Origin of the sequence: Lysobacter sp. CA199, assembly GCF_052078715.1 — a bacterium.
Lineage (GTDB): Bacteria > Pseudomonadota > Gammaproteobacteria > Xanthomonadales > Xanthomonadaceae > Lysobacter.
Genome location: NZ_JBQJIL010000003.1, coordinates 57,672 through 115,342 on the forward strand (window position 1 = coordinate 57,672; position 57,671 = coordinate 115,342).

The 57,671-nt window shown below is 66.0% G+C and carries 28 protein-coding genes (2 of these 28 cut by a window edge); 12 read left to right on the top strand and 16 right to left on the bottom strand.

Annotated features, from left to right (window positions below; all coding sequences use genetic code 11):
* The 3 genes from ACTOWJ_RS05015 to ACTOWJ_RS05025 form a co-directional block, all read right to left on the bottom strand.
* Nucleotides 1-1,375 carry the start of a non-ribosomal peptide synthase/polyketide synthase gene (locus tag ACTOWJ_RS05015; RefSeq protein ID WP_441333505.1) on the bottom strand. It extends 26,519 nt beyond the left edge of the window, so the window shows 1,375 of its 27,894 coding nt (coding positions 1-1,375); the start codon lies at nt 1,373-1,375; its stop codon lies beyond the left edge, outside the window.
* A gap of 143 nt (nt 1,376-1,518) precedes the next feature.
* Nucleotides 1,519-2,490, bottom strand: a complete 972-nt coding sequence (locus ACTOWJ_RS05020) for a TauD/TfdA family dioxygenase (RefSeq protein WP_441333506.1) — start codon at nt 2,488-2,490, stop codon at nt 1,519-1,521.
* Nucleotides 2,491-2,685: 195 nt separating this feature from the next.
* Nucleotides 2,686-4,449 (bottom strand): ABC transporter ATP-binding protein, encoded by a 1,764-nt coding sequence (locus ACTOWJ_RS05025; protein WP_441333507.1) that lies wholly within the window; start codon nt 4,447-4,449, stop codon nt 2,686-2,688.
* 116 nt (nt 4,450-4,565) lie between these two features.
* Between ACTOWJ_RS05025 and ACTOWJ_RS05030 the strand changes: the two genes are divergently transcribed.
* Entirely contained in the window at nt 4,566-4,835 is a 270-nt protein-coding gene (locus tag ACTOWJ_RS05030; RefSeq protein WP_441333508.1) for a hypothetical protein, read from the top strand.
* 687 nt (nt 4,836-5,522) lie between these two features.
* Here ACTOWJ_RS05030 and nagA read toward each other — a convergent pair.
* The 5 genes from nagA to ACTOWJ_RS05055 form a co-directional block, all read right to left on the bottom strand.
* Complete coding sequence (gene nagA / locus ACTOWJ_RS05035; protein WP_441333509.1) at nt 5,523-6,635, bottom strand: N-acetylglucosamine-6-phosphate deacetylase; 1,113 nt, start codon at nt 6,633-6,635, stop codon at nt 5,523-5,525.
* Entirely contained in the window at nt 6,632-7,408 is a 777-nt protein-coding gene (locus ACTOWJ_RS05040; protein WP_441333881.1) for a DeoR family transcriptional regulator, read from the bottom strand. Before ACTOWJ_RS05040 ends, nagA begins: the two co-directional genes overlap by 4 nt.
* Before the next feature lie 33 nt (nt 7,409-7,441).
* Nucleotides 7,442-8,779, bottom strand: a complete 1,338-nt coding sequence (locus ACTOWJ_RS05045; RefSeq protein ID WP_441333510.1) for a D-tagatose-bisphosphate aldolase, class II, non-catalytic subunit — start codon at nt 8,777-8,779, stop codon at nt 7,442-7,444.
* 67 nt (nt 8,780-8,846) lie between these two features.
* Nucleotides 8,847-9,803, bottom strand: coding sequence for an ROK family protein (locus ACTOWJ_RS05050; protein WP_441333511.1), 957 nt, complete (start codon nt 9,801-9,803; stop codon nt 8,847-8,849).
* Nucleotides 9,796-10,965 carry an SIS domain-containing protein gene (locus ACTOWJ_RS05055; protein WP_441333512.1) on the bottom strand — a complete coding sequence of 390 codons (1,170 nt, stop codon included), beginning with the start codon at nt 10,963-10,965 and terminating at the stop codon, nt 9,796-9,798. The genes ACTOWJ_RS05050 and ACTOWJ_RS05055 overlap by 8 nt, the downstream gene beginning before the upstream one ends.
* Nucleotides 10,966-11,324: 359 nt before the next feature.
* Here ACTOWJ_RS05055 and ACTOWJ_RS05060 point away from each other — a divergent pair, with 359 nt between their 5' ends.
* Together ACTOWJ_RS05060 and ACTOWJ_RS05065 are read left to right on the top strand one after the other, a co-directional pair.
* Nucleotides 11,325-14,654 carry a TIM-barrel domain-containing protein gene (locus ACTOWJ_RS05060; RefSeq protein WP_441333882.1) on the top strand — a complete coding sequence of 1,110 codons (3,330 nt, stop codon included), beginning with the start codon at nt 11,325-11,327 and terminating at the stop codon, nt 14,652-14,654.
* Between the two features lie 124 nt (nt 14,655-14,778).
* Nucleotides 14,779-17,781, top strand: coding sequence for a TonB-dependent receptor domain-containing protein (locus tag ACTOWJ_RS05065; RefSeq protein ID WP_441333513.1), 3,003 nt, complete (start codon nt 14,779-14,781; stop codon nt 17,779-17,781).
* Nucleotides 17,782-17,981: 200 nt separating this feature from the next.
* Here ACTOWJ_RS05065 and ACTOWJ_RS05070 read toward each other — a convergent pair whose 3' ends face one another.
* Entirely contained in the window at nt 17,982-20,396 is a 2,415-nt protein-coding gene (locus tag ACTOWJ_RS05070) for a glycoside hydrolase family 3 N-terminal domain-containing protein (RefSeq protein WP_441333514.1), read from the bottom strand.
* A 156-nt stretch (nt 20,397-20,552) separates the two neighbouring features.
* Nucleotides 20,553-20,960: a cupin domain-containing protein gene (locus ACTOWJ_RS05075; protein WP_441333515.1), complete on the bottom strand. Its 408-nt coding sequence runs from the start codon at nt 20,958-20,960 to the stop codon at nt 20,553-20,555.
* 474 nt (nt 20,961-21,434) lie between these two features.
* Between ACTOWJ_RS05075 and ACTOWJ_RS05080 the strand changes: the two genes are divergently transcribed.
* The 8 genes from ACTOWJ_RS05080 to ACTOWJ_RS05115 all read left to right on the top strand — a co-directional run bounded on the left by ACTOWJ_RS05080 (nt 21,435) and on the right by ACTOWJ_RS05115 (nt 32,785).
* Nucleotides 21,435-24,509: a TonB-dependent receptor gene (locus tag ACTOWJ_RS05080; RefSeq protein WP_441333516.1), complete on the top strand. Its 3,075-nt coding sequence runs from the start codon at nt 21,435-21,437 to the stop codon at nt 24,507-24,509.
* 225 nt (nt 24,510-24,734) lie between these two features.
* The gene (locus tag ACTOWJ_RS05085) at nt 24,735-25,478 is read left to right on the top strand and encodes a SapC family protein (protein ID WP_441333517.1); all 744 of its coding nucleotides are present in this window, start codon (nt 24,735-24,737) and stop codon (nt 25,476-25,478) included.
* Complete coding sequence (locus ACTOWJ_RS05090; protein WP_441333518.1) at nt 25,462-26,490, top strand: cupin-like domain-containing protein; 1,029 nt, start codon at nt 25,462-25,464, stop codon at nt 26,488-26,490. Before ACTOWJ_RS05085 ends, ACTOWJ_RS05090 begins: the two co-directional genes overlap by 17 nt.
* Before the next feature lie 8 nt (nt 26,491-26,498).
* Nucleotides 26,499-28,037, top strand: coding sequence for a tryptophan halogenase family protein (locus tag ACTOWJ_RS05095; protein WP_441333519.1), 1,539 nt, complete (start codon nt 26,499-26,501; stop codon nt 28,035-28,037).
* On the top strand, nt 28,027-29,775 hold the full coding sequence (locus tag ACTOWJ_RS05100; RefSeq protein ID WP_441333520.1) for a cellulase family glycosylhydrolase: 1,749 nt from the start codon (nt 28,027-28,029) through the stop codon (nt 29,773-29,775). Before ACTOWJ_RS05095 ends, ACTOWJ_RS05100 begins: the two co-directional genes overlap by 11 nt.
* Nucleotides 29,775-30,761 carry a glucokinase gene (glk, locus tag ACTOWJ_RS05105; RefSeq protein WP_441333521.1) on the top strand — a complete coding sequence of 329 codons (987 nt, stop codon included), beginning with the start codon at nt 29,775-29,777 and terminating at the stop codon, nt 30,759-30,761. The genes ACTOWJ_RS05100 and glk overlap by 1 nt, the downstream gene beginning before the upstream one ends.
* Nucleotides 30,762-31,271: 510 nt before the next feature.
* On the top strand, nt 31,272-32,009 hold the full coding sequence (locus ACTOWJ_RS05110) for a hypothetical protein (RefSeq protein ID WP_441333522.1): 738 nt from the start codon (nt 31,272-31,274) through the stop codon (nt 32,007-32,009).
* A 224-nt stretch (nt 32,010-32,233) separates the two neighbouring features.
* Nucleotides 32,234-32,785, top strand: coding sequence for a DUF2867 domain-containing protein (locus ACTOWJ_RS05115; RefSeq protein ID WP_441333523.1), 552 nt, complete (start codon nt 32,234-32,236; stop codon nt 32,783-32,785).
* Between the two features lie 40 nt (nt 32,786-32,825).
* Here ACTOWJ_RS05115 and ACTOWJ_RS05120 read toward each other — a convergent pair whose 3' ends face one another.
* The 5 genes from ACTOWJ_RS05120 to ACTOWJ_RS05140 form a co-directional block, all read right to left on the bottom strand.
* Nucleotides 32,826-33,596 (bottom strand): thioesterase II family protein, encoded by a 771-nt coding sequence (locus ACTOWJ_RS05120; RefSeq protein WP_441333524.1) that lies wholly within the window; start codon nt 33,594-33,596, stop codon nt 32,826-32,828.
* Nucleotides 33,597-33,803: 207 nt separating this feature from the next.
* On the bottom strand, nt 33,804-35,792 hold the full coding sequence (locus tag ACTOWJ_RS05125) for a preprotein translocase subunit SecA (protein WP_441333525.1): 1,989 nt from the start codon (nt 35,790-35,792) through the stop codon (nt 33,804-33,806).
* Nucleotides 35,785-37,869: a hypothetical protein gene (locus ACTOWJ_RS05130; RefSeq protein ID WP_441333526.1), complete on the bottom strand. Its 2,085-nt coding sequence runs from the start codon at nt 37,867-37,869 to the stop codon at nt 35,785-35,787. Before ACTOWJ_RS05130 ends, ACTOWJ_RS05125 begins: the two co-directional genes overlap by 8 nt.
* Before the next feature lie 63 nt (nt 37,870-37,932).
* Nucleotides 37,933-39,789 (bottom strand): HlyD family efflux transporter periplasmic adaptor subunit, encoded by a 1,857-nt coding sequence (locus ACTOWJ_RS05135; protein ID WP_441333527.1) that lies wholly within the window; start codon nt 39,787-39,789, stop codon nt 37,933-37,935.
* Nucleotides 39,786-41,246 (bottom strand): TolC family protein, encoded by a 1,461-nt coding sequence (locus tag ACTOWJ_RS05140; RefSeq protein ID WP_441333528.1) that lies wholly within the window; start codon nt 41,244-41,246, stop codon nt 39,786-39,788. The genes ACTOWJ_RS05135 and ACTOWJ_RS05140 overlap by 4 nt, the downstream gene beginning before the upstream one ends.
* A 362-nt stretch (nt 41,247-41,608) precedes the next feature.
* Here ACTOWJ_RS05140 and ACTOWJ_RS05145 point away from each other — a divergent pair, with 362 nt between their 5' ends.
* Complete coding sequence (locus tag ACTOWJ_RS05145) at nt 41,609-41,926, top strand: hypothetical protein (RefSeq protein ID WP_441333529.1); 318 nt, start codon at nt 41,609-41,611, stop codon at nt 41,924-41,926.
* Nucleotides 41,927-42,288: 362 nt separating this feature from the next.
* On the opposite strand, the gene ACTOWJ_RS05150 is transcribed toward ACTOWJ_RS05145, so the two are convergent.
* Nucleotides 42,289-57,671, bottom strand: partial view of an Ig-like domain-containing protein gene (locus ACTOWJ_RS05150; RefSeq protein ID WP_441333530.1) — the final stretch only. 22,426 nt of this gene lie beyond the right edge of the window; the window shows 15,383 of its 37,809 coding nt (coding positions 22,427-37,809); its start codon lies beyond the right edge, outside the window; it ends in the stop codon at nt 42,289-42,291.

A 57,671-nucleotide genomic window follows, 5' to 3' on the forward strand; every position in this document is an offset into this window, starting at 1 on the left:
ACTCCGGCACGGTCGCGGCCGGCACCGGCTCCGCGGTGTCGTTCCACTCGCCGAGCACCTGCTTGCGTTCGTCGGCATCCAGCAGTTCGATCTCGGCCAGCGGCCGCGACGGCTCCGCCAGCGCGCGTTCGACGAACAGCAACAGACGCTTGGCGTGCCGTGCGAGTTCCTCGTCGTCGTACAGCTCGTGGTTGGCGTCGATATTGACAGAGCAACCGGTCGTGCCCGGTTGGCCCTGCAAGGTCACCGAGAAATCGTGGACCAGGCCGTTGGACAGCGAATGCAGGATCGCGCGATGGCCGTCGAGCGCGTACTCGTAGTCGAACGGCATGATGTTGATGCGCGGCCCGAACGCGCTCGCCGCGGCCGGACGCATGTGCTGGATGTCCTTGCCGCGGAAATACTGATGCTTGAGCACGCGCAGGATTTCCCGCCCGCTGCGCTTGGCCAACTCGATCAGCGACTCGCCCGCGAGAACGCCCAAACGCAACGGCAAGGCGTTGGCCGTGGTGCCAGGCATGTGGCGCAGCGACTTGGCGCGCGCGGCCACCGGAAAGTCGAAGGTGTCGACCGTGCCGCCGCTGATGCGATACAGATAGGCTGCGACCGCGGCGGTCATCAACTGCGGCCACTTGCTGTCGCCCGTCTCCGCCGCGATCAGCGCCGTGCTCAGTGCCGGCGATACAGACAGCGAGCAACGGCGGAAAACGCTGTCGCGGCTGAGCGGACGGCCGTTAAGCGCGGTGGTTTCGGGCAAGCTGCGTGCGTAATCGCGCCAGAAGTCGAGGTCGCGCTGATAGCGGGTTGATTCGCGGTAGTCGCGGTCGTCGTCCAACAGCGCGGCGATCTTGCCCAGGCCGCTGGCCGGTATCTCCATGCCTGCGCACAGTGCGCTGTAGATCTCAGCGACGCGTGTTACGTCCAGCGACGAGCCCGCGCCGTCCAGCACGATATGGTGGTAGCGCTTGTACCAGAGATAGCGATCCTCGCCGAGCTTGAACAGCGCATAGTTGAACAGCCGCGAAGAGCGCAGGTCGAACACGCGCCGCATATCGGCCTGCATCGCCGACATCGCGGCCTCAAAAGGCAGCTCTTGCGAAGAAACGTCGACGAACTCGAAGGGCAGCGCCGGTACTTCGCCGAGGTATTGCAGCGGACCCTCGGGGCCATCGCAGAAGCGCAGATGCAAGGCATCGGTTTCGGCGACGAAGCGGCGCAAGGCCTGCTCGAATTTACCGATGTCCAGCGCACCGCCGATATCGAGATAGCCGCAGCTGTGGTAGAGCCAGTTGGCCGGATCCAACTCCTGACCGAACCACATTTCCAACTGCGGCGTCGAGAGCGGGCGGAAAATGTGATTGGTTTCTTTGTTCATGATTGCATCCGGTGAAAGCGCGGCACGGCGGGTCGCGCCGGCAAGGCCTGGCAAGCTTCGAACGCAGCTGTCCGTGGGCCGCGTGGCCCATGCAGGGGTCGGCAGCCGTTCGCACTGGCGGGGTAGCGACTGGTAGCTGGCGACTAGCCCGGCAGGTGATCGGAATACGGATTGCTGAGCGTAACGGCGATTTTTCGCGGGCCGCTGAAGGTGCGGCGCCCATGCGCGAATTGCATGTTGTCCAACAGCAGGACATCGCCCTGTTCCCAGGCGACGTCGTAGGCCTGTCGGTCCAGGCCGTCGCGCACGGCCTGCAATATGTTCGGAGGGATTTCGCTGCCGTCGCCGAAGAAGGACTGGCGAGGCAGGCGATCGGCGCCGAACATTTCGATCATCGATTGCGCGGTGTCCGCGCCCAACGATGAGACATGAAACAGGTGCGCTTGATTGAAGAACAGCTTTTTACCGGTGACTGGATGAGTGGCCACGCCCTGGCAGATCTGTCCGGTGCGCAGGGTTTCCTCGTCGAGCCATTCGTGCTCGATACCGGCGTTGTCGCAAAACCGCGCCACTTCGTTTTTGTCGCTGGTCTGGAACACCGTTTCCCACGGCAAATCCACGTACGGCCGATAGTGGCGCACGTATTTCACCCGGCGCTGTTCGAACTCGTCCATCAAGCCGGCGCCGATCGATTGCGTGGCGCTGCGCATGGAAGCGATCGGCGTGGCGCCGCCGACGTTCGCCGGTTGCAGGCAACAGAACGCTACCAACATGGGCCAGTCGCGCTGATAGGCGTTTTCGCAATGCAGCGGAATCTCCTGGTTCTGCGGGAATTCCGTTGCGGTGAATACGCCGCTGCCCAATGACGTGCGCGGTGTCGAGCGATAGGTGTAGTTAAGTCTGGCGTTGCCGACCTGATCCGCGACCGCGCTGAACTTTTCCACGCTGTCGACCGCGAAACCGCGGAACAGCAGCGCACCGTGTTCGAGCAACTCATTCTTGATCTCGTCCGCATGCTCGGCGAGCAAGACGGCCAGATCGGGATTTGCTTGATTGGGCGAGATCAGAAGTGGGGCGGGCACTTCGCCGTCCAATCGCTTTTTCTTGATGTCCATATGCCTACGCAGGGAATGGGGAATGGGGTGAAGGGGGCCGCGGGACACTGCCCTGGTGACGCGGGTGGGCTGGCTGGGATTCCTGGGTGAACTACGTTTCCAGTCGCGGCGGAAAACGGGGATGAACGATGGGATCGGCGAAGAAACGGATGCGTGGCGGATGTTTGGCGGATGGCCGCGATCGGAATGTGCGACTCAGCCGGCTTCCAGCGCTTCGATCTCGTGCGGTTGTTGGAACTGGCGCTGCACCAGGCGCGCGTAATACGGGTGGCTGGCGATCAATTCGGAATGGTTGCCGATGCCGGAAATGCGACCGCCTTCGAGGAAACAGATGCGCTGCGCATGGATCACCGTCGACAAGCGATGGGCGACGATGATGTTGGTGCGCCCGCGCATCAGCGCTTCCAGCGCAAGCCGTACCTGATGTTCGGTTTCGCTGTCGAGGTTGGAGGTGGCTTCGTCGAGGATCAGCAAGTCCGGATCGCGCAGGAACATGCGCGCTATGGCGATGCGCTGGCGCTGGCCGCCGGACAGGTTGTTGCCCTGTTCGATCAGCACGGTGTCCAGGCCTTGCGGCATGTGCTCGATGAAGTCCAGCGCACCGGCGCGCGCGGCCGCGGAACGCACCTCGTCGTCGGAGAACGTGCCGGACAGACCGTAGACGATGTTCTCGCGCACGGTGCCGGGCATGACGGGTGCGCTCTGCGCGACATAGCCGATGCCGCCGCGCCATTCGGGCAGCGGATAGTCGCGGATGGGCCGGCCGTCGTAGAGAATCTCGCCGCCGCTTGGCTCGTAGAAGCGTTCGATCAGCGACAGAATCGTGGTCTTGCCGCTGCCGCTGGTGCCGACCAAGGCCGTAGTCGTGCCGGGCTCGAAGTGCAGATCGATACCATTGAGGACGATCCGGTCGCGGCCGCCGTAGGCGAAGGAAACATTGCGGAATTCGAGCACGCCACCGGGGCTGTGCGGCACGGGCTGCGGCGTGGACTGTTCCTCGGTCTCGGCGAAGATCGCCGCGATGCGCACCGAGGCGCCCTTGGCTTTCTGCAGCTCGGCGGTAAAGCTGGTCAGATGCGCGAGCGGATTGATGACGTTGAAGATGTAAAGGATGAAGGCGGTGAGCGTGCCGACGCTGATCTCGCCGGCGGCCACGCGCGCGGCGCCGTAGACCAGGATGATGATGATCGCCAGGGTCATCGCCAGGCCCATCAACGGCTCCAGCACCACGCTGATGCGCGCCGTCTTCAAGCCCAGGCGCTTGAGATCTTCGATCTCCTCCGCGCTGCGCCGGCGCTCGTGCGTCTCGGCGGTGAACGCCTTGACCAAGCGGATCTCTTGGAAAATATGGGTAAGAATGCCGCTCATCCGTGCGACGCGGTCCTGGGTGCGGCGCGAGAGGCCGTCGAGCAGGAACGCGATCGGGATCATCACCGCGAACGCGGTGACGACCGAGCCGAGCAGGGTGAGCGTCAGCGGCACGTCCAGCAGCAGTAGAACCACGATCGAACCGCCGAGCAGCAACACGCCGGTAACGAGGTTGACGGTTTGCTTGGTGATCAGCTCGGAAATCGCTTCGCAGTCGCGCACTACGCGACTGACTCTTTCGCCGCTGCTTTCGCTATCGAATGAAGCGACCGGCAGCCGCAAAAGCTTCTCGACCAAGGCGGTGCGCAGCCCCGCCACCACTTGATAGCCGACGCGCGCGAGCATGTAGGCGGACAGCGCGCCGGCGGCGGTGCCGCCGATCAGGATCGCCGCCACCAACGCGACTTGGCTCAGGTCGATTCCGCTGCCGTTGAACTGGTCGATCAGGTGTTTGGTCTGGATCGGAAACCACAGCGAGCCCGCGACCGAGCCCAATGCAGCGAGCACGGCGACGGCGAACGCCGCGCCGGAAGGGCGGCCGCGGCGGATGAGTTGCCACAAGTGGTTTTGATTTTTCTGTAGTTCGATCACTGTCTGCTCTTGATCGCGAAACGGAGCGAACGGTAGCAAGGCCACGCAGCATCGAGTGTGTTGCGATGCACGTATTGCGGTAAATCGCGCGCAAAATCGTATGCGCGGAAGTACAAATGAAACACGTGCGTCACATGGGTGACAAGAATCACGACGGCTTGATGACGATGAATGTCGCAGTGCGTCGCATGATGTTTCGCACGATGCGATATGTAGAGATGAGTAGCGCATATCATCGCAACCGTCGCTATCGTCACAGTCGTAGCGATCTTCGCGATGTCGACGTTGGCAGCGCTGGTTGTGCGCTTGTTGCCCGCCCCGATCGGCTTCTAAACCGGGGCTGCCTGCTGCTGAATGGATCGTCCGGCCGCTGTGGCAACGAATGAAATGTGGTTTTCGCGACGATGAAATAAAGCGGCGTTTCGGTCATGGCACCGATGGACATGTCGATCGGGTTGCGTATGGTTGCGCATCCGGTTGAGATATCGCATTCGTCGTTCTTGCATGGGTCGACAGGCGAAGTATCCAAAAACGAAAAAAGATTGGCTCGATGGCCAGAGCCTTTCTGTGCCTTCGACTCTGCGCCGTTCGCATTCTCAAGGCGGAAGCCTGGGCTTGTCGTTTTTTTGTACGCTGCCGCGCGTCGGCTTTGCGCAACTGCCGCGGCGTTACCCGGTGATCCGCGACGCGGGTTGCGTGACCTGCGCGGCGACGCCGTCCGGCTGGATCGGACTGTGACGAACCTTCCAGTCGCGACCGATTCGCAAGATCGCTTGATCGCCGATCCTCCCGCCGGTGCTTCGTCACGCTAATGGCGATACGTCGGTGACGCTCTCCGCCTTCGCCTACATCGACGCGGCCGATCTGGATTGCGGAGGCGTCCGCTAGGCAGCCGTTTGCGCGCAGGCAGCAGAGGCTCCCGCCTCGGGTCTATCTTTAAAGAAGTGAGAGATCGTTTTCCATGGCTCGACGCCGTCTCGATCCGTAACGATCGCAGACGGCGCGATGCCACGCCTGTCCACGCGGGCCGCGGGTGAAGCGGCGCGGCGCAAGGCCGGATCGGAACAAAGCGATCAGGACAAAGCGACAGCGCGGCCGGCGACATGCACCTGGACGATGCGCAGTTGCGCGTCCAGCACCACCAGGTCGGCGCAGGCACCGGGCTCGATCCGTCCGCGATCGGACAAGCCCAGGTAGTCGGCCGGGAACGTGGAGACGCGATGCGCGGCGTCGGCCAGGTCCAGGCCGACCTCGACCAGATTGCGCAGCGCTTGATCCATGGTCAGCGCGCTGCCGGCGAGCGAACCGCTGGCCAGACGCACGCAGCCCAGGCATTTGTGCACGCGTTGCGAACCCAGCGCGTATTCGCCGTCGGGCATGCCGGTGGCGGCGGTGGCGTCGGTGACTGCGTACAGGCGCGGGATCGCACGCAGCGCCAGACGAATGGCACCGGCATGCACGTGCTGCAGATCGGGGATCAGTTCGGCGTATTCGGCGTGGGCGAGTGCGGCCGCCGCAATGCCGGGACGGTAGTGGTCGACTCCGGTCATGCCGTTGAACAGATGGGTAAAGCCGGCCGCGCCGGCGCGCAGCGCGGCCACGCCGTCTTCGTAAGTGCCGGCGCTGTGGCCGAGCTGGACGCGGATGCCCATCGCGCTCAACTGCGGGATCAGTTCGGTGTGATGGCCGATTTCCGGCGCCAGCGTCAACACCTTGATCGGCGCCAGCGCATGCAGACGCTGCACCGATTCCAAGGTGGCCTCCACGGTCAGTGGCGGCTGCGCGCCAAGGCGCTGCGGACTGATGAACGGCCCTTCCAGATGCACGCCGAGCACGCGCGCCGCGTCCGGGTCGGGCTCGGCGATGGCCGTGGCGAGGCCGCGCAGCGCATGGGCGATGTCGGCTTGCGCGGCGGTCATGGTGGTGCCGAGCAGGGCGGTGGTGCCGTGTCGCACGTGCGCTCGCGCGACGGTGCGTGCGGCGTCGCCGCCTTCCATCAGGTCCACGCCCGCGGCGCCGTGCACGTGCAGGTCGATGAAGCCGGGCAGGACGATGGCATCGTCGGCTGCGTTATCCGAGCCGCCGATGTCTTCGATGCTGCGGATTCGATGATCGAAACCGATACGGCCGCGGCGCCAGCCCTCGGACGTCAGGATGCGGCCTTGCAGGCTGCGCAGTTCGCTCACGGCGGCGGCTCGGCGATGATGGTTTCGATACCCAGTTGCAGCAGGCCCTCGCGGTAGCGGTCGTCGATGCCGGCGTCGGTGATGATGGCGTGGACCTGGTCGAGCCGGGCGATGCGGTGCAGACTGACCCGGCCGAACTTGGAAGCGTCGGTCAGCACCACGATCCGGCGCGCGCGCTCGACCATGCGGTGATTGAGGCGGGCTTCGGCCTCGTCGTGGGTGGTCAGGCCGAACTGCAGATCCAGGCCGTCCACGCCGAGGAACAGGGTGTCGAAGCTGTAGGCATTGAGGCTGGCCTCGGCCTGGCTGCCCTGCAGCGACAGCGACTGCTTGCGCAGCAGGCCGCCGCTGAGCAGCACGTCCACCCCGGGCGCGTTGGCGAGTTCCCAGGCGATGTTCAGGCCGTTGGTCATCACCGTGACGTCGCGATGGCCGCGCAGGTGACGGGCCAGGGTCATGGTGGTGGAGCCGGAGTCGATGATGATGTTGTCGCCGGCTTGCACCAACTGCGCGGCGCGCGCGCCGATGCGCTCTTTCAGCGGCAGGTTCAGCGCGTCTTTCTCATGGATGTCCTGTTCCTGCGGCGGCGTGCGCACCAGTGCGGCGCCGCCGTGGGTGCGGGTGGCCAGGCCCTGGGATTCGATGTGGCTCAGGTCGGCGCGGATGGTCACCGCCGACACGCCGAAACGCTCGACCAGCTCGGCCACCTGCACCGAGCCGAGCTCGATCAAGCATTGCAGGATCTGCTGCCGGCGGGAGCGGGTATTGCGAATGGCCATCGGTCGGTCCGCGCTGAAAAACCAAGATTAGCCGTTCGCCGCGACGGCGGCGCTGGACGCGCGCTCGCCGGACGCGCGCTGACCGGCCGTGTTCGCCGAGCAGGCGCGGGCGTATTCGTCCAGGCACAGCCCGATGCGGTGCCGGACCAGGGCCTCAGGGCTGTTGGCCAGGGTGCCGGCGCGCACTGCGCGGTATTGCTCGGGCAGATGCTGACTCAACAGGAACGTCGGCGGCGCATGCGCGCGCAGGTTGTCGAACAAACGCTGCACGGCGGCGAGCAGCGCCGGCTCGCCCCAGTAGTAGCGGCAGCGGTCGCTGAGTGCGTACAGGCGCAGCAGATGCAGTTCGTGTTCGTCGCCGTGGTAGTGCTGCTGCCAATGGCGCGGATTGTCGAGCATGCAACGCTCCAGCACCTGCGGCAGGTTGGAACCTTGCTCCGGCGGCAGCAGCTCGGCCTCGATCGCGGCCAGCGCGAACAGCGCCTCGCGGTAGGCGAAGGTCGCAGCCGGGCCGACTTTGAGGATGGCGAAGTGGTCGCGCACCAGTGCGTGCAGGCCGTCCTCGCGCTGGTAATCGGTGGAGTGCGCCTCGAACACGATGCGCGGCTGGCGTTCGAGGAAATCGGCCAGGGCCTGGGCCGCGGCGGGGTCGTAGTCGTGCACGCTGCTGTGGTCGAAGTCGACGCCCGGCTGCACCACCATCGCGATCACCCGCTCCCACGCAGGCGCCAGATCGGGCGCGGCGAAGGCTTGGCGATGGATCGCCAGGGTCTGTTCGGCGGCCTGTGGCGTGGTCACCGCCAGACCGCCGGCCAGCGAGGCTTCGCCGCCCGGCACCGGCACTTCGGTGCCGATCACGTACACCGGCGGCGGCAGGCCGTGCGCGGCGGCGGTGCGTTCGGCGATGCGCGCCAGTTCGGCCGAACGCGCGGCGACGGTCGCGTCCGGCAGCGGGGTGGGATCGTCGGCGCAGGACATGCTGCAGTCCAGGTGGATCTTGTGGAAACCGGCGGCGACGTAGGCTTCGATCAGCACCTGCGCGTGGGCCATGGCCTCCTGTGCGGGTCGCTTCTGCCAGGCGTTGGGGCCGAGATGATCGCCGCCGAGCACCAGTCGTTCGGCGGGGAAATGTTCTGCGCGCGCCAACGCGAGCACGTAGTCGCGGTACTGCGGCGGGGTCATGCCGGTGTAGCCGCCGAACTGGTCGACTTGGTTCGAGGTCGCCTCGATCAGCAGCAACGTCTGGTGACGGCGGGCCACGTCCATCGCGGCGCGCAGCACCAGCTCGTTGCTGCAGCACACGCTGTACAAGCCGACGTTGAGGCCCTGGCGGTGGGAGGCGATCAGCGATTGCACGGGCGACATGGCGGGGCTCCAACGCGGTTCAAGACGGGCGGACTCAGTACAGGCGCACTCAGTATCAGCAGAGGACTCACGACAACGCAGGCGGCCAGGCCAGCAGCGCGGCGCCTCGCGCGCCGCCGGCATCGCCGAAGCGCGGCGGCACGATCGGCGGTACCTGCACGCCATCGAACAGATGCGCGGCGACCGCCGCGGGCAGTACGTCGTACAGCGGCGCGTGCTGCGACAAGCCGCCGCCGAGCACGATCACGTGCGGATCCAGCACCAACACCAGCGCCGCCAGGCTGTGGCCGAGCAGGTCCAGATGGATGGACAGAACTTGGTGCGCGCGCGCGTCGCCGGCTTCGGCCAGGGCGATCACCGCGCCGGCATCGGCGGCTTGTCCGGCGAAGTGGTGGTGCAATGCGACTAGGCCGCTGCCCGAGACATAGCGCTCCACGCAACCGCGCAGACCGCAGGCGCAGTCCAGCACAGGCAGGCCGTGGCGCTGCAGCAGATGCGCCGGCACGCTCCAGTGGCCCCATTCGCCGGCCAGGCCGTTGAAGCCCGCGATCAGCCGGCCGTGCAGGCAGTAACCGCCGCCGGCGCCGGTGCCGAGAATCGCGCCGAACATGCTCGGATAACCCTCGGCGGCGCCGCCATGCGCTTCGGACAATGCGAAGCACTGCAGATCGTTGCCGAAGTGCAGCGGCCGCTGCAGTCGCGTCTGTAAGTCGGCGGCCACGCTGTGGCCGGTCAGCGCCGGCACGTTGGCGCTGAGCTGGCGGCCGCTGCGGCGGTCGCGCACGCCGGGCAGGGCGATGCCGATCGCCGTGCCGGCGTGGCCGAGTTCGGCATCGGCCGCGGCCACCAGCGCTTCCAGCGCGGCCAGGAAGCCGGCGTAGTCGCCCTGCGGTGTGGCGATGCGCTGACGGTGGCGCACCTCCAGCGCGGCATCGCAGGCGACCAGTTCGATCTTGGTGCCGCCGATGTCGATGCCGTAGCAGATCGCGGCGGACAATCCTTCAGCCTTGGGCGCTTCAGCCATGGTGAATCGTAACGCCCTTGACCACCCGATTGACGGTACCGTCCGGGAACGGGTTGTCCGGCGTCAGGCCGAGCGCGGCCGAGCGTTGCAGCGCGTAGATCTGCGCGAAGATCAGCCACACCGGCGCCAGCCAGCTGTCGACGAACGCGACATCGTCCAGCGGCGGCACGCGCAGACTGTGGTCGTCATTGCTTCCGATGTCGGCGTGCGGGCCGATCGCCAGCACTTGCCCGGCCACGCCGTCGCGGCGCAGTTCGTCGAGCAGGTCTTGTTCGTAACGGCGCGCCAACGTTTGGTTGCTGCGCAGCACTACGACCAGGGTGTTGCCGTCGAGGGTGGATTTGGGCCCGTGGCGGAAGCCCAGCGGCGTATTGGCCAATGCCAGAACGCGGCCGGCGGTGAGTTCGAGCACTTTCAGTGCGGCTTCGCGCGCCAGCGCTTCGAGCGGACCGCTGCCCAGGTAGATGACGCGATCGAACGGCCGTCGCGCCAGCGCCGCGACCGGTGCGTCCCATTGGGTCAGGCCTTCGCGAGCGAGCGCGGCCAATTGCTGCAGGCGCTCGATGCGCCGCGGCCAGGGCGCGGCGTCGAACACGCTCAGCGCCGCCAGCAGCATGCAGCTCAGGCTGCTGGTCATGGCGAAGGCGCGGTCGCAACTCGGCGCCGGCATCAGCAGGGTGCAGGTGTCTTCGCGGCCGGCGCCGCGGCGGGCGAGTTCGCCCTCCGGATTGCAGGTGATGTCGAGAAAACGCGCGTTCCCGACCTGCGCGCGCACCACTTCGACCGCGGCCACGCTCTCCGGGCTGGAGCCGCTGCGGCCGAAGGACACCAGCAGGGTCGGGCGATCGTGTTGCAAATACAACGCAGGATGGGTCAGCAGACTGGTGGTGTGCACCGCGCGCACTTCGGCCGGCCACTGCGCGTTGATGTGGTCGGCGACCAGGTCGGCGATGAAGCCCGAGCTGCCGGCGCCGGTGAACAGCACGCGCTGGCGCGGATCGTTGAGGCAGTCGCCGAGAAAGGCTTGCACGCGTTCGCGCGCCTGCGCCAGATCCTGGGCCAGGCCATCCCACAAGCCCGGTTGTTGGGCGATCTCGGCGGCGGTATCGGCTCCGCCCAGGCGCTGCCAGGCGGACAAGTCGGGGAGGGGAATGACGTCCATGGAGGATTCCTGTTGAGCGAGGGCACGATCTGCGTTTTCTTTCGGAAAGTCAATTATCGAAAGTAAAACAAAAGAAATAGACCGAATGAGCTTCGTGTCCGTCCACGCCAAGTAAAAGCGAAAGAAACGGCGGTCCAAGCTTTCGCCGAGAGCTTAATGGGGCTTTTGCGATGTTTAGAAAGTATTGCAACGCACAATCTTTCGTTTTGCCGGTAAATTTCTTCCTTTTTTCTTTCAATTCATTGACAGCTTTCGAATTCCTGCCCTAGAGTCGGCCGCAACAGGTTTCGAATGCCCGCCGAGCGGGCCCTGGGGGCAAAGTGCAATTCCGCGTGTGTCGTCCGCGTGTGTCGATCGCGATGGTGTCGAGCACGATCCTGGCTGCGCTCCTGGCGTCGGCGCTGCCGGTCATGGCCGAGCCGGTCGGCAATCTGCGCGCGGTCCGCGCCGGAACCGGAGCGACGCCGAGCTGGGAGCTGAGCACCGACACCGGCAGCGCGCTGCGCATCGAGGTGTTGGCGCCGGACATCGTGCGGGTGCAGGCCGGACGCCGCGGCAAGCTGACACCGGCAGGCGACAAGGCCGCGCCGATCGTGCTGCCGCAGCCTGCGGCCCAGGTCGCGGCCAGTCTGGAAGAAGACGAAACCGAAGTGCGCGTGCGCACCGATGCGCTGGTGCTGCACGTTCAACGGCAACCGTTGAAGCTGCGGCTGGAGCGGATCGACGGCGAGCGCCGCGTGTCGCTGTGGCAGGAACTGCAGCCGTTGGATCTGGACGCGACGCAGAGCGTGCAAGTGCTTTCCTCGCAACCCGACGAAGCCTTCTACGGCGGCGGCCAGCAGAACGGCCGTTATCAATTCAAGGGCCGTGAACTGGAAGTCTCTTATTCCGGCGGCTGGGAAGAGGGCGACCGCCCCAGCCCGGCGCCGATGCTGCTGAGCTCGCGCGGCTGGGGCATGTTGCGCAACACCTGGAGCGACGGCAGTTACGATTTGCGCCAGCCCGATCAGGCCACGCTGCTGCATCGCGAAGATCGCTTCGACGTCTATTACTTCGTCGGCGAACTGCCGCGCTTGCTCGAACGCTACACCCGACTGACCGGCCGTCCCGGTCTGTTGGCGCGCTGGGCGCTGTCCTACGGCGACGCGGATTGCTACAACGACGCGGACAACGCCAAGAAGCCCGGCACCGTGCCCGAAGGCTGGCACGACGGCCCCACCGGCACCACGATCGATGTGGTCGAGAGCGTGGCGCGCCAGTACCGCGAACACGACATGCCCGGCGGCTGGATCCTGCCCAACGACGGTTACGGCTGCGGCTACAAGCAGCTGCCGGAAACGGTGAAAAGGCTGGCGAAATACGGTTTCCGCACCGGTCTGTGGACCGAGAACGGCGTCGACAAGATCGCCTGGGAAGTCGGCACCGCCGGCAGCCGGGTGCAGAAGCTCGACGTGGCCTGGACCGGCAAGGGCTACCAGTTCGCGATGGACGCCAATCAATCGGCGTTCAACGGCATCCTGCACAATTCCGATTCGCGCCCGTTCCTGTGGACGGTGATGGGTTGGGCCGGCATCCAGCGTTATGCGGTGGCCTGGACCGGCGACCAGAGCGCGAGCTGGGATTACATCCGCTGGCATGTGCCGACCTTGATCGGCTCGGGCTTGTCGGGCATGGCGTACGCCACCGGCGACGTCGATGCGATCTTCGGCGGCAGCGCCGAAACCTACACCCGCGATCTGCAGTGGAAAGCCTTCACTCCGGTGCTGATGGGCATGTCGGGCTGGTCGTCGGGCGCGCGCAAGCATCCGTGGTGGTTCGACGAGCCTTATCGCAGCATCAATCGCGATTATCTGAAGTTGAAGATGCGGTTGACGCCGTACATGTACGGTCTTGCGTTCCAGGCCGCGCAGACCGGTGCGCCGCCGGTGCGCGGGCTGATGTGGGATTACCCGCAAGACCCGCACGCGCGCGACGAGGCCTACAAGTACCAGTTCCTGCTCGGCCGCGATCTGCTGGTGGCGCCGGTGTACCGCAGCCAGGCCGCGAGTCGCGGCTGGCGGCGCGGCATCCATCTGCCGGCCGGGCGCTGGATCGACTACTGGGACGGTCGCAGCGTGCAGGCCGGCGCCGCCGGTCGCGAACTCGATCGTCAGGTCGACCTCGCCACATTGCCGCTGTTCGTGCGCGCCGGCGCGATCGTGCCGATGTATCCGAGCATGCTGTTCGACGGCGAAAAGCCGCTCGACGAGATCAGCTTCGACCTCTACCCGCAGGGCGATTCGCAATACGCGCTGTACGAGGACGACGGCAACACGCGCCGTTACGAGCAGGGCGAATCGAGCACGCAACAGGTGCGGATGAGCGCGCCGGCGCAGGGCAGCGGTGCGGTGACGGTGCAGATCGATGCGGTGCAGGGCCAGTACCAAGGCCAGTTGCCGCAGCGCCGCTACGCCTTGCGCGTGCTCAGCCGGCAGGCGCCGCGCACGGTGACGCTCGACGGCCGCGCGCTGCCGAAGCTCGCCGATGCCGCCGCGCTGCAGACGGCGGCCGAAGGTTGGTACTTCGATCCGGCCCAGCGCAAGGGCAGCGTGCACGTGCGTACCGCCGCCATCGACATCCGCAAGCCGCTGCGATTCGCGCTGGATATCGCCACCACCGCGGCCGCCGCCGACGATGTTTTCCCGGCCGCGCCGGCGCTCGGCCGGGCGTTGCCGGCCGACAGCCTGTTGGTGGTCAATCGTCCGGCCGAGGAACCCGGCCATGCCTTGGAAAGAGCGTTCGACGACGACGCGAGCACATGGTTCCGCAGCGTGCGCAACCAGGCCGTGCGTACCGGTGCGCACGAATGGACGGTGGGTTTCGGCGAGCGCAAGTTGATCGACGGCATCGAACTGGCGCCGCGCAACGACAAGAACTGGAAGCACGGCCAGATACGCGACTACGAGGTGTACCTGGGCGACAGCAACGGCGAATGGGGCGAGCCGATCGCGCGCGGCCGCCTGCAGCTCAAGCAGGAACCGCAGCGCATCGATTTCCCCGCGCGCGCCGGCCGCCTGCTGCGCTTCCGCGTGCTCAGCGTGCAGAACCCCGAGGGCGACGGTGCCTCCGCCACCGATCCGATGGTCACCGCTGCCCAGAACAGCGCGGCGCGCGCGGTCGATGCACTGCAACCCCGCGACGTCGGTCCGATCGCGTTGTCGAGCTTTCATATCCTCGAACATCTCGAACCGGAGCGGCCGGCACAGCAGCGCTATCTCTCCGAGCTGCCGTTGCCGGCCGCGCTGGCCGGGCAAGTGCGCGCCAATCACGCTTTGCGCGGCGACAGCGCGCTGCGCATGAACGGCCTGCTGTTCCGCCGCGGCCTGGGCGTCGGCCCGACCAGCCGCATCGATCTGCGTCTGCAAGGCCAGTGGCGTCTGTTGCGCGCCGACCTGGGCATCGACGACGCGTGCCGCGCCGCCGGCGGTCTGCAGTTCCAGGTCTGGGGCGACGGCCGCCTGCTTTACGACAGCGGATTGGTGAAAGCGCCCGGCGTGGTCAAGCCGGAACTCGACATTCGCGGTTTGTCTTCTTTGAGCCTGCGCACGCTGGGTGCGCAGGGCAGCCAACCCGCTCAGGTCTGTGCGAACTGGGCCAACGCCGTGCTGATCGGCCAGGAGGGCGATACCGCCAGCATCCTCGCGCCATGAACCCACCAAACTCGTAACACCGCTCCTCCCCCGCCCACATCGACTGCGGCCATCCGGCCGTGGCCCGGGGTTGCTATTGCCTTTCGTCCGCCATCCGCGCCGCAGTCCTGCCAGGAGAGTTCCGATGTTGCCCGCAAGCCGCCGTCAACGCGCCAATCGCCAGCCCCGCATCCCCGTCACCCCGTTGTCGTTGGCCCTCGCCGCCGCGCTGCTGGGCCACGCCACGCTCGCTGCCGCACAGGATGGCGCGAACAGCACCGACGGCAAGGACAAGACCACCGAACTGGCCCGCATCGAAGTCACCGGTTCCAACATCCGGCGCACCGATGTGGAAACCGCGTCGCCGGTGCAGGTCATCAGCAAGCAGGACATCGAGAACATGGGCGCGCGCACCTTGTTGCAGGTGCTCGACAACCTGCCGGCCGCGCGCCCGGCGCAGCAGGATTCGCGCTCGCTGTTCACCGGCTCCGACGGCGCTTCGCAGGCCAATCTGCGCGGTCTGGGCGCGCAGGGCACGCTGGTGTTGCTCAACGGCCGACGTCTGTCGTACTACGGCGCGCCGGCCGGGTTCCAGACCCAGTTCGTCAACATCGACTCCATTCCCGCCGCGGCGATCGAGCGCATGGAAGTGCTGACCGACGGCGCCTCGGCCGTGTACGGCACCGACGCGGTCGCCGGCGTGATCAACGTGATCACCAAGCGCAACTATCAGGGCGCGGAGGTCAGCGTCACTACCGACAAGTCCTCGCGCATCGATTCCTACGGCGAGCACCAGGCCAGCATCACCGCCGGCTTCGGCGATCTCGATAAAGACCGCTACAACGTCTACGCTTCGGTCAATCTGTACCGCCGCGATGCGATCCCGCTGAGCGACTTCTACGACAAGCGTCCGAAGCAGTATTACGTCAACAACCCGAACTACCTCAACAACCTGCGTCTGGGCACCGGCAGCAAGCCGGGCGTGTTCAATCCCGGTACGTATTTCGCCTTCGATCCAGCCACCGGCAGACGCGTGCAGGAAGCCGCGCCCGGTTGCAACAACGTGCTGACCACCGAAGTGGCCGGCCCGCGTTGCATCGCGCAGACCTGGATGAACAGAGAGGTCGACGCCGGCGCGCAGACCGAGCGCATGACCGGCTACGTCAACGCGCATTTCCTGATCGGCGAGAATACCGAAGCGTTCACTGAGCTGACCTACACCGATATCGACCTTCGCGCCAATGGCGGCACGCCTACGTCCTTCAGCACCACGACCGGCAATCCGAGCAGTTGGTTCTCGCGCAATACCGGCACCTCGGTCAATCAGTTCCGGTATCCGTTTCTCGGCCCGAACAACGAGTACAACCGCGCCAGTCCGCAGTTGAAGGCGTTGATGGGCGGGGTGGTGGGCCTGCAGTACCTGCTGCAGGACGCCGGCGGGGACTACTTCGGTCAACGCAACACCGACAAGAGCTACCGCGCGCTGGGCGGTTTGCGCGGCACAATCGGCGATTGGAACTGGGAAACCGCGTTCGCCACCGCCGGCACGCACTCGGTCACCTACCAGACCATCAACGTCAACCTGAAAGGTTTCGAGAAGGCGTTCGGTCCGTACACCATCGATCCGGGCACCGGCCGGGTGATCATCTCCGATCATCCGGCGTACAAGTTCGGCGAGATCAGCGAGGCCAATGCGGCGTTGTTGCGCGGGGCCTATCCGACCTTCGACATCCATTCCTGGACCCGCCTGCACACCCTGGACGGCAAGATCGAAGGCCCGCTGTTTTCCTTGCCGGCCGGCGAAGTGCGCGCGGCGTTCGGCTTCAACGTCAGCCGCGAAACCTTCTACACCCCGGGCAACGAAGACGCAGCCAACGGTCTGATCACCCAGCAGGGCGGTTCGTGGTTCGACGGCAAGCGCAATACCTACGCGCTGTTCACCGAGGCCGTCGCGCCGCTGACCGACAAGCTCGAACTCGACGCCGCGTTGCGAGTGGACAAGTATCCGAACTTCAACGCCAACGTCGCGCCGAAGATCGGCCTGAAGTATCAGGTGCTGCCGCAGCTGCTGTTGCGCGGTACTTATTCGGAAGGGTTCCGCGCCCCCAGTCTGGCCGAGGCCGGCACCGGCGGCGTATTCGCCCAGCTCGGCGGCTACCGCGACGAAATCCGCTGCGACGAGACCAACGCCATCGCCAATCTGCTGCGTCAATCGCGCCGCGGCGGCGACGTGGACCTGGGCAACTCGCTGCTCAATGCCGACTGCGGTCGCACCGTGGCGCGCATGACCCAGCCCAACCAGGACCTCAAGCCGGAGAAGGCCAAGATCGCCACACTGGGCTTCGTGTTCGAGCCGCTCGACTGGTTGTCGGTGTCGGCCGACTACTGGTTCATCTACCGCCGCAACGAAATCGCCGCGCCGGATTTCAGCAAGCAAGAGGACATCCTGTCCTCGACTCGTTCGCCGATCACCGAGTCCGATCGCGCAGCGCTCGCCGCGTTGGCGGCGATGTGCGCCGATTCGGCCAGCGGCGTGAGCTGTCCGGGCACGCTGCCGGGCTACAGCGTCGGCAACGTGGCCAGCGTCGTCGGCCAGTACAAGAACAAGGGCCGCACCCTGATCGACGGTTTCGACATCGATGCGCGCAGCCGCTTCTCGCTGGGCGAGTGGGGCAGCCTGAATGTGGGACTGGCCGCCACCATCGCCGGCCGCAACCGGACCTACCTCGACGACGAAAGCGGCTGGTACTACGGCGACACCGTGGGCTACTACAACAACCCGCGCCTGCGCGCGACGATCAACGCCGACTGGAACTACCGTCAGGTGACCACCAGCTTCTTCGTCAACTACGTCGGCAAGACCAAGTGGGCCTGGGAACGCATCGACGAGGAAGACAACAATCCGCAGACCTGCACCGCCGGACATCTGGCGTTGCCCAAGGCGCAATGCGACGGCGTCCCGTCCTGGTGGACGGCCAACCTGAGCGCGACCTGGCGTCCGACCGAAAAGCTCAACATCGGTATCACCGTCAAGAACCTGTTCGATCGCCTGCCGTTCTACGATCCCAACAGCTTCCTCGGCGATTCCAGCGATTACGCCAGCATCTTCGGCCGCAGCTACAGCTTCACCGTCGGCTACAAATTCTGACGATGGCCGCATCGCGCCGGCGCGTGCCGGCGCGATCTCGCGGGGAGGCGTCTATGCCCATCGCGGCGGGTCCCCGATGGGCTGCATCCGGGCGACGCCGTGCATCTTTCCGCCGCCTCGGAAAATCGTGTCGGCGCTGCGGCATCGCCGATCGAAGGACAGCCGACTGCGCGCGCATGATCGCGTGATCGCCAGGCAGCTCACGGCACCACTTCGAATTCGCTCTTCTGGCGGATATCGTCCGAGCCCGAGCCGACCATGACCCGGAAGGTGCCGGGCTCGACCACGCGGCGCATCTGTCGGTCCCACAGCGCCAGGTCGTCGGGTTTGAGAGTGAAGCGCACGGTCCGGGTTTCGCCGGGGCTCAGGTGCACGCGCTCGAAACCGCGCAGGTTCTTCTCGTACGTCGTAACCGAGCTGACCAAGTCCCGCGTATACAGTTGAACCACTTCGTCGCCCGCGCGCTTGCCGGTGTTGCGCACATCCACGCTTACCGATACTTCGCCGCCCACGGCGACCCGCGACGGCTCGATGCGCAGGTTGGAATAACCGAACGTGGTGTAGCTCAGGCCATGGCCGAAGCTATACAAGGCGCCGTTGACGCGCGACGTCTCGCCTTCCCATTGCGCATTGGGCTTGCTGGGAAAGTTCATCGGTATCTGCCCGGCGGTTTTCGGGAAGGTGACCGTCAACTTGCCGCCCGGGTTGTAGTCGCCGAACAGTACGTCCGCGATCGCGCTGCCGCCGTGGTCGCCGGGAAACCAGGTTTCCACGATGGCCGGCACGTGTTTGTCGGCCCAGTTGATCGACAGCGGTCGGCCGTTGATCAGGACCAGCACGACCGGGGTGCCGGTCGCCTGCACGGCCTGCAGCAACTCGTTCTGTCGTCCGGGCAAGTCCAGGCTGGTGCGCGACAGGCTTTCGCCGACGGTGTGGTCCGAGTCGCCGAGCACAAGGATGGCGACATCGGCGCCCTTGGCCGCCTGCACCGCCGCATCGATCCCGGCGCGTTCTTCCGCGGTGAGCGGCTCGGGCTGGATTTCGATCTGCGGCCAGTTGGCGCCGCTGGCGTCGACGCCCTTGGCGTAGCGGATCGTGGCGGCGCCGCCGAGTTTGGCGCGCACGCCCTCCAGTACGGTCACCGTATCGCCGCCCGACGGGCCGTAATGGCGGTGCGCATAACGATCGTCGTCGGCGTTGGGCCCGATGACGGCGATCGTGCGCAGGTCCTTTCGCAGAGGCAGCGCATCGCGCTCGTTCTTCAACAGCACGATGCTTTCACGCGCGGCCTGCAGCGCGACCTGCCGATGCTCCGGCGAGTTCACCAGTCGCGCGGTGGCTTGCGCATCTTCGATATAGGGCCGATCGAACAAGCCGATGCTGAACTTCACCCGCAGAATGTCGCGCACGCGCGCGTCGATCGTGGACATGGACAATCCGCCGTCGCGCACCAGTTCGCGCAGCGGCAGCAGGAAATTGTCCGGCGGGGTGAAATTGGTGCGGATGTTCAGACCCGCCTCGACCGCCTGGCGAACGGCGTCCTTGGGGTCCGCGGCGACCGCGTGTTTGGTGTGCAGATACTCGACCGACTCGCTGTCGGAAACGACATAGCCCTTGAAGCCGAAATCCCCGCGCAGGCGCTTGGTCAGCCAATAACGGCTGCCGGTGACGGGAATGCCGTCGTAGTCGTTGTAGGAACTCATCACTCCCAGAAGGCCGGCCTCGCGAATCGCCGCCGCGAACGGCGGCAGGAAAATGTTTTCGACTTCGCGCGGACTGGTCTGCGGATCCGTGCGCGCTTCGCCCTCGCGCGCGCCCTTGTTGTTGCTGTACACGGCGAAATGCTTGGCGGTCGCGGCGACGGTCATGTCGTGTTGCAGTCCCTTGACCATTTCCACGCCCAGGCGTGAGACCAGATAAGGATCTTCTCCATAGACCTCTTCCATGCGCCCCCAACGCTGATCACGGGCGACATCGAGGATCGGCGCGTACACGTTGGTATAGCCCAGCGCGCGCGCCTCCAACCCGGTGATGCGTCCGATCCGGCGCACCAGCTCCCGGTTCCAGGTATGGCCGATGCCCAGTTGCGACGGGAAGTTGGTTCCGGCGTAGGACTCGATGCCGCGAATGCCTTCGTTGGTGAAATCCACCGGAATGCCCAGGCGCGTGTCTTCGATAAAGAAGCGCTGCACCTGGTTCATGGCCCACACGTGCTTACCGATGTCGGTAGCGTAGACACTGCGCGCGCCGCTGCCGAAACCGTTGAGATGCTCGTCGATGTTGCCGACGCCGTCCTTCCAGATCGCCTGCCGCCATTGCGGCGTCGGCAACTCGTCCTTGAGGATGCGGCCATAGCCGTACAGCGTGACCATCTGCCCGGTCTTCTCGTCGGGCGTCATTCGCGCTAACAGGTCTTCCACGCGTTCGTCGATCCGCGCGCGGCGATCTTCGTACACGTCCTTGCGGCCGTTCTTGTCGAGGTCGATCCAACCCTCGCGGTAAAGGCCGGCCTTGTCGTCGGCCCATGCGGGCAGGACCGCGGCGATCGCGATGCACGCGGCGGCGATCGATCTGGAACCTACCGTCGCGCGCAATTGATGATTCTGCTCTTGCATGGGCATGCCCCGAATGTCGTGGCCCGTAGACTATCGCGTCGCGCGAAGCGCTACGAGCCCGTGGTGCCCGACTTGCGTCCGGGCCTGGCCGGCCGAAAGCGGTATCGGCGATCGCGCCGTCGCCTTCAGGCCGATTCGGCCGCGGACGCAGGCGATTCACTTGCTCAGCACGACCAGCGGCTTGCCTTTCTCGACGATATAGGTCGCAAGCTCGGCGGCTCTCTCGCGTCCGACGTTCTTCACCTCGTGGTTCGTCCCGGCCGGGATGAACAAGACTTCGCCCGGCTTCAGCGTGACCGGCGCTCTGCCCTCGATGCGATATTCCAACAAGCCGTCGATCGCATAGACGATCTCCTCACCGGGGTGATGATGATTGGGAGCCACGACGCCAGGGGCGAAATCGACGCGTACCTGCACGGCTTCGCGACCGGGCACGCTCAGATCGTGCCGCTGCAGATCGGTGCGGGTGATGCCCGACGGCGGCTGCGCGGAGCCGGAGGAAGCGAACACCGACAGGCCGATCAGCGCCGCTCCGGCGAATGCGATAGGCAGATAGCTCTTCATGACTGGCTCCGAACTTTCGAGTAGGCCGGACACGCCGGCGATGAGTCCATTAGGGAGCCGGGCTGTATCGCCACTGTGTCGGGCGACTGTCGATTTGTATCTCAATGTAGCCCCGCCCAAGGTTGTCGAGAGTCGGGTGGGGCGGGCGCGACGCCGCGTTCGTCCGCTTTAGAAACGCGACTGCGGTCATCGCGCGGCCGCTTCGCACTGCGCGAATCGGCGGGCCGATGCATGCTCGCGAGTTCGTCGTGGATCGCCGCTCGCAATGATGAATCGGGAGCCGTCCGCGCTGCTGCCATGCTGCGCTGCGACAAACAAAACGGCGGAGAAAGCGCTTTCTGTCGAATCTGTTACAGCGTCCGTCCGGGTTTATTGACAGCGCTGTCATCCGCGTGTCAAATCGCCCCGCAACCCCTGAGGGGCGTGGCAGGACGTGCCTGCATAACCATCGTGAGATCCTGGGGAGGAGTTTCGATGAAGCAAACGCGTGTTGCCCCACGGCACACCCTGTTGACGTCCGCACTGCTGTTGGCGCTTGCCCAGCCGGTGTGCGCACAGAGCACCACACCGGCTCCGGACACCGCCGCCGACCAGGAGCGCCGACCCGGCGCCGCGGGCGAGGCGAGGACGCTCGACACCGTTGTCGTCACCGGCATCAAGGGAAGCCTGACCTCGTCGATGAACCTCAAGCGCGATGCGCAGGGCGTCGTCGACGGCATCGCCGCCGAGGACATCGGCAAGTTCCCCGACACCAATCTGGCCGAGGCGCTGCAGCGCATCAGCGGCGTGTCGATCGACCGCAACAGCGGCGAAGGCTCGCGCGTCACCGTGCGCGGCGTCGGCCCCGATTTCAACCTGGTCTTGCTCAACGGCCGGCAGATGCCGACCGCGACCGGCGGCGGCCGCGCTTTCGAATTCAGCGACCTGGCCGCCGAATCCATTTCCGCGGTCGAGGTCTACAAGACCAGCCGCGCCGCCACGCCCGCAGGCGGCATCGGCGCCACCATCAACATCAAGACCGCGCGTCCGCTCGATAATCCGGGAACGCACGCCAATGCCGGCATCAAGGGCATCTGGGACGGCTCCGACGACGATCTGCCGGGCTCGCTGAAGGGCAGTTCGGTCACTCCGGACGCGTCCGGCATCTTCAGCACCACCACCGCCGACGGCCGTTTCGGCGTGTCGCTGAGCGCGAACTATCTCAAGCGCGAGTCCGGCTCGGCCTCGGCGTTCGTGGCCTCGGGCAACGGCTGGCGTCCGTTCATCGATACGCCGCTCGCCAGCGGCGAAGGCTCGGGCTCGGCGTTGCCGAAGCCGGGCGCGCCGGGTTCGGAGAACATCACCAATCGCCCCGGCCCGAACGACGTTTATTCGATGCCGCAGAGCCTGGGCTACAGCGTCAACTCGGTGAAGCGCGAGCGGCTCAACAGCCAGCTCACCTTCCAGTGGAGGCCCGTCGACAACCTCACCGCCACGCTCGATTACACCTACTCGCAAAACAAGATCGAGTCGATGCGTAACGATATGTCGGTGTGGTTGAACTTCACTCCGCGTCAGAGTTCGTGGACGCCGGGATCGGGTTCATCGACGCTGCTCTACGACGAGCGTTACCCGAACAATTCCGACTTCGCCAACGGCACCGGCAAGTCGGCGGTCAAGCGCGAGAACAAGTCGGTCGGTCTCAACGTCGACTGGCAGGTGACCGACAAGTTCAATTTGAACCTCGACTACCACCGCTCGACCGCGGAATCCTTGCCGGACAGCCCCTACGGTTCGAGCAACACCCTGGCCAGCGCCGGCTTCTACCGCGCCGGCAACATCATCGACTTCAGCCGCGACTTCCCGGTCCTGACCCTGCTCCTGCCGAACGGACAGAGCGCGATCGATCCGGCGCAGCAGCTGATCACCGGTTCGATATTCCGCAACGATCGCCACCACGCCGAGATCGAACAGTTCCAGGCCAACGGCGAGTTCCAGTTCGAGGGCTACTCGAAGTTGAATTTCGGCGTCGCCACCACCGACTACGAAAACCGCTCGGCGTTCACCAATGTCCAGCTCGACACCTGGGGCGGCGCCACCAGCGTCAACGACTACCCCGATTCGGTGTGGCAGCTCGCCCACATGGGCGACTTCTTCAACGGCGTCAGCGGCAGCCGCGATCCGCGCTTCACCGATTCGTTCTTCATGTTCGATTTCGATCAAGTCCGTCAGTTGGCTGAAGACGCTTGGGTGAAGGCCGGCAAGGGATCGCGCGAAGACTACCGTGCGAACTTCGATTACAGCGGCGCCCCGGTTCCCGGCAGCACCGCCAACCGCACTGTCGGCGACAGCCGCGTGCGCGAGGAGTCGAAGAGCTTCTACGTGCAGTGGAGCAATACCTTCGACTGGAAGTTACCGGTCAACGTCGCCGCGGGCGTGCGTTACGAGCGCACCAAGGTCAAGGCCTCGGCGCTGCAGCCGGCGCCGGTCGGCATCGACTGGGTTTCGGAGAACGAGTTCATCATCCGCTACTCCGGTTCGCAGTTCCGCGAGCTCGACGGCGACTACAAGTACTGGCTGCCGAGTCTGGATGTGTCGGTCGACCTGACCGACAACATGAAGCTGCGCGCCAGCTACGGCGAGTCCATCGGCCGGCCGAATTGGAGCAACCTCAATCCGGCGCTGAGCGTCGGCGGCCAGGCGCGCTTCGACGGCGGCGGCGGCGGCGCGGGCAATCCGGCGCTCAAGCCGTTGGAATCGAAAAACTTCGATCTGTCCTACGAGTGGTACTACGGCGAATCGAGCTATCTGTCGGTCGGCTACTTCCGCAAGAAGATCGACAACTTCATCGCCAACCAAGTCAGCCGGCAGAGCCCGTACCCGGATCTGCACACGCCGTCGGGCGGCAACTATTGGAACGCGGCGATCGGCGCGGGCGGCTGCGCGGCCACCGACCGGCCCTGCATCCGCAGTTACATCCTCAATACCTTCAACGGCCAGCCCGGCGTGGTCAGGACCGGCACCAATGCCAATGGTTCGCCCACCGGCACGATCAGTGGCTTGGCCGGCGATCCGGTGCTCAGCTTCAACATCACCGAGCCGGTCAACAATCGCGCCGATACGCTCGACGGTTGGGAGTTCAACGTCCAGCATGTGTTCGGCGAATCGGGCTTCGGCCTGTCGGCGAACTACACCATGGTCGATTCGGGTCTGACCTACGACAACGGCCGCCTCGGCACGCAGTTCGCGATGACCGGACTGAGCGACTCGGCGAACCTGGTCGCGTTCTACGAAAAGGGCCAGTGGCAAGCGCGCGCGGCCTACAACTGGCGCGACAAGTTCCTGACTGCGCTCGGCGATGGCAAGGGTTCCAACCCGATCTACGTCGAAGCCTACGGTCAGTTGGACATGAACGTCAGCTATGCGGTCACCGACAATCTGGTGTTGTCGGTGGAAGGCATCAACGTGACCGACGAGACCATGCGCACGCATGGTCGCAACAAGCGCCAATTGTACTCCTACGATCAGTCCGGGCCGCGTTACATGTTCGGCGTGCGCTACAAGTTCTGATCGCGGCGCCTTACCGTTGGCGCGCACAGGTCGGCCGTGGTTTCGGCCGGTCTGTGCGGTGCCGACGGCGGGGACGGCGGGCCTCGTCCACGGCCAGTCCCGCCGAGCCGGATGCTGGACAGCGGACGAGGCCTTCCCCTCGACGCGTTGCGGGTACATCCTCCGCGGAACCGGGGCCCGATGGGACATTCCCACCCATGGCCCGCACCGATCTTGGAAACCGCGATGTCCCAGGCCGTGCTGCTCAACAACATCGACCACCACGACCTGCGCGTGGTCACCGTCCGCGGCGCTCGCTACGGCGACGACACGATGCTGGCGCCGACGTTCTTTCGCGAGTTCCGCGAGCTGCAGGCTTACTATCCGGTGGTGTTCCAGAAGACCGCCGAGGGCGGCTTCCAGTCGGTGGCGCTGCTGGGCTTGCGGCAAAACGAGAATCTGTTTCTGGACAATATGTTCCTGGACAAGGAACATCCGGACGGGCAGCGCTGGGATGCGCATTACCTGCCGATGGCGATCGAACGCCTGCCGTTCCTGATCGGCATCGCCGACGATGAGCCGATGATCCACGTCGACCTCGATCACCCGCGGGTGATCCGCGGCGGGGAGGAAGGCGAGGCGCTGTTCCTCGAGCACGGCGGCACCACCGTGTTCCTGGAGCGCATGGCGTCGGTGCTGCGCACCCTGCACGACGGCCTGCGGGACAACGCCGCCTTCATCGCCGCGCTGCTGCACCATGAGTTGCTGGAACCTTTCGCGCTCGACGTCCAACTCGACGATCGATCGCAGCATCGCCTGTCCGGGTTCCACACGATCGACGAATCCCGCCTGCGCCGGCTCGACGGCGCGGCGCTGCACGAACTGTCGCGGGCCGGTTATCTGGAAGCGGCGTACATGGCGCTGGCTTCGATGACGCACCTGCGCGATCTGATCGAACGGATGAACCGCCGACATGCCGCCGATCGCTAAAGCCATCGAGGAACTCCAGGACATCGACGCGGCGGCTTTGCCCGAGGCGCTGCTGCATCCGACCCGGCCCTACGTTCTGCGCGGCGTGGCGGCGCACTGGCCGATCGCCCGCGCCGGCAGCGCGTCGGCGCAGGAAGCGATCGCCTATCTCAAAGGTTTCGTGAGCGATCTACCGGTGACGGTCAGCGTGGCGCCACCGGAAGCCGGCGGACGGATCTTCTATCGGCAAGACATGCTCGGCTTCGACTTCCGGCAGGAAAAGGCGCCGTTGACGGTCGTGCTCGACACCTTGCTGCAACAGCTGGCCGATCCGGCGGCGCCCACGATCTATGTCGGCTCGACCACGATCGAGACTTGGCTGCCCGGCCTGCGCGACCAGAACGATCTGGGATTCGGCCGGCTGGGATCGGGCGAGCCGCAACCGTTGGCGAGCATCTGGATCGGCAATCGCACCCGCATCCCCACGCATCAGGACGTACCGGACAACATCGCCTGCGTGGTCGCCGGCCGGCGTCGCGTAACGCTGTTTCCGCCCGAGCAGTTGCAGAACCTGTACATCGGGCCGCTCGACCGCACGCCGGCCGGACAGCCCGTGAGCCTGGTCGATGTGGCGGCGCCCGATCACGACCGCTTTCCGAAGTTCGCCGAAGCGCTGCGTCATGCGCAGACCGCCGAACTGGGACCCGGCGACGCGGTGCTGATCCCGAGCATGTGGTGGCATCACATGGAAGCCCTGGAGGCCTTCAACGTGCTGGTCAACTACTGGTGGCGGCAGTCGCCGAGGTGGATGGACACGCCGATGAACGCGTTGATGCTCGCGATCATGAGCGTGCGCGACTTGCCGCCCGAGCAGCGCGAGATCTGGCGCGAGGTGTTCCGCCATTACGTATTCGACGCCGACGCGCAAACCGCCGCGCATATTCCGCGCGCGGCGCGCGGCATGCTCGCGCCGATAGACGAAGTCCGCGCCCGCGAACTGCGCGCGCGCCTGCTGCAGGCCCTGAACCGTTGAGAGACGCCATGCATAACGATGCCGACCCGAATTCGACCGCGGCCAAGCCGGTCAAGCGCGTGGTGATCGCGGGTGGCGGCACCGCGGGCTGGATGGCGGCGGCCGCGATCTCCAAGATCCTCGGTGGAACGCTGGACATCAGCCTGATCGAATCGGAGGAAATCGGCACCGTCGGTGTCGGCGAAGCCACGATTCCGACCCTGTCCACGTTCCACCGCTTGTTGGACATCGACGAGCGCGAGTTCATGGCCGCGACCCAGGGCACGATCAAGCTCGGGATCTCGTTCGAGAACTGGCGCACGCAGCAACACCGCTACATCCATTCCTTCGGCAGCACCGGCAAGGATCACTGGAGCGCCGGCTTTCAGCATTTCTGGCGCAGGGGGCGCGAACTCGGGCTGGCCGGCAGCTACGACGACTACTGCGTGGAACTGCAGGCCGCGCTGCAGGACAAGTTCGCGCACCTGAAGAACTACCGGATGAACTACGCCTACCATCTCGACGCCAGTCTTTACGCGCGCTACCTGCGCGGGCTGAGCGAGGGCAACGGCTGCCGGCGCATCGAGGGCAAGATCGTCGAAGTGCTGACCGACCCCGATTCGGGCTACATCACTGCGTTGCGCCTGGAGCGGGGCGAGGTGATCGAGGGCGACCTGTTTATCGACTGCACGGGGTTCCGCGCGCTGCTGATCGACAAGACGCTCGGCGTGGGTTTCGAGGACTGGTCGCACTGGCTGCTCAACGACAGCGCCATCGCCGTTCAGACCACCTCGGTGCGCGACCCGGTGCCGTATACCCGCGCGATCGCCGAGCCGTGGGGTTGGCAATGGCGCATCGCGCTGCAGCACCGCGTCGGCAACGGCATCGTCTACTCCAGCCGCCATGTCGGCGACGAGGAGGCCAAACAGACGCTGATGGACAGCGTGGAAGGCGAGGTGCTCAAGAATCCCTGGCCGGTGCGCTTCCGCCCGGGACGCCGCCTGCAGTGCTGGAATCGCAACTGCGTCGCGCTCGGTCTGGCCGGCAGCTTCATCGAACCGCTGGAGTCGACCACGATCCATCTGATCCAGCGCGGCATCACGCATCTGCTGCGATCCTTCCCGCACACCATCGGCCAGGCCGGAACCGACCAATACAACGCGCAGATGGCCGAGGAGCTGCAACACGTCCGCGATTTCGTGGTGCTGCACTACCACGCCACCGAGCGTCGCGATTCACCGTACTGGGAATATCTGGCCAACATGGCCTTACCCGATACCTTGCGCCGCCGCATCGAACTGTTCCGCCAGACCGGTACCGTGTTCCACGTTCCCGGCGAGCTGTTCGCCGAGAACTCATGGATCCAGGTGATGATGGGGCAGGGCGTGACGCCGAAAACCCATCATCCGACCGCCGACGTCATGAGCGAGTCCGACCTGCGGCGCTTCCTCGACGACATCCGCAATCATGTCGACAACACCGTGCGCGCGCTGCCCTCGCATCGCTCGTACCTCGATCAATATTGCCCCAGCGGTCCTGGCGAAAAGGTGTCCACCCGTGTTGCTTGATCGAAACAGTGCGCGCGGCCCGTGGGTCGCGCTGATGTCCGCCGGCTTGTGCGCGGCGTTGATGCTGGCGCCGATGGCGGCTCACGCCGAAGGTTTTCTGCGCGCCAAGGGCCGGCAGATCGTCGACGAGCAGGACCGCCCGGTGATTCTGCGCGGCGTGGGCCTGGGCGGCTGGATGCTGCAGGAAGGCTACATGCTGGGGCTGAGCAGTCCCGGCATGCAGCACACGATCCGTCGGCGCATCGTCGAGCTGATCGGCGAGCAGGACACCCAGGCGTTCTATCAAGCCTGGCTGGACAACTACGTCACCAAGGACGACATCGACGTGCTGGCGGCGTGGGGCTTCAATTCCGTCCGTCTGCCGATGCACTACGAGCTCTACACCTTGCCGGTGTCGAAGGAACCGGTGCCGGGGCAGCAGACGTGGCTGGAGGACGGCTTCCGCCGCACCGACGAACTCATCGCCTGGGCCAAGGCCAACGATCTGTACGTGATCCTGGACCTGCACGCGGCGCCGGGCGGGCAGGGCAACGACCTCAACATTTCCGATCGCGATCCGTCCACCCCCTCGCTGTGGGACGACGCCGCCAACCGCGACAAGATGGTCGCGCTGTGGAGCAAGCTGGCGCAGCGCTATCGCGACGAACCCGCGGTCGGCGGCTACGACATCATCAACGAGCCCAACTGGGGCTTCGCCAGCGCGCAGGACAAGAACGGCTGCAAGGAAACCGGCAATGCTCCGCTGCGCGAACTGCTGGTACGCACGACGGCGGCGATCCGCGAAGTCGACAAGCGCCACATCGTCATCATCGAAGGCAACTGCTGGGGCAACAACTACCACGGCGTGCTCGATACCGGCCCGTGGGACGACAACCTGGTGGTGAGCTTCCACAAATACTGGAACGGCACCTCGCGCGACAGCATCAAGGATCAGCTCGCCCTGCGCGAACGATGGAACATCCCGCTGTGGCTGGGGGAAACCGGCGAGAACTCCAACGACTGGTTCGCCCGCACCGTCGAAACGATGGAAGGCGAGGGCATCGGCTGGGCCAACTGGCCGGTGAAAAAGCTGCGCTACAACAACCCGCTGCAGGTGATCGCCAACCCGGGCTATGAACGGGTGCTGGCGTATTGGGAGGGCAAGGGCCCGAAGCCGACCCGCGCGCAGGCGCGCGAGGCGCTGTTGACCCTGGCCAGCCACGACATCCATCTGCGCAACAACGCCCGCCACCCCGATGTGGCCGATGCCTGGTTGCGGGCGCCGCGCGACGACCGCAGTCTCGCGTTCAAGCCGAACCGGATCGCGCGCGGCGGCGGCGAGGTGGCGGCGGTCGATTTCGATCTGGGCCGCAACGGCGTGGCGTACTTCGATCGAACCGCATCCAATGAGAGCGGCAAGCCGAGCACGGGCTGGAATCCCTCGCAGTTCTATCGCAACGACGGCGTGGATATCGTCCGCGATGCCGGCGGTCTGCGCGTGGCCGCGATGCAGGACGGCGAATGGCTCAAATACACGATCGACGTGGAGGCGGGCGGTGCTTACACGCTCAGCGTGCGCGGCAAGTCGGGCGTGACGAAGGCGAAGGTCAACGGCGGGATCTTGGCATCGGTACGGGTGAATGAAGCGCAAGCGGTGTCGTTGCAACATGGACGCAATAGTCTGGTGATCGAGGCGGTATCGGGCGAGCCCGATTTGTCGACCCTGAGTTTGCGGCCAGCCTCCGCGGGTGAGCGCTGATGAGGGTGTTGGTCAGCGATATCGGAGGCACCAATGCTCGTTTCGCGATGGCGGAGTTGGCGCAAGGCGCGGCGCTCATGCGCGACAGCGTGCGCGAGTATCCCGCGGCGGACTTCGCGACCGCGGCCGATGCGGCGCGGCATTTCCTGGACGAGTTGAACCAGCGCGCCGACGCCGCGGTGTTCGCTGTGGCCGGACGCGTTCGCCTGGATGAGGCGCGCATCACCAATCATCCCTGGCAGATCCGCGCGTCCGAGATCGGCACCGCGCTGGGCACACAACGGGTCGCGCTGATCAACGATTTCGCGGCGCAAGCCATGGCGATCTCGCGTCTGCGCGCGGACGACGTGGTCGCGATCGGTTCCGCCCGCTGGCCCGGTTTCGATACGCGCGTCGCGCAGACCTACGCCGTGATCGGTCCAGGCACCGGACTGGGCGTCGGCGGCTTGCTGGTGCGCAACGGGCGCTGTTTCCCGCTGGAGACAGAGGGCGGCCACGCCGGTTTCGCTCCGTCGCGGCCCGAAGACATGCGCATCCTGGAATGCCTGATGCGCCGGTTCGGCCGTGTTTCCTGCGAGCGGCTGGTGTCCGGGCCCGGGCTGGCGAATCTGTACGCATCGGTGTGCGAGGTCGACGGCGTCGCGGCAGAGTCTTTGTCGCCCGCGCAGATCAACGCGCGCGCGGTCGCCGGCGATGCCCGCTGCCAGAAAGCCGTGGATCTGTTCTGCGCCGCGTTCGGCTCGATGGCCGGCGATCTGGTGCTGACGCTGGGCGCGTGGGACGGCGTCTTCCTCGCCGGAGGCGTGGTGCCGAAACTGCTCGATGCCCTGCAGTCGCGCGGCTTTCGACAGACCTTCGAAGCCAAGGGGCGTTTCTCGTCGGCGATGGCCGAAGTGCCTTCGCTGGCCGTCGTCCACGCCTGCGCGGGTTTGCTGGGCGCCGCCGCGCATGCCGCGGAAACTTACGATCACGCCACGCGGGTCTAAGTCGTCGGACAAGCCGCACCGGGCTTGTCGCATGAAGCGTGTCGAGCAGTTACGCAGCGCATGCGCGCACGCGGTTTCCTGGGGCGGATCCATTCGTATCCTCGGCGAATCGCCAATCGATCGGGACGCTCGGCTCGGCGAAGAGTGGCGATTCGATCACGAGCCGAATCGACCTTGGTTCGCACGGGCGATGTGGAAAAGCGACGGGATCTCGTCGCAACGAGTTCGACGAATGCATCGACGGCCGCGCGTCGTAGGGGGATTCGCCTCTTGGTTCGTTTCTAGGCAGGATGCGCATGGACCTCGATCGAATGAAGGCATGCGGGTCCGCCAAATCGAACCTGTTTTCCAACAAATGGAAGAGGAGATTCATCCGTGTCTTACAAATTTACGTTTTGTTCGATCGGTCTAATTGCTTTTCTTGCAAGCGGCGAAGTTTCCGCGGCGCGCAACATCGTATTTCTGAATAACCCCTCGCCGCAGAACGTGGAAGACGTAGGCCGATTTGTCGTGAACAGCACCGACAAGCCGTTCTTCTCCGACCTGGTCCTGTTCGCCGCCAACATCAACGGCAGCACGCCCGACAAGGCGGTGCTGTACTACAACTCCGAAATGAGCGCGATCCTGAAGGACAACATCGACATCGTCAGGGGATTGCAGGCGAAGGGGATCAAGGTCCAGATCTCGTACCTGGGCAATCATCAGAATGCCGGTTGGTCTTGCAATATGAGCACCGCCGGGGCGACCAAGCTCGGCAACGCCATGGTGGCCGAGGTGGTCAAGTACGGCCTGGACGGCATCAACGTCGACGACGAGTACTCCACGTGCTCGGGCAATGCGAAGGCGTTCTACACCGTGCTGAAGACGATCAAGGCCAATCCGGATTTCGCCGGGAAATCGCTGACCAAGGCGCTCTGGTCCGACGCTTCCTACTTCCGTTCGCCCAACAACGCCGCCGATCACCTGACCGAAGGTTATGAGATGACCTATGCCGGCTCGGTCGGGTATCTGGCGCCGTACGTCGGTTACGGCATGAAAAAGAACGCCTTGTTCCTCGGCATCTCTCCGCAGTTCAGTTCGACCTCGGAAGTGCGGTCGATCGCCGAAAGCGTCGTCGATGGCGGCTATGCGGGCGTGATGGTGTGGGCGCCGAACGCGTTCTTGGATAACGACGGAGCTGCCGGGTTCTATACCGAGATCGTCAAGGCCCAGGCCGGCGACAGCGAGTCGGTGGAGTTTGTTCCCTGAGCGTCGTCGGACAGGCGTATCGATGACAAGGCGGGGAGCTTCGGCTTCCCGCTTTTCGTCTGGGCCGGCGCGATGCGTCGGACTCTGTGTTGTGCGCGATCGGGTCGCGCCCAGCCTGCGACCGGATGTCGCGGGCGGATCGATCGGCGCTGGAGGATACTGGGCGCGAGCGATGGCTCGCGGGTGCGCGGGCCGGGCCTCGAGAGAGTCAGGGAGTTCGATCCATGTCGCTTTCGAACTATCCGGTCATCGCGGTCGCGCCGCCGCCGCACTCGCGCGTGGCCGGGTTGTATCCCAAGACGCATCTGTACGACGCCTATTCGATCGAATTGCCGCCGGGCGCATCCGGCGATCCCGAAACGCTGGCGAGATTCGTCTTCGCGCAAAGCCCGGCGTGGATGGCCGCGCTGATGGCGATCCGCGATGCGCTGGTCGCCGGTTTCGGCTTGAAGACGGCGGGCAAGCTGCGTTCATCCGGCGCGGACGGCGGCGAGCGCGTCGGCATCTTCCGGATCTACGAAAAGCGGCCGTCGGAGATCGTTCTGGGCGAGGACGACAAACACCTGGATTTCAGGCTTTCGGTGCTGTGTCAGCCGTCCGCTTCGAACTCAGGCGCCCGGCGATTGATCGTGTCGACTGCGGTGCATTGCCATAACCGTCTGGGCCGCACCTATATCTTCATCATCGCGCCGTTTCATCGGCTGATCGTGCGTTCCAGTCTGCGCCATGCCGCGCGGATCGGATGGCCTCCGGAGCGCTCCGCCGGCCGCGAGTGATGCGCGGCGCCGCGCGGCTGCCGGTCCCGGCCGCTTCGTTTCAGCCCGGAACCGGCTGCGCCTCGGGCGCGCACTGGGCTCGAAAGAATGCGCCCAAGGTGCGCGCGAACGCCGGATTGGTGTTGATGAAGAAATGCCCGCCGGCCATCGCCACTTGCTGCGACTCCTTGAACAGATCGCGCCACGCGAATACGTCGTCGACCTGGGTTTCGTCGTGTTCGCCGGCCAGGATCAAACCCGGAATCCGCGCGAGCTGCGGATGCACCTCGGGCAGGCGGAAGTTCTCGCCCAGGGAGAAATCGGCGCGCAGCGCGGGGAAGAACAGCTGCATGAGTTCCGGGTCGTTGAGCAAGGCGGGCGGCGTGCCGTTGAGGCTCTTGAGCTTGGCCAGGAAACGGTCTTCGGGCAGTTCGCTGACCCGCTCGCGTGGCCGGTCGACGGTCGGCGAGCATTTGGCCGACAGCGCGATCGCGCGCGGTGCCGGCGCGCCCAGCTGCAACAGCCGGTTGGCTGCGGAAAACGCCATCAGCGCGCCGTTGCTGTGTCCGTACAGCAGATACGGCCGGTCGAGCAGCGGCATCAGATCCGGCAGCAGTCGCGCGAGCAGATCGTCCATGTCCCGGATCAGGGGCTCAGCCATGCGTCCGCCGCGTCCGGGCAACTGCAGGCAGTACAGCTCGATCTGCGCAGGCAGCCATTCGCGCCACGACGCGTACGCGGTCGCGCTGCCGCCGGAGAAGGGGAACGCGAACAAACGCATCTGGGCGTCGCGGGAGTCGCCGAATCGGATCAGCCAGGACGAAGGTTTCATGATGGATGCGTAGGCAGTGGGGTGAGTGGGCGCGCTGGGTCCCGCCGCACATCGGCGGAACGGGTTCATGGCGGATCGGTGACAGCAGTCGCGCGGCTCGCATCGCGAACCGCAGCGACTCTCGCGCACCGGCGTCGGTGCAGATTCTAGGCGGTTCCGCGCGGCGCGGACGCCCAGGCGGTCACGATCCCGACGCCGCGATCGCTGTCACTTGCGTGTCTTACCGACGAAACCCAAGGCGCGCAGCCATTCCTTGTCGCGCTTCAAGGTGTCTTCGCGTTGGCGGCGATAATGCCGTTCCGCACGATCTTGCACATAAGTCGCCCACCAACGCAGCCAGCGGCTGCTCTGCCGGCGTTCGCGAACCAGCAGGCCCATCAGCCAGCGGCCGGCCGGCGGGGCGAAGCGGCGGAACAATTCATCGTCGATGCTGACCACCGCCTCGGTGCTGCCTGGGTCGCCCTGGCGCGCGCAGCGGCCGAACAACTGCCGATCTACCCGTGCCGATTCGTGGAACTCGGTCAGGATCACGTGCAGACCGCCGGCCTGTTCGACCTCGCGGGTCAGTTTGATGTCGGTACCGCGGCCGGCCATGTTGGTCGCCACGGTGATGCGTCCGGGCTGACTGGCCTGCGCGACCACGTCGGCTTCGGATTTGTCCTGGCGCGCGTTGAGCACGGTGTGCTCCACTCCGGCGGCCTCGAGCAAGCCGCTGAGTTGTTCGGAGGCTTCCAGCGAACGGGTGCCGACCAGCACCGCGCGTCCTTGCGCGGCTACTTGCTGCGCGCGCCGGGCCACTTCGATCCAGCGCAGCTGCGAGTTCACGCATACGCAATCGCACTGACGCGCCCGCCTGCTGGGTTTGTGGGTGGGAATGCGGGTGACGGAGAGATCGTAGCTGCGCTTGACCTCGGCGGCGACTTCCTGCGCGGTGCCGGTCATTCCGCACAGCAGCAGATACCGACCGAAGAATCGTTGGTAGGTGATCTGGGCCAGAGTGCGGCGTTGTCCGGTGATCTCGCATCCTTCCTTGGATTCGATCATCTGGTGCAGGCCGCGCTCCCAGGTGCGGTCGGCCATCACCCGGCCGGTGGATTCGTCGATGATCTGGATCTTGTTGTCGGCGATCAGATAGTGCTGATCGCGCTTGAAGCCGTGCACCGCCGACAGCGCTTTCTGCACCAGTTCCTCGCGCCATAGCGAGGACAGCCAAAGGCCGCCCCAGGGCGCGGTCTGCCTGCGCACGCGGCGTTTTCCGACGGGGGTGAGCCAGATGTCGCGATGCGAGTCGAAGGCGTATTCGCTGCCCGAGACCAGACTCTGAGCGACTTCGATGGCCTGCGCGTAGATCGCCGGGTCCATGTCGTCGGGCAGGTTCTCGGAGATGATCAGCGGCGTGCTGGCTTCGTCGATGAGCACGCTGTCGGCCTCGTCGATGATCGCCACGTGCAGGCCGCGCAGGATCGGCCCCTCGCCGGCCTGATGCCCGGCGAGTTCGCGGATGCGCTGCTGGGTCTTGGACAGCTCTCCCAAGGCGATGCAGTCCTTGAGGTAGTCGAAGGTCAGTTCCTTGTTGGACACGTACGCGATGTTGCAGGCATAAGCGGTACGTCGGTCCTGGATGGTCATGTTCTCCAGGACGACGCCCACGCTGAAGCCGAGAAAAGCGAACAGCGGTTGATTGTGTTCGGCGTCGCGCTCGGCCAGATAATCGTTGACGGTGACCACATGCACCGCCGCGCCGCTGGTCGCCGCCGAGCACGCGGCCAGGGTCGCGGCCAGGGTCTTGCCTTCGCCGGTGGACATCTCGGCCAGGCGTCCGCGCAGCAGGGTGCGCCCGGCCAGCAACTGGACATCGTGATGGCGCATGCCGAGCGTGCGGCGCGAGGCGTCACGGATCAACGCGAACGCTTCGGCGAGAGTACGGTCGTTGAAACCGTCGCGCCGCATGCGCGCGGCGACCGCGCCCAGCCGCGCGCGCAGCGCGTCGTCGTCGAGCGCGCGCACGCCGTCTTCCAGGCGGTTGGTGGCGGCCAGGAATGCCCTCGCGCTGCGGCCGTCCAGGCGCGGCAAGCGGTCGAGCCACGCGCGCAGCCGGTCTTCCCAGACCGAACGCTTGGGGTCCAACCGTTCCAGATAGGGGCCGTCGCCCAGTTGCAGCCGGCGTCCGGCGAGCAGGGCGCGTACGTCAGACATTGAAGTGGCGCAGGAACACTTGGCGCATGCGCCGCAGCGCCTGTCGCGCGAGCGATTCGCTGCCGTGATCGAATCGTACGTGCACGCGCTGGCCGAACGCGGGCGTGCGTCCGCGCGGCAGGCTGACGTCGACCAGGAACACACGTTGCAGGGTCTTGGTGCTGTTCTGGTCGCTCGGATCGGTCGGAATGGCGCCGCCGCCGTTGAGGCTCAACGCCGCGGACGGCAACTGGAACAGGCCGCCGGGGAATTCCCGGATCACCCGCGCCGCCAGCGGCGAGCCCATCGAATCCGACAGCCGCAGCGCGACCGCGCGCAGGCGTTGGTGGACCAGATCGACATCGTCCTGCTGCACCACCACGCGCACCAGCAGGTCGCTGTCGCGCAGGACGTAGCCGATCAGTTCGCCCTTGCGGTAGTAACGGCCGGGCATGTCTTGCCGCGCCAATGCGACCAGGGTTCCCGAGGTTTCGGCATGGCCGACCAGGCGCTGCTGTTGTTGGCGAGCGTGGCCCAGCACTTCCTCGGCTTCGAGCAATTGCCGGGTCAGCACGGTGGACTTCGCCGGCGCGGTGAATTGTTCCGCGTCCAGGCGCGCTTGCGCCTGGGCCACGCGCGCGCGGTTGAGCTGAACTTCGGCGCCCAGTTGCAGATTCTCCAGCACGTAGAGCGCCTGGCCCTTGCGCACGCTCGCGCCGGGCGCGACCAGCCAGTGCACGAAGAAGCCGCTTTGCCGCGCGTGCAGCATCGCCTGATCGGGCAACCACACCACGCCTTCGGCGCTGCTGCGCAGGGGCGCGGGAACCAAGGTCAGCAGCGCGATCAACGCCGCGCAGGCCAACGCGGTGCGGCGGATGGCGCGATCGCGGACCCGGCTGAGGCTGGCGCCCTTGGCCAGATGCTTGAGGGCCTTGCGCAGTGGGGTGAAGAACAGCCCGATCGCGCTCCAGCACGCCAGGATCACCCCGGCGATGAAGAATTTCCCGGCCACCAGGAAGATCAGCGACAAGGTGACGAAGGTGCGGTAGCACCAGGCCAGAGGCGTGTAGAAGAACAGCCAGCGCTGTTCGGACGGGGTTTCGTCGGGACGCACTGCGTCGTTGGAGCCGTATACGTAGCGATCGAACAGATACGTCCACCAAGTCTGACCGCGTTGGGCCATGTTGGGGATCTCGATCAAGTCCGAGAGGATGTAATAACCGTCGTAACGCAGCAGCGGATTGCCGTTGACCACCAAGGTGGAAATGCCGCAGATCATCATCACGTTGAAGGCGATGGCGCGGGCCAAGCCGGGTTCGGCGAGCAGCCACACGTACATGGCGATGGCCGCCAGGAACAACTCGACCAGCATGCCGGCGGCGGCGACCAACGCGCGTCGGTACTTGGATTCGAACGCCGCCGACGAGGACGCCTCCACGTACGGCGCCGGTGCGAACACCAGGAACATCAAGCCCAGCTCGCGCACCGCGCCGCCCCAGTGCTTGGTGGCGAAGCCGTGGCCGAGTTCGTGCAGCAATTTGACCACCGGATACACCGCGAGCATCAGCAGCAGATTGCTCGACGAGAGCACCCGGTCGGACAGGTTGTGGGTCAGCTCGTTCCAGTTCTGCGCGGCCAGCACGAAGGCGGGAATCATCGCCGCCAGCCACAACGCCGCGCCGATCGGGCTGAAGCACCAGGCGAACAGCGGCATCAGACGGGTCAGCAGCCGGTCCGGATTGAACACCGGCACCTTCAGGCTCAGCGGATTGAGTATCCATTGCTTCACGGTCTGCAGACGCTTGCGTCTGCGCCGGTCGATGGCGTTGGCCGAGTCGGGCGTGACGTCGGTCTGCAGCAGATCGGCCGAATGCAGTTGCACCAGCAGATCGACCACCTCGGGCTGGGTGCAGGCATCGCGCGCGTCGGAGGCGTTGGCGCGCTCCCACAGCGCATTCACCGTCTGCTGGCCGTCCATGCCGGCGACCAGCGCATAAGCTGCGGCGGTAAGCCGATACACCCTGCCGCCGGTCTGGTCCTGGACCACGTACCAAGGCCGGCCGCGATAGACCACGCGCTGCACGACCGCATAGGGCATGAGCCGCGGTCGCAGCGCGGCCACGCTATGCCATGAGGGACTGAACGGACTGCGCGCCACGGCTCAGGGCATCCATTGCCAGAAGCTCAGGCGCAGCCAATTCCACGAGGAGTGGAACAGCACCCAGCCCAGCTTGCGGTCGCCGACCTCGATCTTGCCGATGCCCTCCATGCCCGGCAGCAGCAGGGCCGAGCCGCGTTGCAGCCTGGCCTCGACGCGGTAGTAGTTCTTGCCGTCCTGAGCGGTGGCGACCGGCATGATCCGCACCACCGAAATCGGCATCGGCGTGTCGGCCAAGCCGTTCATCACCAGTCGGCCGCGTTGTCCGGCGCGGATCTGGCCGATCTCGCGTTCGTCGATCTGCAGCACGATGCGATAGCTGTTGAGCGGGGCGATCTCGAACAACTGCTTGCCAGCTTCCAGCGGCGTGCCGATCTGCTGGCTCAGATCGCCGGAGACGATCACCCCGTCGTAGGGCGCGCGCACGGTGGCGCGCTTGAGCTTTTCCTCGGTCAGGGTGAGCTGCGCCTGGGCTTCGTCCAGCTGAGCGCTGACCACTTGGATTTCGCTCAGGTCGTGGCTGGCCATGGCTTCGCGCAGCTTGTTGTCGTACTGGTCGCGTTCGCTGCTCCACTTGGCGCGTTCGACCAGCAGTTCGTGTTCGTCGAGCTTGGCCAGGGCCTGGCCGCGTCGCACCACGTCGCCGGCGCGGACATAACTGGCGCCGAGAAAGCCTTCGAACGGCGCTGCCGCGCTGCGTTGGACGCCGCCTTCGGTGACGGTCTTGGCCGAGATCCGGTAGGGCACGGGCAGGACGATCATCAGCAAGATCAGTATAGCGGCGATCGAGCCGCCGAGCTTCCACAGCAGGTGCGAAGGCCCGATCAATGCGCCCAGGCCGCGCCGGCACTCGTCGAACAATCTTTGCAGCGAATTGCGTTCGGCGTCGCGACGCTGCAGCACCACCGGCGAAAGCAGCGCCGCGAAGGTATCCATCCATTTGCGTTCGGCGTCGTTGAACGCCGGGCCTTGGGCGCGCTCGATGGTGATCACCGCCACCGCGCGTCCTGCGTGTTCGACCAGGGTGGTGCGTAACGAATGCGCGGCCACGCGACGGCGCAGTTCGGCGTGCGCGCGGTAGGACACCGCGCCGGCGGATTCGCCCGGCTCGCCGATTTCTACCGCCTGGCCCAGATCGGCGGCCTCGGCCATGGCGTCGATGTAGGCCTGGATCATCGGCGAAGACTTTTCGAAGGTCGCCGCTTCCGATAACGCCGACAGCGTCACCTTGGCGTCGCGCACCAGTCCGATCGCGACCCGCGAGCAATCGATGCGCCGCCGCAGATCGTTGCTCAGATCGACCAGCGCCTGTTGGAAGCGCTCGTGGCGCAGCGCGGTGGCCAGCGCTTCGAGCACGCTGAGCGAGCGGTTGCTCGACAACAGCGCGTCGTCGAGATCGCGCTTGCCGAGCAGATTGCTGAGCCAGGCGCCGCCCCAGTGCAGTTCGCGCAGCAACGGCGCGGTCGCGGCCTGGGCCATCTCGACTTCCAGCACCACCGCGCCGGCGACGCGCTCGCCGCTGGCGATCGGCGAGGCGATGTGCAGACGCCCGGGAAACTCCTCCGGCGCGGCTTGCACGACCACCCGGCGCTCGCCCAGGGCCGCCTGCACGGCTTCGCCCATGCGCGCCATGTCGGCGTTGGCCGCCGGCCATACCGCGATCGGGCCGAAGGTATTGCCGTCGCCGCTTTCGATCAGCACCGCGGCCTGGCGAATCTGCGGAAACTTCTCGATCAGGATGCCGAGCCAGGCCGAGCAGAATGCGTCGGAGGTCTGCGCATGGACGAACAGCTCCCAGGCGTTGGCAGGCGTCGGCGATGACGCGGGCGAGGTGGCGGCGGTGGCCGGCAAGGCGTTCATCGGGCCGGCTCCGCGCGCGCGATGCGCTGGCCCGCCAGCGCCGGCGCGCTTGCGCTGACGGGCGCTTGCGGCTGTGGCGCGAACAAATCGTCGAGTTCTTCGATGTCCGCGGCGCCGAGTTGGCCCAAGGTGGCGCGCAGTTTCAACGAGGCGACCAACTGCTGATAACGCGCCTTGCGCAGATCGCGCAGCGAGGTGGCGATCTTCTGCCGCGCATCGAGCACGTCGGCCTGCACCGCCAGCCCGCGCGCCAGTCCGCGCTCGGCCGCGGTCAGCGCCAATTGTCCGGCGCTCACGCCGATCCGCGCCGCGTTGGCCTTGGACTGCCCGGCCAGCCAACTCAGCCGCGCGCTCTTGACGTTGACCGTGGCCAATCGCCGGGTGGCTTCGGCTTCGGCCAGCGCCTTGTCGAGCATGGCGCGCGCTTCGGACACCTTGGCCGATATCGTGCCGCCGCTGTACAGCGGCACGTTGAGCTGCACGCCGACGTTCCACTGTTTGATGTCGTAACCGCTCTGGCCGGGGAAGTTGCCCACGTCCTGGGTGTTGTTGCCGTAGCTCGCGACCAGGTCCAGGGTGGGCTGATGGCCGGCGCGTTGCTTGCCGACTTCCTCTTCGGCCACGCGCACCGCCCGCCGCGCGGCGCGCACGGCCGGGCTGTGGCTGTCGATCTGTTCCAGCCAGGCGTCGGTGTCGCCGCCGAGCGTGTCGGGAATGCTGGCGTCGTCGCGCAGATAGGGTTGGATCAATTCCTCGGCCGGGCCCAGCCACTGCTCCAGTTCGGCCAGCTTGGTGTCGTGGTCGAGCTTGGCCGACTCGGCGTCTGCGTTGGCCGATTCGTATTTGCCGCGCGCTTCTTCGGCTTCCGGCGGGCTGGCCTGGCCGTGGCGCACGCCGCTGAGCGCGATGTCCCAGCGCGCCTTGAGCGCATCGCGCTGGGCGGCGGTGAACTCGGCGGCATCGCGCGTTTCCATCAGTTCGAACCACACCGTGGCCAGCTTCAGATACAACTGCTGCTCAGCGTCTTCGAGCTGGAATTCGGCTTGCTGGCCGGCTTCTCGCGATTGCCGAAGCGCGGCGTGGTTGGCTGGGCGCCACAGCGGCAGATTGAGGGTGAGCTGGGCCGAATCGTTGTCGTAACGATCGCGCGTGGTGGAAGGTAAACGGCCTTCGGTTTCGTAGCGGCGCCGGTTGCGGTTGCGGTTGGCGCTGACCGACAGCTGCGGCAGCATCGCGCCGAACGCCTGTCGGGTACGCGCGTCGGCGGCCTGCGCATTGGCTGCCGAGGCGCGTACGTTGGGTTCGCTCTCGCGCGCGATCGCGAACAGTTCGCCCAGCGATACCGGCTCGTTTGCGGCGCGCTCTTGCGCGGCGGCGTTCAGACAAAAAGCCAGCGCCAGCGACACCGGGCCGGTGCGCAGCAGAAAGCGGGGGGTCGAGCCGATAGGGTTTTTCACGCCGTCCATTGGAACTGCTGCACGCGGGTCGGCCGTTCAGATCCAGCGCGGGCGAAACCCCGTGCGTAGGGAGGTGGATCTTGCGACGTGTCCCCGTTCATATCCTGACAGGGAGGGGCTCCCCGAACTGCGCCCCAGCACGACCGCCAGCGGGCCCGGCCCGGCCGGTGCCCGATGTACGAAATCGGCGTTTTCCCCTGTTTCCGGCGCGACTTTAGCATTGGCCGCAGGGTCGTGCCAGCGCGCTGAAAAAGCGATATCGACGGTGCCCGACGGCGCTGTGGAACGAGCGCTTGAGCTATCATGGCCGCGGGGAAAACGGCCGTTTGGATGAACGGCCGACAGGGGAAACAGGAGAGTTCATGAAACACGCAGTAACCGTGGCCCTGATCGTGGCCACTCTGGCCGGCTGCAAGACCACCGGTCAGCGAATCCGCGACCTGGAGCCGGACAGCAGCCGCGAATATGTCATCAGCCATCTGGGCAAACCGGATGCGATGCGCATGGTCGGCGATTTCGAAGTGCTGACCTATCTGTACCGCAATCGCAATCGCCGTTCGTTGTTCAACACCAACTACACGGTCATCCTCAAACAGGACAAGGTGGTCGAATACGGCCCCGGCCTGGCGCGGCGCGAAGGCCTGCGCAACGTGGTGATCGTGCCGCCGATGGGCGACTGATCGGGCGGCCGAATCCAGCGCGGCGACGGTGCCGCGCGTCGCTGGTGGTTTCGATGCTTCTTCGACGGCGCGCGTCATGCGCGCGGCGCCGCCGTGGGCGGTCGGCCGCATAGCCGAAACAGACGCGCCGATCGGAACGCATCGGGTCGCGACTTCATAAAAAAACGCTCGCAGATACGGGCGACGGCATCCAGGGCACGCGCGGATCTGCGTTGCCGACGTCGGATCGTACCCGCGACAAGGCGATGCCGCGTCGGCATCGGCCGGCGCGGCAGGTTCGAGTGACTTGCGTGCGTTGCGCATGGAATCCGTTCCGCATCGGCGCAGCGAGCCGGGGCTCGCTGCGCCGTGCCTGGCCGGCCTCAGTGAGGCCGTTTCACCACCAGCCCGCTGCGTGCGGCCAGATCGCCCATCGACGGTGCGCTGTCTTCCGCGCTGTCGCGCCACAGTCGGCTGGCCAGACCGGACGGCAGCGCATGCGCCGCGACCGACAGCGACCAGTCCAACGTCGGCGCCGGGCTCGCGTTACGCGAACGGTTGATCACGATGTAGCTCCGCTGCGTCGCGCCTTCCTCGGCCGGACGCTGCGCCCCCGCTTGCAACGTGGCGCTGGCGCTGCGCAGGCTGCGCGCATCGCGCTCGACCTGGAACGACAGCACGCCTTGCGCGCTGGCATGGCCGTTGCTGACTTGGTAATGGATCGTGTCGACGCCGAGGAAGCCCAGGTGCGGCCGATAGGCGTAACTGCCGTCCGCGTTGCGGTTCAGCACGCCGTGCGCGGATGCGCCGAACTCCAACTGCAGGCGGCGTCCGTTGGGATCGCGCGCCAAGGCATGCGCGTCGAAGCGCACCAGCCCGCCTTGCAGCACCGCGAAGCTGGCGTTCAACGCCTGCGGCGGCGGCACCAGGGCCGTACGCGCGACCCGCACCATCACCAACGCCGCTTCGCCCCGGGTGCCGATCACCTGACAGGTGAAAGCATCCACGCCGTACCAGTTCCGGTTCGGCGTGTAGCGGTAGCGGCCGTCGGCGTCGATGCGCACCTGCCCGTGGTTGGGCCCGATCAGCACCTGCGCGCGGCCGATCGATTGCGGTACGGTCCGCGAAGCGATCGCGGTGACGACGGTTTCCACCGCCGGCACGTCGCGTTCGATCTGGGCGTGGTTGCGTTGGACGTGACGCCTGGAGCCGACGAAGGCGAGCGACTCGCTGACCGTGCCGGCGCCTTCGGACTCGTGCGCCGACGCGTCGATCGTGCTGCGATCGGCCGTCGCCGCGGCGCTCATCGCCGCCGACGCCATCTCCATGGTGTCCACCGGTTGCGGAGTCGTCGATTCGGTCTGATCGGTTCCACCGCCCTGATCCTGCTGCTGTTGGGCCAGGGCAGCGGCCTGCACCGCGTACTCCGTGCGCGATTCGCTCAGGTCGTACTCGAGCGTCGCGTCGGTGGCGCTGATGGAGGCATCCATGCTGGCGTACAGGCTGTCCTCATCGCTGAAGCACTCGTAGCCGCTGCCGTCGGAATACACACGTATCCACACCGTGGCGCAGTTGGAGTTGTACTGGCCATCGTTGACCCGGTAGGTGAACGCGTCCAGTCCGTACCAGTTGCGGTCGGGCGTGTAGGTGAAGGTGCCGTCGGCGTTGAACGACAAGTTGCCGTTGCGCGGGCCGCAGACCACTTGCGCGGTCAGCGGATCGCAGGTCGGATCCCAGTCGTTTCGGGTCGGATCGAAACGCACCGATCCGTCCTCGTCGACGTAGACGTGATCGTCGAAGGCCAGCGGCGGCAGGTTGGCGCACAGCACGTCGATCGAGACCGTGGCGACGTTGGAGTCGCGTTGGCCGTCGTTGGCGACGTAGGTGAAGCTGTCCGGACCGATGTAGCCGAGGAACAAGAACGAGCGGTCCGGCGTGTAAGTGAAGCTGCCGTCGCTGTTCTGGCGCAGGGTGCCGTGCTTGGGACCGCTGATCAGGCGGCTGGTCAACGGGCGGCCTTCGGGGTCGCTGTCGTTGGCCAGCACCTTGATCGTGGCGGTCTGGTTGTTGTGCACGCGCACGCTGTCGTTGGCCGCGACCGGCGCCTGGTTGGCGGCGATCACCAAGCGCACCGTGGCGATCTGCGACTGGGTCTTTCCGTCGCCGGCGCGGTAGGTGAAGGTGTCGGTGCCGCTGAAGTTTCCGGTGGAAGTGTAGGTGAAGGTTCCATCGGCGTTGCGCACCAGATTGCCGTGGGCCGGGCCGGTAACGATGGTCGCGTTGAGCGGATCGCCGTCGGCGTCGGTGTCGTTGGCCAGCGGGTTGATCGTCATCGGCACGCCCTGATTGCCGTTGAACTGATCGTCGTTGGCGACCGGCGGCTTGTTGGTGGCGATCACATGGATCGTCACCGACGCCACGGTGGACTCCAGGCCGCCGTCGCTGGCGACGTAGGTGAAGCTGTCGGTGCCGCTGTAACCGCTGGTCGGGGTGTAGGTGATGGTGCCGTCGGCGCCGATTACGACCCGGCCGTTGGCCGGCTGGCTGACGATCCGCACCGACAGACCGGCGTTGGCCGGCGTGCCGCTGCCCTGGTTGGCGCCGGTGCTGTTGTCGATATCGCTGTCGTTGTCGAGCAGGCGGATCACCAGCGGCTGGTCCTGCAGCGTGGTGCCGACGTCGTTGACCGCCATCGGCGCATCGTTGACCGCGGTGATGGTGAGCACCACCGTCGCCACCGCCGACTGGCCCTGGCCGTCGCTGACCCGGTAGTCGATGCGTTCGCTGCCGTTGTAGTTCGTATCCGGCGTGTAGCGATACGTGCCATCGGCGTTGCGCACCAGGCTGCCGTGGGAGGGGCCGTTGACGATCACGACCGACAACGGATCGCCGTCGACGTCGTGGGCGCTGGACAGCGGATCGAATGCGATCTGTCCGTCTTCCAGCAGCGTCAGGTTGAGCCCGCCCGCGGTCGGCAGGTCGTTCACCGGATCCAGATCGATCGTCACCGTCGCCAGCGTGGAATCAGCCTGGCCGTCGTTGAGGCGGTAGGTGAAGCGGTCGCTGCCGTGGTAGTTGGCGTTCGGGGTGTAGGTGAAGCGTCCGTCGGCGCCCACGGTGAGCACGCCGTGCAGCGGGCCGTCGACGATGCGCGCGGTAAGCGCATCGCCGTCGACATCGTGGCCGGCGCCGAGCAGATCGCCGGTCACGGCCTCGTCCTCGCGACCGCTCAGACCGATGTCGCCGGCCTGCGGTGCGTCGTTGCGCGATTCCACCGTCAAACGGACCGTGGCGATGGCCGATTCCACCGTGCCGTCGCTGACCCGGTAGCTGAAGCTGTCTTCGCCGTGGAATTCCGCCGCCGGAACGTAGGTGTAGCTGCCGTCGGCGTTGCGCACCAGGGTGCCGTGCTGCGGTTCGGCGACGATGCTCGCGGTGAGCGCGTCGCCGTCGACATCGCTGGCGGCCGCCAGCGGATCGAAGGCCAGGTTGCCGTCCTCGGCCACGGTGAAGGCCGAATCGTTCAATCGCGGCGCATCGTTGTGGGCACGCAGATGAATGGTGACCGTGCCGAGCTCGGATTCCAGCTCACCGTCGCTGAGACGATAGGTGAAGGTATCGACGCCGTTGTAGTCGCTGTCCGGCGTGTAGGTGAAACGGCCGTCGGCATCGACCACCAAGGTCCCGTGCTCGGGGCCGCGCACCACGGTGACGGTGAGGCGATCGCCGTCGACGTCGCTGCCGGCGACGATCAGCTGGCCGCTGGCCGGCTGGTCTTCGTCCACTTCGATGTCGGCGACCTGCACGGTCGGCGCGTCGTTGACCGGCTTGACCGTCAGATCGATCGTCGCCACCCGCGAAACCGCGTTGCCGTCGCTGACGCGGTAGCTGAAGCGGTCGGCGCCGTTGAAGTTCGCCGCGGGCACGTACGAATAGGTGCCGTCGGCGTTCAACGTCAGGCTGCCGTGCTGCGGGCCTTCGACGATTTCGAACTGCAATGCATCGCCGTCGACGTCGTTGGCCTGCGGCCGCAGATCGACCACCAGCGTCGCGTCCTCGTTCACCTCCATCCGCGCATCGCCCACGCTCGGCGGGTGATTGACGTGAATCACCTTGAGGCTGACGGTGGCGGCGTTGGATTGGGTTTTGCCGTTGTCGAGCACGTAGCTGAAGCTGTCCTCGCCGTGGTACAGCGCATCGGGCGTGTAGCTGAAGCTGCCGTCGGCATTGAGCACCAAGGTGCCGTGGGCCGGGCCGTTGACCAGCACCGGCGTGAATCCGGCGCTGTTGCGATCGTTGCCGATCACGTTGCCGACGGTGACGGCGTCCTCGTAACCCTCCACTGCATCGTCGCTGGCCTGCACTTGGCCCATCAAGGCGACGTCGCGGATGGTGACGCGGCTGTTTTGCGCACCGAAGCCGATCAGGTCGAACGACAGATTCACCGCCGTGCCCGCGGCGATGCCGCGCACGTCGACCAAGTAGGTGCGGCTGCCGTCGGCATTGAGCTTGACGGTGACGCCCTGAGCCAAGGTGGCGCGACCGTTGCCCTGCAGGTTGAGCAGGGAATCGGTACGGGTGAGCCCGATCGCGCCGCCGAGCGAGGCGCCGCTGACCGCATCGAGCAAGGCCGCCTCGAACGCGTCCTGCGGCATGTCGCCGGGGTTGTCCAGATTCAGCCCGGCCACGGTGAAGCGCAGGAACTGATCGCCTTCACCGATGAGGAACACCTGGTTGAGGCGAGTCTGGCTGACCGCGGTTTCGCCGAGAGTGACCGAACCGTCCGCGTTGTAGCCGACTTGACCGAACTCGATCCACTGCTCGGCGTTGTCGACCAGGCGCGGATTGACGACCGGCGCGACCCAACCGGTGGGCGGGTTGGCGCTGGGCGTGCCGGTGGGCGGCGCGACTTGGGTGTAGGTACCGGGGCTGGCGAAGTAGGGCACGTTGCCCGAGCGAAGCATGGCGACGTCGACCGCATCGGGCAGGCGGCGGGTGCCGGCTTCCAGATACTCGGCCATGTTCGCGGTGTCGCCATAGGTCACCGGCAAGCCCATGACGTGGCCGTACTCGTGGATGAGCACGGTCAGCAGGTCGAGCTTTCCGGCGGCTTCCGAACCGGCCGCGGCGACGAACTTGGTCGCGTGCGAGGTGGCGTGGAATTCGGATTGTTCGCCTGCGGTGGCGTCGACGAACCAGCCCCAGCCGGCGCCGAGCGCGTCGATGGTGATGGTGGTGCCTGCGGTTCGACCCGCCATTCCGGTTGGCAAATCGCCGACCTCGAAGGTAGCCCGATCCAGCATGGCCTGCGACGCACCTGCATCCAACCAGTACTGACGGGCCTGGGCCAACACAGAGGAAATCTGCTGCATCGTCAGCGCCGGCACGTTGGTCGCGGTGCCTTCGGTGCGAACGCTCTGGTAGTCCCAGTTGGTGATCTCGAACTTGATCCGGCCGTTGTTGATCATTTGCCGGATTTTTTCCAGGCGCTCGGCGTAATCCGGGAACAGATTGCTGTCATCCAGAGCGTAGCCGTCCTTGGACGACGGCCTGTGCAGTTTCAGGGTCGGATCGCCGCTTTTCAGGCGGTTGAGCACGATGTTGTTGAGCCCCAAGAGCTGACGTTCATCGACGATGGAATAGACCACATCCGCCTTCGGATTGGCCTCAAGTCCGCAAACGTCGCGGAACAGCATGTACAGGGTGTCGTTCGCCAGCATCTCCGGAGTTTTGGCCCGGTAGAAGGACAGCTTTCGATCGATGAAGACTTCTCGGTCGCCGACGTATTTGTGCCCCTCGTACAGGCGGTAGTTGTTGGTGTTATGCCCCGGTGCCCGATCCGGGTTTTCGAACACCATGCCCCATTCCGCGTGTTTGCCGGTCGCTGGATCGAATATCGCGCCCCAGGTGGCTCTTTCGAAATCGCCGGCCGGTCCTTTGCGATTGAACGAGGAGACGATGATGGTGCCGCCGGCCGCCGGGTTGGTGACCACGATATCGACTTCGCCCGGTTCCAGATGCGGAAGGTCGCTGGGCACCGGATCGGATCTGGCCGGATCGCGGACCTCGATGTCGAAGCTTTGATGCGGATGTGGCGATGCGCAATTGTTGTTGTGCACCCACAAGCCGGTCTTGCCGACGTAGTAGGTATGGAAGCCTTCCACCTCGAGGTTGAAGACCTGGCGGCGGAAGTGCGGATCGGCATCGACATAGAACTCCTGCAAGTAGCGGGTGTTCTCATCCAAATCCCGCCAGGAGTCGTTGAAGTCCAGACGCAATCCGGGCGCCTCGTCGGTATGGAACGAGGCGACGAATCCGATTCCGTCCTGCCCTGTGCTGTACACCATCTCGCATTCGCCGACGATGATCTCGCCGCCGTCCTCGGATTCGAGGATCTGTCCGGAATAGAGCTTGTCCAGTCGCAGCCAGCCATGGTCCCTGACCCAGACCGGGTGGTTGCCGGTGGCGTAAATGCGCTCTTGCTTATGGGTCTGGGTGTGCAGGATGTCGACGTACCAGATTTCCTTGTCGTCGAAGACGTAGGTGTTGACGACCTTGCGATACTCCTTCTCGCCCTTGCTCTCAGGTTGGGAAAGAACCATGTCGCCGATCTTGATCTGCTCGATCGGAACCGGGCCCTTGTCCGTCCAGACCGTCGTGCCGGCGACGAAGCAGCCGTCGTTGAATTCGGGATAGTTTTCGTCCCTCAGGCTGCAGTAAGCCTCCAGCTCACGCTCGTACAACGGTCGGCCCGAGTACTTCTCCGCGAATGTGGCGGTGAGATGTTCGACCGTGGGAACGCGGTGACGGTCCAGGAATCGGGTGACGCTGCCGGCGTCGGCCAGGGCGGCCGACCCTGCCCTGCGCATGGCCTCGCGCAATTGCCAGGCTTGCTTGGCTTGCAACTGGATCGGCAGGTTCTTGTCGACCATATTGACGATCTGCGGAACCAGATCGCGATACCACAGCTCGGCTTGGCCCAAGGTCATCGAGCCGCGGGCCGGAGTGATGAAGGCCACGCGGCCGCCGACTTTGACGGTCGACTTGCCGCCGACATCGGGAGGCAACGCGTCACCGATATGGGTCGTACCCGATTGCGGGCGCGACGGCTCCAGGTCGACGGAAACGCCCCAGCTTTCGGTCATGTCGCTACGGCCGGGCTTGCGGTTGAACAACTCGCCGCTGATCAGTTTGCCGATGCCGTGGAACAACAGTTCGAAGCCCGCCGAACCCAGGCCCTCGACCAAGCCGCTCGACAACATCTGCACCAGCGAGAAGTCCTTTTGTCCGGACTTGCCGTTGGTGATGGCATAAACCTCCTGCAGGCCGCTTTGCTGGATCGCGTCGAACAATGCCCCACTGACCGCGGCACCGCCGGCGTTGCCGAGCACTCGGGTGGCCAGCGAAGCCGCATTCGAGGTCCAGCGGGTGACCACGCCGCCCACGCCCATCTGCACCTTGGTCGCGTAGCCGGTCGCCATCACGTCGACGAAGTTGGCGTTGACGAACTCCTGGTAGCTGAGTTCGCTGTTGTTGTACTGCTGCAGACGTTCGTCGTATCGGCCCAGGTAACCGCCGGTGAGCAGGTTGTCGACACCCCAGTAGATGATGCTCTTGACCATGTTGTCGTCGGGGTTGAAGGTCTCGCGCATGCTGGGGAACTTGATCGGCGGCGGTTCCGCCGGTGCGACCTCGATCGTGGGCAGGGGCACGTCGGCATAACCCAACTGAATCGGCAAGCCGCTCGGCGTATAGGTGGCGATGCCGAAGATCCAGCCGAATCCACTGCCGTCGGTGGGGCCGTTGTAGCGGGCCGGAGTGACGGCCTGGATCTGCGAGCCGAATTGCGCGCCGCTGCCGCCGCGGATCCAGTTGCGGTCGATCGGCATGCTGCGTCGGTCGATGCCGAGCGCGGCCATCGCCGCGGCGGCATCGCCGGTGTTGAAGTTGATCGCCGATTGGATCAGCGATGCCGCATTCCAGGTGTACATGGAATAGGTCATCGGCGCGAACATGTCGTAGTTTGGCTCGTAGTTCCAAACGCCCGCATACAAGATGCCATCCAGGCCGACCGAGATCTTGTCGATCGCGCCACCGGCGATCGGCGTGGTCGCGCCCAGATAGACCGGCGGTTGTCCATTACGGCCGAACGGGTTCTCGATGATGCCGATCTTGCCGCCGATCTGCACCGGTTGCAGCGATCCGTCGCGCACGGCGATGAAGTCGTTGAACCAGTAGTTCTTGTCGGCGACCAGGGCGTATTCCTTGCCCTGGTAGTAGACGATCACCGTGCCGGCCGCGCTCAGAATGTCCTGGTGGTACTTGTGGCCGCCTTGAGTGGGGGCGAAGTTCACCGGGCCGCGCATCTGGATGGCGTTGGCGTCGATCGCGGACTCGCCGCTGATGCGCCCCAACCAGTTCGGATTGACGTTGATCGCCGCCACGCCCCAATCCTTGTCGTCGGCATTGCTGACCAGGAACTGGCCTGGTTCGGCGCCGCTGGTGACGTAGGTGGGTTTCTTGCCCTTGTTGCCCTGGCTGTAGTCGCCGGGATCGACGATGGCGACCGCGCCCAGGGTGACGATGCCCAGGCGATCGATCTGGTTGATGTCGATGATGGTGACGGTGCCGGACGTGGAGGTCAGCGCGATATAGCTCTCGGCGTTGACCGCGATGTCCTGATAGCCGTCGCGCGGCACGTCGGTTCCGATGTTGAGCCACTGTTCCTCTTGCAGGAAGTTGCCGTTCATCGGATTGACGTTGACTCGCCTCAGGCCACCGGGATCGCTGCCGTTGGAGCGCAAGGCGACATACAGCCAACCGTTGCTTACCGCCAGGCTGGAGATCCGCCCGTACGCCAGGCTGCTGAGCTGGTAAGTGAACACGACGTTGCGGGTCAAGGTGTCGATCACGTAGATCTGCTTGTCCCAACCGGCCACGAACACCAGCGAACCGTCCTCGCTGAAGCTGATGGGATGACCGGCGCCGCGCGCCAGAGCCAGCGGCCGACCGCGTTCGTCGACGGTGAGCTGCTGTTGCAGCGCCACCGGTGCGGAGTTGGTGGAACTGGGTTGGCCGGTGTACTGGAACACATTGATGGTGTTGGCTTGAGTCACGTACGTCATCGGCGTGCCGGTGTTGTACGTCTGGATCGAAGCGCTGCTCAACCGCGTACCGCGCACCGAATCGCCGTTGCCGTCGACGGTCAAGGCGACGCGCTCGATGCGGATGACGTGTTGCGACAGCGCCACATCCTCCCGGATGGTGAACTTCAAGGTGGCTCCGGGGCCGCTACCGGAAGGACTCACATCGAACGCCTGCCAGATCAGTCCTTCGCTCGCGCGCGCGCCTTCGACCGATGGGCTGGTCAATTGCGCGCCGCGCGGTTCGACCCACACGCGCAGGTAGAAATTCCCGCTGGACTGGCCGGCGGGCAGGAAGTCGCCGGTCAGAGTGATCTCGCGCGTAGCGACGTTGTAGTTGAAGCCGGTGATCTGCGGGGTGGTATCGGTGGCCGGACGCGGCACCGCCGGGAACTGCGCCGACGGATCGGTCGAAGTCAACGCCGCCGCCGGCACGTTGAGCTGATACGTGCCGGCGATCCCGTAACTGATCGCGGTGAGGTTGGTCGGGATCGACTGGATCATGGCGACAGCGCCGATGCTCATCGAGCCCATGGCCGGTATCGCGACGGCCATGTACGCCATATTCATCCACAACGCATCCCAGTTCAGCGCCATGCCCGAAAGCTTGGCGTCGCCGGTCTGTTCGTTCACCGACGCCTTCTTGGCGGTGACGATGAAATTGCCGCCGACCATCGCGCCCTGGAACGGCGGGCTGGCGGTGCGGGCCATGCCGTCGGCGCCGATGACGCCGTCGTCGACCAGCCACCAGGTCTTGTGGACCACGCCTTGTGCGTCGGTGATGGTGCCTTCGCGCCAGAACATGACCTGGGTGCCGGCCGCCAACTGGGTCGGCTGGCCGGTGGCGGGGTCGATCGGGCCGTTGACCTTCAATGCGAACTGCAACGCCGTATTGGCCTTGAGCCCGCCCAGGTCGATGCGCACCGCGCCCAGAGTGTTGAGCGTGTCCATGCCGGGCAGCGGAGTTTCCAGCGCGCCGATCGAGATCGCCTGGATCGACGCGGTGGTGTCGCTGGGCAACGCGCCGGCGCCGATCGACAGCAAGTTGCCCTGGTTGTCCATGGTCACCGCGCCTTCGTTGGCCGGCACGTGGGTCGGGCCGACCACCGGCACCTTGACCCGCAGTTGCACCGTGGCCTGCAGGCCGCCGTTGATGACGGTGATGGTGGCCACGCCGGTGGAGCGCGCCAGCACCAGGCCGTCGGCGGTGATCTCCGCCACCGAGGGATCGCTGATGAAATAACGCGTGCCCGAAGTGGCCTTGCTCAAGTCGGTGCCCAGGCCCCAACCGGAGAAGGTGTGCACGTCGATCTGGCGTTGGCCGATGCCGGCGGCCAGATCGAAAGTGGCCGGGAACAGATCGAGCTCGTTGTCGTTGCCGTCGTGCATCGGACGGGTCGGTTGCGCGGAGACCACGATCGCGTTGAACGCTTCGATGCCGTGCGAGCGGATCCGCACCAGCGCGGTGCCGTTGGTCAGGCCGCGGACGATGCCGTCGGCACCGACTGCGACCACCGCCGGGTTATCGGACAGGAACTGCACGTAGTTGCCGATCAGTTCGACGCCTTGCTGGTCCTCGAAATCGCCGATCACGCGGAAGCGTGCGCTGGTGCCGGTGCCCAGCACCGGGATGCGCTCAACGCGCATGCCGATCAGGCGCGCGGCGCTGACGTCGATGTTGAGCTGGATCGGGGCGCTGGTGCTGTAGCCGTCGTCGGCGCTCACGAACACGCTGGCCACGCCGGTGTACCCGGGTTCGGGATCGAAGATCACCGACTGGCCGTCGCTGCTCAGGCGCGCGGTGCCGTGGCTGGCGCCGAGCACGCGCCAGAACACCGCATCGCCGTCCTGATCGCGGGCGAGCGACGACAACGGGATGCGCACGCTCAGATCGGCGTGGGTGAGCACGCGCGGCAGTACCGCCGCTTCGGTCGGCGGCAGGTTGGCGCGCCAGCCGAAGTTGGCGTACAGGATCTGACGATCGCTCTGATCGACGCGGCCGTTGCGGTCCAGATCGCCGATCGCGGCGCCGTTGGCCATGGCCTGATCCCAGGCCGCGCTGTCGTTGCCGTCGATGCGGCCGTTACGGTCGAGGTCGCCGGCCAGCGCGATGCTGATGCGCGCGGTGCCCGCGCCGTGCAGGCGGATCAACTTGACGCCGGCTTCGGTGACGCGGATCAACAAGGTGCGCACGCCGTTGACGGTGGCGGTGCCGAGCACATCGGCGCCGATCACTTCCAGAGTCGAGGCGGCATCGCCGAACTCGACGCTGAGGGCGAGCAGGATCGCGCCATCGGCGCCGGCGTGCTTGACCGTCGAGGCCAGCTCGCTGTCGCGCACGTTGAACGCCAGCGTGGTGGTCTGGTCGGCTTGCAGCGTGCCGCTCCACTGATTGCCGCCGCTGTTGCCGAGCCACTGCGCGGCGGTGCCCAGATTGCCGGCGATGACGTCGGCATAGGGCTGGCCGTCGGCGCGGTAGCCGTAGGCCGTGCCCAGTTCCGCGCCCTCCAGCGCGCGCGCCAGGACCAGGCGGCCCTGCGTGTCGTAGCGATAGACCACGGTGCGGGTGCTGCCGTCGGCGGCGACCGGACCGCCGATCCGGGCGATGCGGCCCTGGATATCGCGGACGATGTCGATGCGTTGCGCCGCGTTGCCGCCGGCTAGGACGATGCCGCCGTCGGACACCAGCCAGTTCACGCCGTCGGCGAAACGCACCTGGGTGAGCTTGCCGGCGGTGTCGAGGCGATACACCGTGCCGTCCGGCGCGGTGAGCTCATAACCCGACGGCTGCCACGGCAGACCGCTGTTCTGGTCGTACAGGCGCGAGCCTTGGCGTTGCAGCGCATCGCCGTTGAGCGCGCGCAACTGCCAACCCTGATCGTTGGCGAACACGGCGCGGTGAACCACCGGCGCGCCCGGCGCGGAGCCGAGCGCGGTCTCCGAGGTGCCCAGGGCGAAGCCGAGATGGACCATCGGCGCATTGGCCTGGCCGAGGTTGGCGGGAATCTGCAGCCACACCCGCGCGCCTTCGGCCCATGGCGCCAGCATGCCGCTGGCGGCGAACTGCGCTTGGTCATGGGTCAGGCGGCTGTCGAAGCCGCTCAGATTCCAGTTGCCCAGATCGGCGTTGACGCCGCCTTCCACCGTGCGACGCAACACGAATGCGTGGCCGCCGAGCAGATAGGTCGCATCGCTCGCTTCCACAGTCGCGTAAGTCTTGCGTTCGCTGTCGATGACCAGGCGCGCTTCGATCTCACTGGTGCGGCCGGACAAGTCCCAGGCGCTCAGGCGCAATTGGTACACGCCGTTGCGGTACTGAGCCGGGTCCAGCGCGGCCAGCGACAGCAGTTGCTCCAGTGACTGCGCATCGTTCTCGCTTTGCGCCAGCACGCGCCACTCGGCGCTGCCCACCGCGGCGATCTGCAGGCGATAGCCCATCAGCTGGCGTTCGCTCAGCTGCGCGGTCAACGCGGTCAGCGCGCCGATTTCGACCGGCCGGCCGGTCGCGGTCGCGCCTTGCAGCGCGCCGGTCCAGGCCAGCGAGGGTGCGAGCGTGTCGGTCGGGTCCTTGATCCGCAGTTGCTTGATCGCGGTGCGGCTGAAGCCGTCGACATCGGTGGCCACGACCCGCACTTCGATCAGGCCCGGCTGGGTCGCCTGCAGGCGCAGGCGGCCGGCCTCGTCGAGGGTGGCGTTGGTCCAATCGTCCAGGCCCAGGCCGCTGCCGCGGATTTGCACGGAGATCGAAGCGATGGCGCCGAAGCTGGCTGCGCGCACGGTCACCAGCAGATTCTGGCCCGGCACCGCGGGGGTGCTGGGCAGGCTGTCGATGAGCACGTCGGGCGCGATCGAGGCGGCGTCGGCGGCCACGCGCAAGGTGAAGGTGCGCATCACCGAATCGCGACCGTCGGATACGCGCGCGGTCACCACGTAATCGCCGATCTGGCCGGGGCCGGGCGTCCAGCGCAGGCGGCCGGATGCGGCCTCGTACACCGCGCCTTCGGGCAGGCCTTCGAAACTCACCGTGAGCGCGCCGGTTTGCGCCGCGCCGTCGACGTCGTTGGCGTAGATGCCGCGACCGTCATTGAGACCGCCCAATTGCACCGGCAGGTTCAAGGTCTGGCCGACCAGGGCCAGATGGCGGCTGACCGCGAGCGTCGGCGCGCGGTTGGCGTCGAACACGCGCACGTACACGGTGCGGTAGACCACCGCATCGCCATCGGTGGCCTTGAAGGTGAAGGCGAATTCGCGATCGTTGGCCAGCGAGTTGTCGACCGTCTGGTGATCCGGCGTCCACTCGAAGTAGCCGGTCGCGGAGTTGAAGGTGATACCGGCCGGGGTGTTGGCGTCGTAGATCAGGCTCAACGAGGTCGGCTGGCCGTCGCCGTCGCTGGCGCGCACGGTGAAGCCCAGGGTGTCGCCCTCGCGCACCAGTTGGAACGGCAGCGGGTTGATCACCGGTGCCTGGTTGACGTTGGCCACGCGCAGCTCGAACACGCGCGACAGCGACATCGCGCCGTCGCTGCCGGTGATGCGGAAGCGGTACACGCCGGGCGCATCGCCGTCGACGTTGTCGCTTTGCGCGGCGAACAGGCTCGGCGTCCAGCGCAGCAACGCGCGATTGCCGTTGGATGCGCTGGGCACTTCCAGGATCATGCCGGCCGGCAAGTCGATCGCCGACCAGTTGATCACGTCGGCGTCGTTGTCGCGGGCGAACAACTCCAGGGTCAGCGGCACGCCCTCGGTGGCGCTCAACAGCACCGGGACGGCGGCGTTGCCGGTGTCGCTTACCGCGGCGCCGTTGGCCTGGATGCCGAGCAGTTCCGGAGCCACGTCGCTGGCGCGCACGATCACGCGCAGCGTGCGGGTGATGACGTTGGGCACCGGGTTGGCCGGATTGGCGTGGCCCTGATCCTGCGGCGGCAGGCCGCTGTCGCGCACGGTGATGACGATGTCGTGTGCGCCGATGTCGCCGGCGCCGGGCTGCCAACCGAAGATCGCATAGCCGTACTGCGGCATGCGGATCAGCTCCGCGCCCAGCGGCAGGCCGCTGACCTCGTAGCTCAGCGGATCCTGATCGCGATCGGTCATCGAGATCGGCAGGGTGATCATCTGGCCTGCGACCGCGATGATCTGCGAAGGCAACACCAGTTCCGGCGGCTCGGTCAGGCTGCGCGCGGTCAACACGAAGCGCATGGTCTGCGCCAGCACCCGGTTGACTTCGCCGTCGCCGTTGTCCTGCGCGACCAGAGTGATTTCGTAATCGCCGCGATCGTTATCGCCCGGAGCGAAGCGGATGGTGCCGGTGATGCGGCCGTCGCCGCTGGACGGATTTTGGGTGTAGGTGGCGAAACGAGGCAGGCCGGAGATGGTCAGCTGGATCGGATTGCTGTCGACGTCGTCGATGACCACCGGGATTTCCAGCACTGCGCCCTTGTCGACGATCGCCGATGCGATCGGCGCGATCACCGGCGCGCGGTTGGCGTTGGCGACCACGATCGGGATGGTGACGCGGCTGACCGCCGGAGTACCGGTACCGTCGCCGTCGTCGGTGGCGATCACGGTGATGTAGTACGTGCCGGACTGGGAATAACCCGGCGTCCACACGATTTCCAAGGTCTCCGCATCGAAGCTGGCGCCTTGCGGCAGGCCCAGCACCTGGTACTGCACGGTCGCCGCGGTGCTGCCGACTTCATCGACCGCCTGACCGCCCGGACGCAGACGGATCTTGGGCGCGAAGCCCGGATTGTCCGGATCGACCGCGAACGCGGAGATGCGCAGCGTCTGGCCTTCGAAGGTCTGCCACGGCGATTCGATGTTGGCATCGAACACCGGTGCGCCGTTGGCGTTGAGAACGTTGAACTCGATGGTCTGAGTGGTGCGTCGGACCACGCGCTGCCCGCCGGGCAGGGTGTAGGTGGCGGTGAGCGTCACCGGCACGCTGTAGGAGCCGCGCTGGCTGTAGGTCGGGGTCCACGACAACCAACCGGTTTCGGGGTTGATCTGCGCGCCGCCGCCCAGGCCGGGTGCGCTGTAGGTCAGCACGACGGTGGTGCCGTCGGACTGGCGCAGACCGCCCGGCACCTGGCCGTTGAGCTGCAACGCGAAGGCGACGCCTTCCTGCAGCGTCTGCGGCGGGATCGGCGCGAGCACCGGCAAGGCCTGCTGCTGCTGGACCACGATGTCGAAACGCTGGACCAGCGTGGTCTTGCCGTCGCTGACGGTGACGGTGATGTTGCGGTAGGCGTCGGCCTGGGTGTAGTCGGGCGTCCAGGTGAGCAGGCCGGTGCCGGCATCGAACATCGCGCCCGGCGGCAGATTGCCGATGCTCACCACCAGGGTATCGCCGTCGGCGTCGGCGGCGATCAAGGGCAGCGACAAGGTCTCGCCTTCGCCGATCACGATCTCGCGTTGCAGGTTGAGCGTGGGCGCGTGATTGCCGCCGGTCACCGGCAGGCGCAGCGTGCGCAGCGAAACGCCGCCACGGCTGTCCTGCACGCGCAGCACGATGGTGGTGTCGGCCAGCGCGTTCGCATCCGGCGTCCAGGTCAAGGTGGCGGTGGAGTGGTAGAAACCGTCGGCGCCGACGGTGTGTCCTGCCGGCGGCGTCAGCACCAATCCCG

Excerpts from the sequence above, each read along its gene's own strand:
- ACTOWJ_RS05030 (WP_441333508.1), top strand. The coding sequence starts at position 4,566 with ATGAAACACGTGCGTCACATGGGTGACAAGAATCACGACGGCTTGATG.
- ACTOWJ_RS05130 (WP_441333526.1), bottom strand. The coding sequence starts at position 37,869 with ATGCCCTATGCGGTCGTGCAGCGCGTGGTCTATCGCGGCCGGCCTTGG.
- ACTOWJ_RS05090 (WP_441333518.1), top strand. The coding sequence starts at position 25,462 with ATGCCGCCGATCGCTAAAGCCATCGAGGAACTCCAGGACATCGACGCG.
- ACTOWJ_RS05060 (WP_441333882.1), top strand. The coding sequence starts at position 11,325 with ATGGTGTCGAGCACGATCCTGGCTGCGCTCCTGGCGTCGGCGCTGCCG.
- ACTOWJ_RS05045 (WP_441333510.1), bottom strand. The coding sequence starts at position 8,779 with ATGTCGCCCGTGCAATCGCTGATCGCCTCCCACCGCCAGGGCCTCAAC.
- ACTOWJ_RS05070 (WP_441333514.1), bottom strand. The coding sequence starts at position 20,396 with ATGCAAGAGCAGAATCATCAATTGCGCGCGACGGTAGGTTCCAGATCG.
- ACTOWJ_RS05125 (WP_441333525.1), bottom strand. The coding sequence starts at position 35,792 with ATGTCTGACGTACGCGCCCTGCTCGCCGGACGCCGGCTGCAACTGGGC.
- ACTOWJ_RS05120 (WP_441333524.1), bottom strand. The coding sequence starts at position 33,596 with ATGAAACCTTCGTCCTGGCTGATCCGATTCGGCGACTCCCGCGACGCC.
- ACTOWJ_RS05050 (WP_441333511.1), bottom strand. The coding sequence starts at position 9,803 with ATGGCTGAAGCGCCCAAGGCTGAAGGATTGTCCGCCGCGATCTGCTAC.
- ACTOWJ_RS05095 (WP_441333519.1), top strand. The coding sequence starts at position 26,499 with ATGCATAACGATGCCGACCCGAATTCGACCGCGGCCAAGCCGGTCAAG.
- ACTOWJ_RS05135 (WP_441333527.1), bottom strand. The coding sequence starts at position 39,789 with ATGAACGCCTTGCCGGCCACCGCCGCCACCTCGCCCGCGTCATCGCCG.
- ACTOWJ_RS05085 (WP_441333517.1), top strand. The coding sequence starts at position 24,735 with ATGTCCCAGGCCGTGCTGCTCAACAACATCGACCACCACGACCTGCGC.
- ACTOWJ_RS05065 (WP_441333513.1), top strand. The coding sequence starts at position 14,779 with ATGTTGCCCGCAAGCCGCCGTCAACGCGCCAATCGCCAGCCCCGCATC.
- ACTOWJ_RS05145 (WP_441333529.1), top strand. The coding sequence starts at position 41,609 with ATGAAACACGCAGTAACCGTGGCCCTGATCGTGGCCACTCTGGCCGGC.
- ACTOWJ_RS05055 (WP_441333512.1), bottom strand. The coding sequence starts at position 10,965 with ATGGACGTCATTCCCCTCCCCGACTTGTCCGCCTGGCAGCGCCTGGGC.
- ACTOWJ_RS05075 (WP_441333515.1), bottom strand. The coding sequence starts at position 20,960 with ATGAAGAGCTATCTGCCTATCGCATTCGCCGGAGCGGCGCTGATCGGC.
- glk (WP_441333521.1), top strand. The coding sequence starts at position 29,775 with ATGAGGGTGTTGGTCAGCGATATCGGAGGCACCAATGCTCGTTTCGCG.
- ACTOWJ_RS05020 (WP_441333506.1), bottom strand. The coding sequence starts at position 2,490 with ATGGACATCAAGAAAAAGCGATTGGACGGCGAAGTGCCCGCCCCACTT.
- ACTOWJ_RS05115 (WP_441333523.1), top strand. The coding sequence starts at position 32,234 with ATGTCGCTTTCGAACTATCCGGTCATCGCGGTCGCGCCGCCGCCGCAC.
- ACTOWJ_RS05080 (WP_441333516.1), top strand. The coding sequence starts at position 21,435 with ATGAAGCAAACGCGTGTTGCCCCACGGCACACCCTGTTGACGTCCGCA.